The 55,118-nt window shown below is 66.1% G+C and carries 59 protein-coding genes (1 of these 59 cut by a window edge); 49 read left to right on the top strand and 10 right to left on the bottom strand.

What is annotated here, in order from left to right; all coding sequences use genetic code 11:
- Positions 1 to 11: 11 nt before the first annotated feature.
- The 5 genes from ftsB to WDO72_01785 are packed head-to-tail and all read left to right on the top strand — an operon-like array spanning position 12 to position 3,422.
- Positions 12 to 347 carry a cell division protein FtsB gene (gene ftsB, locus WDO72_01805; GenBank protein ID MEJ0084391.1) on the top strand — a complete coding sequence of 112 codons (336 nt, stop codon included), beginning with the start codon at positions 12 to 14 and terminating at the stop codon, positions 345 to 347.
- A gap of 30 nt (positions 348 to 377) precedes the next feature.
- Complete coding sequence (gene ispD / locus WDO72_01800) at positions 378 to 1,082, top strand: 2-C-methyl-D-erythritol 4-phosphate cytidylyltransferase (protein ID MEJ0084390.1); 705 nt, start codon at positions 378 to 380, stop codon at positions 1,080 to 1,082.
- Positions 1,082 to 1,567, top strand: a complete 486-nt coding sequence (gene ispF, locus WDO72_01795) for a 2-C-methyl-D-erythritol 2,4-cyclodiphosphate synthase (GenBank protein MEJ0084389.1) — start codon at positions 1,082 to 1,084, stop codon at positions 1,565 to 1,567. The genes ispD and ispF overlap by 1 nt, the downstream gene beginning before the upstream one ends.
- Complete coding sequence (locus WDO72_01790) at positions 1,567 to 2,634, top strand: tRNA pseudouridine(13) synthase TruD (GenBank protein MEJ0084388.1); 1,068 nt, start codon at positions 1,567 to 1,569, stop codon at positions 2,632 to 2,634. The genes ispF and WDO72_01790 overlap by 1 nt, the downstream gene beginning before the upstream one ends.
- Positions 2,635 to 2,636: 2 nt before the next feature.
- Positions 2,637 to 3,422: an enoyl-CoA hydratase/isomerase family protein gene (locus tag WDO72_01785; protein MEJ0084387.1), complete on the top strand. Its 786-nt coding sequence runs from the start codon at positions 2,637 to 2,639 to the stop codon at positions 3,420 to 3,422.
- Positions 3,423 to 3,427: 5 nt separating this feature from the next.
- Here WDO72_01785 and WDO72_01780 read toward each other — a convergent pair whose 3' ends face one another.
- Entirely contained in the window at positions 3,428 to 3,982 is a 555-nt protein-coding gene (locus WDO72_01780) for a Smr/MutS family protein (protein ID MEJ0084386.1), read from the bottom strand.
- Positions 3,983 to 4,021: 39 nt separating this feature from the next.
- Between WDO72_01780 and surE the strand changes: the two genes are divergently transcribed.
- Positions 4,022 to 4,795: a 5'/3'-nucleotidase SurE gene (gene surE / locus WDO72_01775; GenBank protein ID MEJ0084385.1), complete on the top strand. Its 774-nt coding sequence runs from the start codon at positions 4,022 to 4,024 to the stop codon at positions 4,793 to 4,795.
- A 26-nt stretch (positions 4,796 to 4,821) separates the two neighbouring features.
- The gene (locus WDO72_01770) at positions 4,822 to 5,457 is read left to right on the top strand and encodes a protein-L-isoaspartate(D-aspartate) O-methyltransferase (GenBank protein ID MEJ0084384.1); all 636 of its coding nucleotides are present in this window, start codon (positions 4,822 to 4,824) and stop codon (positions 5,455 to 5,457) included.
- A 335-nt stretch (positions 5,458 to 5,792) separates the two neighbouring features.
- On the opposite strand, the gene WDO72_01765 is transcribed toward WDO72_01770, so the two are convergent.
- Complete coding sequence (locus tag WDO72_01765; protein MEJ0084383.1) at positions 5,793 to 6,194, bottom strand: MTH938/NDUFAF3 family protein; 402 nt, start codon at positions 6,192 to 6,194, stop codon at positions 5,793 to 5,795.
- A gap of 20 nt (positions 6,195 to 6,214) precedes the next feature.
- Between WDO72_01765 and WDO72_01760 the strand changes: the two genes are divergently transcribed.
- The 7 genes from WDO72_01760 to WDO72_01730 all read left to right on the top strand — a co-directional run bounded on the left by WDO72_01760 (position 6,215) and on the right by WDO72_01730 (position 13,814).
- Positions 6,215 to 7,231 carry a hypothetical protein gene (locus WDO72_01760; GenBank protein ID MEJ0084382.1) on the top strand — a complete coding sequence of 339 codons (1,017 nt, stop codon included), beginning with the start codon at positions 6,215 to 6,217 and terminating at the stop codon, positions 7,229 to 7,231.
- A gap of 9 nt (positions 7,232 to 7,240) precedes the next feature.
- Complete coding sequence (gene recJ, locus WDO72_01755; GenBank protein MEJ0084381.1) at positions 7,241 to 8,950, top strand: single-stranded-DNA-specific exonuclease RecJ; 1,710 nt, start codon at positions 7,241 to 7,243, stop codon at positions 8,948 to 8,950.
- Positions 8,947 to 9,417: a GNAT family N-acetyltransferase gene (locus WDO72_01750; protein MEJ0084380.1), complete on the top strand. Its 471-nt coding sequence runs from the start codon at positions 8,947 to 8,949 to the stop codon at positions 9,415 to 9,417. The genes recJ and WDO72_01750 overlap by 4 nt, the downstream gene beginning before the upstream one ends.
- An 11-nt stretch (positions 9,418 to 9,428) precedes the next feature.
- Positions 9,429 to 10,524, top strand: a protein-coding gene (gene prfB / locus WDO72_01745; protein ID MEJ0084379.1) for a peptide chain release factor 2 whose coding sequence is annotated in 2 segments (ribosomal slippage) — positions 9,429 to 9,500 and positions 9,502 to 10,524 — 1,095 coding nt in all. Because the reading frame shifts where the segments join, the coding sequence is not laid out codon by codon here.
- Positions 10,521 to 12,056 carry a lysine--tRNA ligase gene (gene lysS / locus WDO72_01740; protein MEJ0084378.1) on the top strand — a complete coding sequence of 512 codons (1,536 nt, stop codon included), beginning with the start codon at positions 10,521 to 10,523 and terminating at the stop codon, positions 12,054 to 12,056. The genes prfB and lysS overlap by 4 nt, the downstream gene beginning before the upstream one ends.
- Positions 12,056 to 12,868 (top strand): glutamate racemase, encoded by an 813-nt coding sequence (murI, locus tag WDO72_01735; GenBank protein MEJ0084377.1) that lies wholly within the window; start codon positions 12,056 to 12,058, stop codon positions 12,866 to 12,868. The genes lysS and murI overlap by 1 nt, the downstream gene beginning before the upstream one ends.
- Before the next feature lie 73 nt (positions 12,869 to 12,941).
- Positions 12,942 to 13,814 carry an alpha/beta hydrolase gene (locus tag WDO72_01730; protein ID MEJ0084376.1) on the top strand — a complete coding sequence of 291 codons (873 nt, stop codon included), beginning with the start codon at positions 12,942 to 12,944 and terminating at the stop codon, positions 13,812 to 13,814.
- Positions 13,815 to 13,818: 4 nt separating this feature from the next.
- Here WDO72_01730 and WDO72_01725 read toward each other — a convergent pair whose 3' ends face one another.
- Positions 13,819 to 14,682, bottom strand: a complete 864-nt coding sequence (locus tag WDO72_01725; protein ID MEJ0084375.1) for a hypothetical protein — start codon at positions 14,680 to 14,682, stop codon at positions 13,819 to 13,821.
- A gap of 61 nt (positions 14,683 to 14,743) precedes the next feature.
- Between WDO72_01725 and WDO72_01720 the strand changes: the two genes are divergently transcribed.
- The 23 genes from WDO72_01720 (at position 14,744) to WDO72_01610 (ending at position 32,945) form a co-directional block, all read left to right on the top strand.
- Entirely contained in the window at positions 14,744 to 14,929 is a 186-nt protein-coding gene (locus tag WDO72_01720) for a succinate dehydrogenase assembly factor 4 (protein ID MEJ0084374.1), read from the top strand.
- Positions 14,930 to 14,938: 9 nt separating this feature from the next.
- On the top strand, positions 14,939 to 15,337 hold the full coding sequence (gene sdhC, locus WDO72_01715) for a succinate dehydrogenase, cytochrome b556 subunit (protein MEJ0084373.1): 399 nt from the start codon (positions 14,939 to 14,941) through the stop codon (positions 15,335 to 15,337).
- Positions 15,334 to 15,711, top strand: coding sequence for a succinate dehydrogenase, hydrophobic membrane anchor protein (sdhD, locus tag WDO72_01710; protein ID MEJ0084372.1), 378 nt, complete (start codon positions 15,334 to 15,336; stop codon positions 15,709 to 15,711). Before sdhC ends, sdhD begins: the two co-directional genes overlap by 4 nt.
- Before the next feature lie 9 nt (positions 15,712 to 15,720).
- Positions 15,721 to 17,508 carry a succinate dehydrogenase flavoprotein subunit gene (gene sdhA, locus WDO72_01705; protein ID MEJ0084371.1) on the top strand — a complete coding sequence of 596 codons (1,788 nt, stop codon included), beginning with the start codon at positions 15,721 to 15,723 and terminating at the stop codon, positions 17,506 to 17,508.
- Entirely contained in the window at positions 17,508 to 18,296 is a 789-nt protein-coding gene (locus WDO72_01700; protein MEJ0084370.1) for a succinate dehydrogenase iron-sulfur subunit, read from the top strand. The genes sdhA and WDO72_01700 overlap by 1 nt, the downstream gene beginning before the upstream one ends.
- 7 nt (positions 18,297 to 18,303) lie before the next feature.
- Positions 18,304 to 18,528, top strand: a complete 225-nt coding sequence (locus WDO72_01695) for a succinate dehydrogenase assembly factor 2 (protein MEJ0084369.1) — start codon at positions 18,304 to 18,306, stop codon at positions 18,526 to 18,528.
- On the top strand, positions 18,473 to 18,985 hold the full coding sequence (locus WDO72_01690) for a hypothetical protein (protein ID MEJ0084368.1): 513 nt from the start codon (positions 18,473 to 18,475) through the stop codon (positions 18,983 to 18,985). The genes WDO72_01695 and WDO72_01690 overlap by 56 nt, the downstream gene beginning before the upstream one ends.
- A 105-nt stretch (positions 18,986 to 19,090) precedes the next feature.
- Positions 19,091 to 19,705, top strand: coding sequence for an RNA polymerase sigma factor RpoE (rpoE, locus tag WDO72_01685; GenBank protein MEJ0084367.1), 615 nt, complete (start codon positions 19,091 to 19,093; stop codon positions 19,703 to 19,705).
- Positions 19,702 to 20,499, top strand: a complete 798-nt coding sequence (locus WDO72_01680; GenBank protein MEJ0084366.1) for a sigma-E factor negative regulatory protein — start codon at positions 19,702 to 19,704, stop codon at positions 20,497 to 20,499. The genes rpoE and WDO72_01680 overlap by 4 nt, the downstream gene beginning before the upstream one ends.
- The gene (locus WDO72_01675; GenBank protein ID MEJ0084365.1) at positions 20,489 to 21,514 is read left to right on the top strand and encodes a MucB/RseB C-terminal domain-containing protein; all 1,026 of its coding nucleotides are present in this window, start codon (positions 20,489 to 20,491) and stop codon (positions 21,512 to 21,514) included. Before WDO72_01680 ends, WDO72_01675 begins: the two co-directional genes overlap by 11 nt.
- A 27-nt stretch (positions 21,515 to 21,541) precedes the next feature.
- The gene (locus WDO72_01670; GenBank protein ID MEJ0084364.1) at positions 21,542 to 21,811 is read left to right on the top strand and encodes a glutaredoxin family protein; all 270 of its coding nucleotides are present in this window, start codon (positions 21,542 to 21,544) and stop codon (positions 21,809 to 21,811) included.
- A 65-nt stretch (positions 21,812 to 21,876) separates the two neighbouring features.
- The gene (gene lepA, locus WDO72_01665) at positions 21,877 to 23,670 is read left to right on the top strand and encodes a translation elongation factor 4 (protein MEJ0084363.1); all 1,794 of its coding nucleotides are present in this window, start codon (positions 21,877 to 21,879) and stop codon (positions 23,668 to 23,670) included.
- A gap of 411 nt (positions 23,671 to 24,081) precedes the next feature.
- A complete protein-coding gene (gene lepB / locus WDO72_01660; GenBank protein MEJ0084362.1) occupies positions 24,082 to 24,990 on the top strand; it encodes a signal peptidase I in 909 nt (302 codons plus the stop codon).
- Positions 24,991 to 25,012: 22 nt separating this feature from the next.
- Entirely contained in the window at positions 25,013 to 25,375 is a 363-nt protein-coding gene (locus WDO72_01655) for a DUF4845 domain-containing protein (protein MEJ0084361.1), read from the top strand.
- Positions 25,376 to 25,389: 14 nt separating this feature from the next.
- Positions 25,390 to 26,082, top strand: coding sequence for a ribonuclease III (gene rnc, locus WDO72_01650; GenBank protein ID MEJ0084360.1), 693 nt, complete (start codon positions 25,390 to 25,392; stop codon positions 26,080 to 26,082).
- Entirely contained in the window at positions 26,075 to 26,971 is an 897-nt protein-coding gene (gene era / locus WDO72_01645) for a GTPase Era (protein MEJ0084359.1), read from the top strand. Before rnc ends, era begins: the two co-directional genes overlap by 8 nt.
- A 2-nt stretch (positions 26,972 to 26,973) precedes the next feature.
- Entirely contained in the window at positions 26,974 to 27,672 is a 699-nt protein-coding gene (recO, locus tag WDO72_01640; protein MEJ0084358.1) for a DNA repair protein RecO, read from the top strand.
- Positions 27,669 to 28,400 carry a pyridoxine 5'-phosphate synthase gene (gene pdxJ, locus WDO72_01635; protein MEJ0084357.1) on the top strand — a complete coding sequence of 244 codons (732 nt, stop codon included), beginning with the start codon at positions 27,669 to 27,671 and terminating at the stop codon, positions 28,398 to 28,400. Before recO ends, pdxJ begins: the two co-directional genes overlap by 4 nt.
- Positions 28,397 to 28,831, top strand: coding sequence for a holo-ACP synthase (gene acpS / locus WDO72_01630; GenBank protein MEJ0084356.1), 435 nt, complete (start codon positions 28,397 to 28,399; stop codon positions 28,829 to 28,831). Before pdxJ ends, acpS begins: the two co-directional genes overlap by 4 nt.
- Complete coding sequence (locus WDO72_01625) at positions 28,828 to 29,601, top strand: 3'-5' exonuclease (protein ID MEJ0084355.1); 774 nt, start codon at positions 28,828 to 28,830, stop codon at positions 29,599 to 29,601. The genes acpS and WDO72_01625 overlap by 4 nt, the downstream gene beginning before the upstream one ends.
- Positions 29,598 to 30,941, top strand: a complete 1,344-nt coding sequence (rlmD, locus tag WDO72_01620; protein MEJ0084354.1) for a 23S rRNA (uracil(1939)-C(5))-methyltransferase RlmD — start codon at positions 29,598 to 29,600, stop codon at positions 30,939 to 30,941. The genes WDO72_01625 and rlmD overlap by 4 nt, the downstream gene beginning before the upstream one ends.
- A 28-nt stretch (positions 30,942 to 30,969) precedes the next feature.
- Complete coding sequence (nagZ, locus tag WDO72_01615) at positions 30,970 to 32,022, top strand: beta-N-acetylhexosaminidase (protein MEJ0084353.1); 1,053 nt, start codon at positions 30,970 to 30,972, stop codon at positions 32,020 to 32,022.
- Positions 32,019 to 32,945: a diguanylate cyclase gene (locus WDO72_01610; GenBank protein MEJ0084352.1), complete on the top strand. Its 927-nt coding sequence runs from the start codon at positions 32,019 to 32,021 to the stop codon at positions 32,943 to 32,945. The genes nagZ and WDO72_01610 overlap by 4 nt, the downstream gene beginning before the upstream one ends.
- Before the next feature lie 38 nt (positions 32,946 to 32,983).
- Here the strand turns inward: WDO72_01610 and WDO72_01605 are convergent, their stop codons facing one another.
- The 3 genes from WDO72_01605 to WDO72_01595 all read right to left on the bottom strand — a co-directional run bounded on the left by WDO72_01605 (position 32,984) and on the right by WDO72_01595 (position 37,540).
- Positions 32,984 to 33,616: a CsiV family protein gene (locus WDO72_01605; protein MEJ0084351.1), complete on the bottom strand. Its 633-nt coding sequence runs from the start codon at positions 33,614 to 33,616 to the stop codon at positions 32,984 to 32,986.
- A 29-nt stretch (positions 33,617 to 33,645) separates the two neighbouring features.
- On the bottom strand, positions 33,646 to 37,155 hold the full coding sequence (gene mfd, locus WDO72_01600; GenBank protein MEJ0084350.1) for a transcription-repair coupling factor: 3,510 nt from the start codon (positions 37,153 to 37,155) through the stop codon (positions 33,646 to 33,648).
- A gap of 73 nt (positions 37,156 to 37,228) precedes the next feature.
- Positions 37,229 to 37,540, bottom strand: a complete 312-nt coding sequence (locus WDO72_01595) for a hypothetical protein (GenBank protein ID MEJ0084349.1) — start codon at positions 37,538 to 37,540, stop codon at positions 37,229 to 37,231.
- Positions 37,541 to 37,685: 145 nt separating this feature from the next.
- Here WDO72_01595 and WDO72_01590 point away from each other — a divergent pair, with 145 nt between their 5' ends.
- Genes WDO72_01590 through lolD form a run of 3 tightly spaced genes read left to right on the top strand, consistent with a single transcriptional unit; the run spans position 37,686 to position 40,868 of the window.
- The gene (locus WDO72_01590; GenBank protein ID MEJ0084348.1) at positions 37,686 to 38,936 is read left to right on the top strand and encodes a lipoprotein-releasing ABC transporter permease subunit; all 1,251 of its coding nucleotides are present in this window, start codon (positions 37,686 to 37,688) and stop codon (positions 38,934 to 38,936) included.
- Positions 38,933 to 40,192, top strand: a complete 1,260-nt coding sequence (locus tag WDO72_01585; GenBank protein MEJ0084347.1) for a lipoprotein-releasing ABC transporter permease subunit — start codon at positions 38,933 to 38,935, stop codon at positions 40,190 to 40,192. Before WDO72_01590 ends, WDO72_01585 begins: the two co-directional genes overlap by 4 nt.
- Positions 40,185 to 40,868: a lipoprotein-releasing ABC transporter ATP-binding protein LolD gene (lolD, locus tag WDO72_01580; GenBank protein ID MEJ0084346.1), complete on the top strand. Its 684-nt coding sequence runs from the start codon at positions 40,185 to 40,187 to the stop codon at positions 40,866 to 40,868. Before WDO72_01585 ends, lolD begins: the two co-directional genes overlap by 8 nt.
- Here the strand turns inward: lolD and WDO72_01575 are convergent, their stop codons facing one another.
- On the bottom strand, positions 40,869 to 41,387 hold the full coding sequence (locus tag WDO72_01575) for a DUF2062 domain-containing protein (protein MEJ0084345.1): 519 nt from the start codon (positions 41,385 to 41,387) through the stop codon (positions 40,869 to 40,871). It abuts the gene before it with no gap.
- A gap of 33 nt (positions 41,388 to 41,420) precedes the next feature.
- Here WDO72_01575 and WDO72_01570 point away from each other — a divergent pair, with 33 nt between their 5' ends.
- Genes WDO72_01570 through WDO72_01535 form a run of 8 tightly spaced genes read left to right on the top strand, consistent with a single transcriptional unit; the run spans position 41,421 to position 49,394 of the window.
- Positions 41,421 to 43,733 (top strand): DNA internalization-related competence protein ComEC/Rec2, encoded by a 2,313-nt coding sequence (locus WDO72_01570; protein ID MEJ0084344.1) that lies wholly within the window; start codon positions 41,421 to 41,423, stop codon positions 43,731 to 43,733.
- A 9-nt stretch (positions 43,734 to 43,742) separates the two neighbouring features.
- Positions 43,743 to 44,381, top strand: coding sequence for a MotA/TolQ/ExbB proton channel family protein (locus tag WDO72_01565; protein ID MEJ0084343.1), 639 nt, complete (start codon positions 43,743 to 43,745; stop codon positions 44,379 to 44,381).
- The gene (locus tag WDO72_01560; GenBank protein MEJ0084342.1) at positions 44,378 to 44,809 is read left to right on the top strand and encodes a biopolymer transporter ExbD; all 432 of its coding nucleotides are present in this window, start codon (positions 44,378 to 44,380) and stop codon (positions 44,807 to 44,809) included. The genes WDO72_01565 and WDO72_01560 overlap by 4 nt, the downstream gene beginning before the upstream one ends.
- Positions 44,806 to 46,593 (top strand): lipid A export permease/ATP-binding protein MsbA, encoded by a 1,788-nt coding sequence (gene msbA / locus WDO72_01555; GenBank protein ID MEJ0084341.1) that lies wholly within the window; start codon positions 44,806 to 44,808, stop codon positions 46,591 to 46,593. The genes WDO72_01560 and msbA overlap by 4 nt, the downstream gene beginning before the upstream one ends.
- Positions 46,550 to 47,635, top strand: a complete 1,086-nt coding sequence (gene lpxK / locus WDO72_01550) for a tetraacyldisaccharide 4'-kinase (protein MEJ0084340.1) — start codon at positions 46,550 to 46,552, stop codon at positions 47,633 to 47,635. Before msbA ends, lpxK begins: the two co-directional genes overlap by 44 nt.
- A gap of 3 nt (positions 47,636 to 47,638) precedes the next feature.
- Complete coding sequence (locus WDO72_01545) at positions 47,639 to 47,830, top strand: Trm112 family protein (GenBank protein ID MEJ0084339.1); 192 nt, start codon at positions 47,639 to 47,641, stop codon at positions 47,828 to 47,830.
- Positions 47,827 to 48,573, top strand: a complete 747-nt coding sequence (kdsB, locus tag WDO72_01540) for a 3-deoxy-manno-octulosonate cytidylyltransferase (protein ID MEJ0084338.1) — start codon at positions 47,827 to 47,829, stop codon at positions 48,571 to 48,573. Before WDO72_01545 ends, kdsB begins: the two co-directional genes overlap by 4 nt.
- Positions 48,570 to 49,394, top strand: a complete 825-nt coding sequence (locus WDO72_01535) for an MOSC N-terminal beta barrel domain-containing protein (GenBank protein ID MEJ0084337.1) — start codon at positions 48,570 to 48,572, stop codon at positions 49,392 to 49,394. Before kdsB ends, WDO72_01535 begins: the two co-directional genes overlap by 4 nt.
- Positions 49,395 to 49,512: 118 nt before the next feature.
- On the opposite strand, the gene WDO72_01530 is transcribed toward WDO72_01535, so the two are convergent.
- The 3 genes from WDO72_01530 to WDO72_01520 all read right to left on the bottom strand — a co-directional run bounded on the left by WDO72_01530 (position 49,513) and on the right by WDO72_01520 (position 54,413).
- Complete coding sequence (locus tag WDO72_01530) at positions 49,513 to 51,429, bottom strand: GGDEF domain-containing protein (protein ID MEJ0084336.1); 1,917 nt, start codon at positions 51,427 to 51,429, stop codon at positions 49,513 to 49,515.
- 64 nt (positions 51,430 to 51,493) lie between these two features.
- Positions 51,494 to 52,138 carry a hypothetical protein gene (locus WDO72_01525; protein MEJ0084335.1) on the bottom strand — a complete coding sequence of 215 codons (645 nt, stop codon included), beginning with the start codon at positions 52,136 to 52,138 and terminating at the stop codon, positions 51,494 to 51,496.
- 19 nt (positions 52,139 to 52,157) lie between these two features.
- Positions 52,158 to 54,413 (bottom strand): hypothetical protein, encoded by a 2,256-nt coding sequence (locus tag WDO72_01520; protein ID MEJ0084334.1) that lies wholly within the window; start codon positions 54,411 to 54,413, stop codon positions 52,158 to 52,160.
- 237 nt (positions 54,414 to 54,650) lie between these two features.
- On the opposite strand from WDO72_01520, the gene WDO72_01515 reads away from it, so the two are divergent.
- Positions 54,651 to 55,118 carry the 5' portion of a low molecular weight protein-tyrosine-phosphatase gene (locus WDO72_01515; protein MEJ0084333.1) on the top strand. 9 nt of this gene lie beyond the right edge of the window, so the window shows 468 of its 477 coding nt (coding positions 1-468); the start codon lies at positions 54,651 to 54,653; the stop codon falls past the right edge of the window.

Here is a 55,118-nt window from a genome sequence, read left to right as displayed (position 1 = left end):
CCCTTTAAAACATGCCGATAAAGTGGCTGGGCGCGGCGTTGATTGCGCTCGTGCTGATGCTTCAGTACCGGCTCTGGCTGTCCGCCGACGGCGTGCGCGAAGTTTCCCGGCTGTCGGATGCGGTCGAGACGCAGAAGTCCGAGAACAGCGAACTCACGGCGCGTAACCAGCAGTTGATCGCGGAAGTCGCCGATCTGAAGGCGGGTATGTCCGCCATCGAGGAGCGCGCGCGCAGCGAGCTCGGCATGATCGGGCGCAACGAAACCTTCTATCAGGTGGTTCCGGTCCGGCCCTTGCGCACCGCGCCCGCTCAAACCGGGCAACGCAGGCAAACCGCCGCGCGCTGAGCCGACGTCACGCGGTAATCTCCGCCCCCGATGCGTTACTTCTCGATCATCCCGGCCGCGGGCAGCGGCCGGCGGTTCTCATCGCAGGTGCCAAAGCAATACGCCGCGCTCGAAGGTGCGACGGTGGTCGAGCACGCGCTCGCGGCTTTCGAGGCGGATGCGGATTGCGCGGGTATCGTGGTTGCGATCGCGGCGGACGATGCGCTGTGGCCGGCCGTGGCGGCGCGGCACACGCGCCTGGTCGAAACGGCGGCAGGAGGGGAGCAGCGCGCGCACTCGGTCCGCAATGCCCTGCGTGCCCTCACCGCGCGACTGCGCGACGACGACTGGATCATGGTGCATGACGCCGCGCGCCCGTGTTTCACCAGTGCCGATCTCGGCATGCTCAAGACCGAGCTCGAGTCGCACGCCGTGGGTGGGTTGTTAGCCGTGCCGCTCGCCGATACGTTGAAGCGCGCCGGCGATACGATGCCTGGCGAGGTTGCGGTGACCCTCGACCGATCCGGCCTGTGGCGCGCCGCGACGCCGCAGGTGTTCCGCGCCGGGCCGTTATTGCGCGCGCTCGAGGCGGCGATTTCGGCCGGCCGCATCCCCACCGACGAGGCGCAGGCCATGGAGTGGGCGGGTTTGCGCCCGCGACTCATCGCCGGGCGGGCGGATAACATCAAGGTCACCACGGCGGACGATCTCGCGCTCGCCGCCGCCATTCTGAAGCTGCGCCTGGAGCACCACTGATGCGTATAGGTTCGGGTTTTGACGTGCATGCCTTCGGTCCCGGCGATTCCATCGTGCTCGGCGGGGTACGTATCCCGCACACGCGCGGGGTGGTCGCGCACAGCGACGGCGATGTCGTGTTACACGCCCTGTGCGACGCCTTGTTAGGGGCGGCGGGCCTCGGCGACATCGGCATGCATTTTCCGGACACCGACCCGTTGTGGAAGGGCGCCGACAGCCGCCGCTTCGTCGCGTCGTGTCTCGAGATGCTGAGCGTGCGCAAGTTCAGGATCGGCAACGTGGACATCACGCTGCTGGCGCAGGCGCCGAAGGTTTCACCCTACCGTCTCGAAATCCGCCGCTCGCTGGCGCAGATGCTGGGGGTCACGGAGAACCAGGTGAACATCAAGGCGACCACGACCGAACACCTGGGCTTCGTCGGCCGCAACGAGGGGCTGGCCGCGCAGGCCATCGTGTTGTTAGAGCCGGCTACCGACAAGCCCTGATGGTTCCCGATGCCTGGCGCCGCGCGGCGCTGACGCCGCCGACCGCCTGGGGTGAACCGCTCGGCGTGGGCGTCTTGCGGGCCGCGCCCGAAGATTTTCAGGTCGATGAAATCCTAGGGTTCGGCGCGGGCGGCGAGGGCCCGCACGCGCTGCTGCAGGTGCGCAAACGGGGCGCCAACACCGAATGGGTCGCGCGCGAGCTGGCGCGGGCCGCGGGCTGCAAACCCTTCGACGTGGGCTTTGCCGGCCTCAAGGATCGCAACGCGGTGACCACCCAGTACTTCACCGTGCCGCGCGGCAAGCGCGACGCGGCGGACTTCGCGGGTGTGAGCGGCGACGGATTCGAAGTTCTCAGCGCCGCCCCGCACCAGCGCAAATTGCCGCGCGGCGCGCTCGAAGGGAACCGCTTCGTCATCACGGTGCGCGGACTGGCCTGCGATCCTGGCGTATTGGAGGAGCGCATGGCACACCTCGATGCCGGCGGCGCGCCTAACTATTTCGGCGCGCAGCGTTTCGGCCGCGACGCGGGCAACCTGGCTCAGGTGCTGGCGCTCGCAGATCAGCTCGCGCGCGGCGAACGTCCGCGGCCGCGCGATCGCTCCGCGCAAGGCTTCATGTTGTCGGCGGCGCGCAGCGTCATCTTCAACGCCATCCTGGCCGAACGTGTCGCCGGCAACTCCTGGAACAAGCTGCTGCCCGGTGATGTCGCCAACCTCGACGGCCGCGGCAGTGTGTTCGCCGTAGAAACCGCGGACGCCGAGCTCCAGCAGCGCTGCACCTCGCTCGACCTGCATCCCACCGCGCCGCTGTGGGGCGAGGGCGTATCGCTGGCCGGTGGCGAGGTGCTCGCGTTCGAGGAGCGGGTGGCCGCCGGGTTTCCCGAGGCGCTGGCGGTGATCGCGCAGGAGCGCATGAAATCCGAACGGCGCGCGCTGCGTATCCGCGTGCGGGAGCTGGAACATGAATACGCCGACGGCGTGTTGCGCGTCCGGTTCGCGTTGTCCGCGGGAAGTTTTGCGACGACCGTGCTTCGCGAGATCATCGCGGCGGCCGAAGCGGGGGAATGACCATGCTCGAAACGACCGATCACGCCGTGAGCGCCGACGCCGCGCCGGGCGAGGCGTTCATCCGCGAGATCCGGCTCGCCCGTCCGCCGGTGAACGCGCTGAATGCCGAACTGCTGCGCGGTATCCAGGCGGCGCTGCTGGCGGCGAAGAACGCGGCCGCCGTGATCATCACCGGCCAGACCGGACTCTTTTCGGCCGGGCTCGACGTGCGCGGCATGCTTACGCTCGATCGCGACGGTGTCACCGCGACCTTTGTCGAGCTGTGGCGCACCGGACGCGCGCTGGCGATGTCGCCCATGCCGGTGATCATGGGTATCACCGGTCACTCGCCCGCGGGCGGCACGGTGCTCGCCGTGCACGGCGATTACCGCGTGATGGCGCAGGGCAACTTCCGGCTGGGATTGAACGAGGTGCAGGTCGGCCTGTTTCCCGGTGCGTTGATCCTGGGCGCGTTCAGACGCCTGGCGGGCGGTCACGCGGCGCAATTCCTGACCCGCGGCGCGTTGATGGACCCGGACACCGCGCTGCGGATCGGGTTGGTCGACGAGTTGTGCGATCCGGGCGAAGTCGTCGCGCGATCGTTGACCATGGCGCGCGAATTCTGCGCGCTGCCGCGTGAAATCATGCTGCGCACGCGCGAACTGACGCGCCGCGACCTCATCGATCTCTATGGCAAGCCCGGTCAGTATCTGTTGCAGGAACGCGAGTTCGGCGCCATGGCAGCCGAGAAATGGTTCGTGCCGGCGACGCAGGAGCGCCTCCAGCAGGCCTTCACGAAGAAGAGTTAGCGCGTTCAGGACTTCGCGCGCGACTGGTTAGACAGCAATACGTTGATGGCGCCGGTGCCGCCATCGACGCGGCGCGCGGAGATGAACGCGAGCACCGGCGCGGTCTTGCGCAGGATCATGTTCACCGCCACCTTCAGCACCGGGCCTTTCGGCCCCGAGCCCATCCCCTTGCCGTGAATGATGCGGACGCAACGCAGGTTGTGGGCCAATGCGTCTGCGAGGAATTGGCGCAACGCCGCCTTGGCTTCATCGGCGCGCAGGCCGTGCAGATCGCAGATTTCCTCGACGCGATATTCGCCGCGCTTCAGTTTCCGCAGCACTCCGTCCTGCACGCCGGGGCGGCGAAACGAAATCTCGTCGCCTGAATCGCCGATCTCGCCTTCGCCAAAGCCCTGCAGGCTTTCCACCAGTACCAGCGCGCGGTCCGCGGCGGTGAAACGCGCGCGCGCGGGCGGCTTGCGGCGTGCGGCGGGCACACGCGCGCGCGCCTTGATCGGCTTCACGTCGCTCATGGCCTCACGAAACAGATCCGTGTCCGGATCGGTGCGTTTGCCGTTCAAGCTACCTCCGCGTTGACGCATTGAGTATATTGCGCGCCGGTGCGAATCCTCATATCCAACGACGACGGTTACCGCGCCCGCGGCATCCTCGCGCTGCGCGACGCGCTGCAGGGGCTCGGCGATCTGACGGTGGTCGCACCGGACCGCAATCGCAGCGGTGCCAGCAATTCCCTCACACTCGACATGCCGCTGCGCGTGGAAAAAGCCCAGGACGATGTGTATTTCCTGCAGGGCGGCACGCCGACCGATTGCGTGCACCTGGCGATCTCCGGCCTGTTTCCGTTCGAGCCCGACATGGTGGTCTCCGGCATCAACGACGGCGCCAATCTCGGCGACGACGTGTTGTATTCCGGCACGGTTGCCGCGGCCACCGAAGGCCGTCATCTGGGCAAACCCGCGGTGGCGATCTCGCTCAACACCGACGGATTGCGTGGTGAGGACACACGCCATTTCGAAACCGCTGGGCACTTCGCGCGCCTGATCGTCGAAAAGCTGATCGCCGCGCCGATCGTCCAGGCGCTGGGGCGCGCCACCATTCTCAACGTCAACGTCCCCAACATTCCAATCGCCGCGGTGAAGGGCGTCCAGGTCACACGTCTCGGCAATCGGCATCGCTCGGAGAAAGTCCTGCGGGCCGAAGATCCGCGCGGCCGTCCGGTCTACTGGGTCGGGCCGGCGGGCAAGAGCCAGGACGCGGGACCGGGCACCGATTTTCACGCCGTCGCCGCGGGCTTCGTTTCGGTCACGCCGCTCACGGTGGATCTGACGAATCACGCCGAGCTCGATCGCCTGCGCAGCTGGGTCGGCGCGTGACCGAGAATCGCAACGCGGGCATCGGCATGACGTCCGCGCGCACGCGGGATCGCCTGATCCAGCGTCTGCAGGAGCAGGGCATCGCGAACCTTTCGGTGCTCGATCGCATCCGCAACGTGCCGCGCCACATCTTCGTCGACGAAGCGCTGGCGAGCCGTGCGTATGAAGACACGGCGCTGCCGATCGGTTTCCGCCAGACGATCTCGCAGCCCTACATCGTGGCGCGCATGACCGAGGCGCTGCTCGAAGGCGGCCGCAAGGTCGGCAAGGTGCTCGAAGTCGGCACTGGTTGCGGCTACCAGACTGCGGTGCTCGCGCCGCTGGTGCGGAAGATCTATTCCATCGAACGCATCGGGCCGCTCTCCAAGCGCGCGAAGGCCACGCTCAAGGAGCTCGGCGTCAAGAACGTGATGCTCAAACACGGCGATGGATTTGTCGGCTGGAAATCGCAGAAACCTTTCGACGGCATCCTCGTCGCGGCGGCGCCGCTGGCGGTGCCCGAGGCGTTGTTCGCGCAGCTGGCTAACAAGGGACGGCTGATCGTGCCGGTGGGCCCGGAGGGCGCGCAGCAACTCATCCGCTTCACGCGGCGCGACGAACACATCGAGCGCGAAGTGCTGGGCAAGGTCGCCTTCGTGCCGATGCTCGGAGGGCTGGGCTGATGACGCTGCGCCACAGTATTCGAGTAAATTCTCGAATACGGAATGTCCTGTAAGTATTTGTTTTTGTTAGGTCGACGTGCCGGCATTCGGCGACAGGTTGTGAGCCCATTAGGCGTAAGCCTTGTCAGTCAGCATTTAACATGTTTTCATGTCGCCGCTCGCCGACAGAGGATCCCCGAAAATTCGAGGGGCTCCGGATGAAGGCACAGGGGAGAACGGGGAAGTCGCGGCAATAAGAAGAAGTCGCCGAAAAGAAGAAAAAAAATTCGCCAGTAATTCGAGTCTGTCAGCTTCGAACCATTGGCCTCGCTAAACAACTTTCTCCCCCTGTGCTTTCACTCGGATCCCTTCACGGGGCCCGACGCAGACGGAAGCAGAATCGCCGCCAGCACCTTGCGCTCCTCGCCCACCAGCACGTTGTAGGTGCGGCAGGCCGCACCGATTTCCATCACCTCGAGACCGATCCGGCGTGTCGCGAATTCCGCGCGCAGCGCGGCGCGTGGAAACTTCTGTTGAGCGCCGGTCGCGAGCACCACGACCTCGGGCGCAAGCTCGAACACCGGCAACAGGTGCTCCACCTTGAGCTCTTCGATCGTGCGCGGTGGCCACTCGCGCGTGAGCGTTGCCGCGGTGACCAGGCAACTCACGCGAATATCTTCCTCGCCGAGCGTGATGAAGTCCGCACCGTAGCGGCGGATGAGGTTGATCCCGTGCGGGCTTTGCTGAGTGAATTTCATCGGTCCGTTACGATAGCGCCATGCGAAGGCTGACGCTGATTCTCTCCGACCTCTACCTGCCGGAGGAAGCCGCGGCCGACGCGACCGTTCCGCTCGAACTGCCCCATCTCGAGGGACTGCTGCGATTTGCGCAGGTCACCCGTATCGCCGATTGGCGTCGCAGCCTCGCGGCGGACCTCGGGCGCCCGGATCTCGCGGCGCTCAGCGCCGCGGCGCTGGCGGCGTACGAACTGCCACCGCCGATCTCGAGCGACGCCGTCTGGCTGGCGACTCCAGTGCGGCTGGAAGCGCGGCTCGATCACGTCCGGCTGCTCGAGCGTGGCCTGCCGCGGCTCGCGGCCGACGAACGCGCCAAATGGCGCGCGGAGTTTGCGCGAGCGTTCGCGCCCCATGCGCTGCACGACGCGGGTGCGCGCGGCTTTCTGCTGACGGGCCTGGCGCCCGCGGCCGTCACGACCACCGACCCCGCGCGCCTGCTCGACGTCGACATCGGCCGGGCGTTGCCGTCCGGGCAGCCCGCGCGCGAACTGCGCCGGCTCGCCTCGGAAATCGAAATGTGGATGCATGGTTCGGCAAGCAATGTCGCGCGGGAACGCGCCGGGTTGCCGCGGTTGTCGGCGTTGTGGCTGTGGGGTGGTGGGGGCGCTGCATCCGTGCCGCCTTCGTCGCCGCAAGCTGCCGCGTCGTCACTGCACTTCTGCGGTGACGATCCGGCTTTTCTGGGGCTGGCACGCGCAACGACGGGCGCGCCGGCTGCGGACATGCCCGAAAGTTTCCACGCGCTGAACTCTGCGTCCGACCGCGCGCTCGTCGAAGTCACACCCATCAATGGCACGGCGCGCGAGTCATTGCAGGCGCTTGATGCGGCGTGGTTCGCGGCCGCGCGTGCCGCATTGAACAGGGGCGCGTTGGACACGCTCGATATCGTCGCCAACGACCGCTGGTTTCGCATCGCGGCCCGGCCCGGCTGGCGCATCTGGCGCAGACGCAGGTCGTGGCTCTCGCAGCTCAAGCAGACCGCCCGCGCGAAGGCATAATCGCCCGTCATGCAATTGGTCATCGAACGGCGCACGGCCACACACAACGAGATCGGCGATGCCCGCCTGCATCCGGTGCTGCGGCGTGCCTACGCGGCGCGCGGCGTGCGCGATTCCGCCGACCTCGCGCTCACGCTGGACAGACTGGTGCCCGTGGGTTCTCTCGAGAGCGTCGAAGCCGCGGTGGCGTTGACGCTCGCACACCGCGAGCGCCGCATTCTCGTGATCGGCGACTTCGACGCCGACGGCGCGACCAGCACGGCGTTGATCGTGCGATGCCTGCGCGCCTGGGGTTTTTCCCACGTCGACTTCCTGGTGCCGAATCGCTTCGAATTCGGCTATGGCCTGACGCCGGAGATCGTCGGCATCGCTGCCGAGCGCGCGCCGTCACTCATTATTACGGTGGACAACGGCATCTCGAGCAATGCCGGTGTCGCCGCCGCGCGCGCGCGCGGCATCCAGGTGTTGATCACCGACCATCATCTGCCGGGCGCCGAATTGCCCGCGGCGGATGTGATCGTGAATCCCAACGTGCCCGGCAGCCGCTTCGGCTCGCGCGCGCTCGCGGGCGTGGGCGTGGCCTTCTACGTGATGGCCGCTGTGCGGCGCGCGCTCGACCAACGCGGCACCGTCGTCCAGCCGCCGGTCACCGATTTCCTGGATCTCGTGGCGCTCGGCACGGTGGCGGACCTGGTGCCGCTCGATGTGAACAACCGCGTGCTCGTCTCGCAGGGTATCCGCCGGATTCGCGCCGGCCGCGCCATCGCCGGCATCCGGGCGCTGCTCGCGATCGGTCAACGCAACGCGTCCGCGCTGACGGCCGCCGACCTGGGGTTCGCCATCGGGCCGCGGCTCAACGCGGCGGGCCGGCTCGACGACATGTCGATCGGCATCCGCTGCCTCTTGGCCGACGACGATGCCGAAGCAGTGGCGCTGGCCACGCGTCTCGACCAGTTGAATACGGAACGGCGCCAGATCGAAGCCGCGATGCAAGGCGCGGCGCTGGCCGCGGTCAGCGGTCTGCGCGATCCGGGCGAAGGCGCCTCGCGCCAGGGTGTCTGCCTGTTCGACGCCGCCTGGCACCAGGGCGTGGTCGGCCTCGTCGCGAGCCGCATCAAGGACCGCGTGCGACGTCCCGTGATCGCGTTCGCGCGCAACGCCGACGGTAGTTTGAGGGGCTCGGCGCGTTCGGTGCAGGGCATCCACATCCGCGACGTGCTCGACGGCATCGCGACGCGCCATCCCGAGCTCATCAATCGTTTCGGCGGGCATGCCATGGCGGCCGGCCTCACGATCGAAGAGCGGCACCTCGACGCGTTCGCGCGGGCGTTCGACGAAGAGATCACGCGCTGGCGCGACCCATCGATTCCTTCCAACCGCGTCGAAACCGATGGCGAGTTGTCGAGCGACGAGATCGCGCTGGAAACGGCGCAGGCGCTGCGCGAAGGCGGGCCCTGGGGGCAGGCGTTTCCCGAGCCGTGCTTCGACGGCGTGTTCGCGATCAGGAACGCGCGCGTCGTGGGCGACAAACACCTGAAGCTGTGGCTCACCACCGCCGACCAGGCGCGCAGCTTCGATGCCATCGCGTTCAATTTCAAAGGCACCGACGAGAGCCGGGCATTGCCCGAGGGCGACGTGCGGCTGGTCTACCGCCTCGACATCAACGAATACAAGGGTGAGCGCCGGCTGCAGCTGCTGGTGGATCACCTGCTGCAATGACCATCCCGGCCACTAACTACTTCATCCGCGCCGGCGACCCGCGGGATCCTGGCGTGCGCGCGTTGATCGCGGAGCTCGATGCGTTCCACACGGCGCTGTACCCGGCGGAGAGCAATCATTTCGACCCGCCGGAGGCCCTGGCTGGAGCAAAGAGCGTGTTCCTGGTCGTCATCCAGGAAGGTGAGCTGGTCGGCTGCGGCGCGGCCAAGAACTGCGGCGGATGGGCGGAGCTCAAACGCATGTATCTCAAGCCCAGGGCGCGCGGCGGCGGCATTGCACTGACGTTGCTCGTCAAACTGCTCGACTGGGCGCGTGCCGAAGGATTGCCGCTGGCCCGGCTCGAAACCGGCAATGTCAGCGTCGGCGCGCTCAAGCTCTATCGCCGCGCGGGTTTCAAGGAGATCCCGGCGTTTCCGCCCTACAAACCCGACCCGTTGTCGATATTCATGGAGCGCCCGCTCAAGTAGACTCCGCGCCCATGGAAATCAACATGCTGAAGCGTCAGCTCAAAGATCTCGAGGAACGTATGTCTTCCTTGAGGGGGTTTCTTTGAGTACGACAACAAGAAAGAGCGGCTGGAAGAAGTAAGCCGCGAGCTCGAAGACCCCAACATCTGGAACAAGCCCGAGCGCGCCCAGGAGATGGGCAAGGAACGCGCGCGTCTCACCACCGAGATCGCGGACATGGACAAGACGACCGGCGCGATTGTCAGCGCCAGTGAACTGCTCGAACTCGCCGAAGGCGAGAACGACGAAGCCATGGCGGGTGAGATCGAACGCGACGCCGGCAAGCTCGAAACCGAGGTGCGCAAGCTCGAATTCAAGCGCATGTTCCGGGGCGAGATGGATTCGCACAACGCCTTCCTCGACATTCAGGCCGGTGCCGGCGGCACCGAAGCGCAGGACTGGGCGCAGATGCTGCTGCGCATGTACCTCAAATGGGCGGCGGCGCGCGGTTTCGACGCCGAGGTCATCGATTCGCAGCCGGGCGAAGTGGCGGGCATGAAGAGCGCCACCATCGAGATCAAGGGTGACTATGCCTATGGTTGGTTGCGCACCGAGATCGGCGTGCATCGGCTGGTGCGCAAGTCGCCGTTCGATTCAGGCAATCGCCGCCACACCTCGTTCGCGTCCGTGTTCGTCTCGCCCGAAGTCGACGACGACATCAAGGTCGATCTGAATCCGGCCGACATCAAGATGGATGTGTACCGGTCGAGCGGCGCGGGCGGCCAGCATGTGAACAAGACCGAATCGGCGGTGCGCCTGACGCACGAGCCCTCGGGCATCGTGGTCGCGTGCCAGAACGAACGCAGCCAGCACAAGAACCGCGCGACGGCGATGAAGATGTTGAAGGCGAAGCTCTACGAGCTGGAAGTCAACAAGCGCAACGCGGCGTCCAAGGTGCTCGAAGACTCCAAGAGCGACGTGAGCTGGGGCAACCAGATCCGCTCGTATGTTCTCGACCAGTCGCGCATCAAGGATCTGCGCACCGACGTCGAGATCGGCGACACCAACAAGGTGCTCGACGGGCACCTCGACCCATTCCTCGAAGCATCCTTGAAGGCGGGACTGTGAGCGAAGAGACCAGGAAGCCCGACGCGCCAGCGGCGCCCGTCGACGAGAACAAGCTGATCGCGGAACGCCGCGCGAAACTTGCCGCCTGGCGCGAGACGGCCAAGGCGGCGGGCGTGCCCGCATTCCCGAACGACTATCGAAGGGACGTCCTGGCGACTTTGTTAGCCGCGGAGTACGGCGCAAAACCGCCCGAATGGTTCGAGACGAACAGCGTCCGGGTGCACGTCGCGGGCCGCATGATGTTCCAGCGCATCATGGGCAAGGCCAGCTTCGCCAAGCTGCAGGACCGCACCGGGCAGATCCAGATCTTCCTGCAACGCGATGCGTTGGGTGAATCCTACGAAGCGTTCAAGAAATACGACGTCGGCGACATCCTCGCGGCCACCGGCACCTTGTTCAAGACGAAGACCGGCGAACTTTCGGTGCGCGTCGCGGAACTGCGCCTGCTGACGAAATCGCTGCGGCCGCTGCCGGACAAGTGGCACGGCATGGCGGACGTGGATACGCGTTACCGCCAGCGTTACGTGGACCTGATCGTCAACGAGCAGAGCCGCAACGTCTTCATCACGCGCAACCGCATCCTGAGATACCTGCGCGATTTCCTCGACTCGATGGATTTCCTCGAAGTCGAAACGCCGATGCTGCAGACCATTCCGGGCGGCGCGGCCGCGCGGCCGTTCAAGACGCACCACAACGCCCTCGACATGGACATGTTCCTGCGCATCGCGCCGGAGCTGTTCCTCAAGCGACTGACGGTCGGCGGCCTCGAACGCGTGTACGAGATCAATCGCAATTTCCGCAACGAGGGTGTGTCGACGCGGCACAACCCCGAATTCACCATGCTCGAGTTGTACGTCGCGTACGCGGACTACCAGGACCTCATCGTCATGGTGGAGCGCGCGATGCAGGGTCTCGCCGACGTCGTATACGGCAGCCGCAAGATCCAGTACCAGGGCAGGGAATACGATCTCGACAAGCCGTTCAAGCGCATCACCGTGATCGACGCCATCGCGGAGAATCTGCCCGGCTTCGACACCGGCCGCGCGCGTGATGTCGCCTATCTACGCGAGATGTGCGCGAAGAGCGGCATCACCTTCAAGCCCGGCGACGGCGCCGGCAAGTTGCAGATCGAGCTGTTCGAGAAACACGCCGAAGACACTTTCATCGAGCCGACTTTCGCGTGCGCGTACCCGGCGGAAGTGAGCCCGTTGTCGCGCGCCAATGATGCGGATCCCTTCCTGACCGATCGCTTCGAATTTTTCATTGCGGGACGCGAGATCGCCAACGGTTTCTCGGAGCTCAACGACGCCGAAGACCAGGCGGCGCGTTTCCGCGCGCAGGTGGAGCGCAAGGATGCCGGTGACGACGAAGCCATGTACTACGACGCCGACTACGTGCGCGCGCTCGAGTACGGCATGCCGCCGACGGCGGGGCTCGGCGTCGGCATCGACCGGCTGGTGATGTTCTTCACGGATGCGCCGTCGATCCGCGACGTGCTGCTGTTCCCGCACATGCGCCCCGAGTCCGACTAGTGGATACACCGCGGACCGAGGCGCCCATTGGCGTATTCGATTCCGGCGTGGGTGGGCTGACCGTCCTGCGCGCATTGATCGCCGAACTGCCGCACGAAGATTTTCTGTACCTCGGGGATACCGCGCGCCTGCCGTACGGCACCAAGAGCCCGACGACGGTGGCGCGTTATTCGGTGCGCGCCGCCGAAGCGCTGGTCGAGCGCGACATCAAGGCGCTGGTCGTCGCCTGCAACACCGCCTCGGCCACCGCGCTGCCCGCGTTGCGCGAGCGGTTTCCGACGCTGCCGGTGCTCGGTGTCATCGAGCCCGGTGCGCGTGCGGCCTGCGAAGTCAGTGCGAGCGGGCGCATCGCCGTGCTGGCGACGGAAGGCACGGTGCAGGGCGGCGCCTACAAACGCGCCATCGAAGCGGTGCGGCCCGACGCGCAGGTCACCCAGATCGCCTGCCAGATCTTCGTCGCGCTGGCGGAAGAGGGCTGGAGCGAGGGCGCCGCGGTCGACGCGATCGCGCAGCGATATCTCGCGCACCTCGATGCGCGCGTCGACACGGTGGTGCTGGGCTGCACGCATTTTCCGCTGCTCGCGGAGGCGATCGCGCGGCAACTCGGCCCGGCGCGCCGCATCGTGGATTCGGCCGCAACGACGGCGCGCGCCGCGCAACGCACGCTCGCGACGCGCCAGCTGACACGCGGCACGCGCGGCGGGATGTTGCGCTTGCTGGCCACCGACAGCCCGGAGCGATTCGCGCGGGTCGGCGCGCGATTCCTCGGTTCGTCGATCGCTGCGAAGAGCGTCGAAGCAATCGATCTTTAGACACTTTCCATAAGACGGTTACACTTGGCGCCGCGGCGCGCACGGCGTCCGGTCAGATAAAGGGAATGCCTGGATGAGAGAACGATCAGGAGTTGCACACGACCGTGCCGTCATGCCGCTGCGCGTGGGTTTCGCGGACACACTTTCGGGGCAGATGCATTTCCGGGCCTGCGGTGCGGGACCCGACATCGTGTTGCTGCCGTGGCTGCCGTCGAGCGGCCGCATGTACGAACAGGTCATGCCGCACCTGGCGCGCGCGGGGTTCCGCGCCATCGCCTTCGATCTCGCCGGCAGCGGGCGCTCGCACAAGAATTGCCGCGGCTGGACCGTGCAGCAATACGCCGCCGATGTGCTCGAGGCCTGCGGCTCGCTGCACACCGTGCCCTATACCGTGATCGGCGGTCGTTTCGGCGCGGCGGTCGCGGTGGAAATGTTGTTAGCCTCGCCGACACAGGTGACGGGTGCCGTGCTCGATGGCGTTCCGGGGCTTGCGCCCGAGGAGCTGCGCAAGATCAGCGGCCCCACCGCTGGCCTCTCGCCGAAGCTCGCGGACGAGGCCGGATATCGCAGCTTCGCGTTCGACGTGAGTGTGCGTACGCTCAAGGAGTGGGATCCGGGTTTCGAGCTCACGCAGGAATCGTTGCCGCTGGTTTATGAACTGATGCGCGACTACCTGGAACTCGGATACGAAGCGATCGCCGCGGGCGCCGAGGCCGACGCGCGCGGTGGCAGACCCAACTACGACGTGCTGGCGCGGCTCGGTGAGGTTTCGCAGCGGGTGCTCGTGATGACCTCGGAGTCCGACACGCTGGCGCCTGCGTATCAGCGCGCGCTGGAACGGGCGCGCAATTCGCGCGGCCACAAGTTCGAAGGCAACCACCCGATGCTGAATCCCGCGCGCGCGGCGGAATACGCGCAGGTGCTGGTGTCGTTCGCGCGCCGCTGACGGATTACGCCGGCAGGGAATAGGGCAGCGGCAGCGGTCCCTCGACGAGCGCACCCGCGTCGGCGGATGTCACGCGTTCCGCCGCGCCTTCCGCTGTTTCGCCGGTTGCAAACGGTCCCACCGCCAGCAGTTCCTGTCCGTTCGCCACGGGCGCTGCGCGCACGATCGAAAGCGTGCGTCCATCGAGGCTGCGGGCGCTGTCGCCGGCGCGCAGTGGCGCGGCCGAATCGGTGAACCAGCGTTGCAGGCGGCGTTTCACGCGGCCGCGGTAGTGGGCGCGCGCGATGACCTCCTGTCCGGTGTAGCAACCTTTGTCAAAGGCGATCGCGCCGAGCACATCGAGGTTCAGCATCTGCGCGACGAACGATTCGCTGGTGGCGGCGTACACCTGCGGCAGTCCTTCGGCGATGTCGGCGGCTTGCCAGCGCGGTGCCGACTCCGCCGTGAAATCGAAATCCTCGAGCTGCTCCGCGGGCACTAACAACAGCCGGCGCGAGCCCCACGCGAATGCGGTAAACCCGGCGACGGCCGCCTCGACACCCACGACACGCCACGCGTCGCCGGGCTCTTCGATCTTGAGTTTCGATCGCAGCACGTACTTGCGCAGGCGCTGGGCGACCGTCGCCGCCAGTTCTGCCGGCAGTACGGCAAACAACTCATCGCTCGCAGCGCGCGCGATCGCCAGCAGCGCGACGACGCGTCCCTGTGGATTGTGCAAACCGGCGAGCGTGGAGCCACCCACGTCGAGTTTTTCGATGTCCGCGGACAACTGCCCCTGCAGAAACCGCGCGGCGTCGGGTCCGCGGAACGCGAGCACGCCCAGGGAAGCGGGCGCACCCGAAAGGTTCACGGCGTGCGGCTTGCTCATCTTTGTTTTTGCAGGGGTTTCATGTGGTCGTCGGAGACCGATTCTGGCAGAATTCGCGCCCGTGCCGAATGCCCCTTCCGACGTAGATGTGCCCGCCGTTGTCGCTGCCGTTCCGGCCGGCGCACCGGGCTCGCAGGCGCGTCCGGCCACGCTCAGCAAGGAAACCGCCGAATCGGGCGGCCCGCAGGGGCCCGAGCCCACGCGTTTTGGCGATTGGGAAAGAAATGGCCGCTGCATCGACTTCTAGAGGCCGGTTATGAACTCGCGTCCGCTTTCACCGCATCTCGGCGTGTACAAACTGCTGTACACGATGACGCTGTCGATCCTGCATCGCATTACCGGCGTCGCCGCGACCTTCGGTTTCCTCGCCTTCGTGTGGTGGCTGATGGCGCTGGCCGATGGGCCCGACGCTTACGCGCGCGTCATGCACCTGCTGTCGACGCCGGTCGCCAAACTACTGCTGGTGGGCTTCACGTTTTCGTTCGTCTATCACTTCTGCAACGGCATCCGGCACCTGGTGTGGGACACGGGCCGGGGCCTCGAACGTGTGCAGGCGCGGCGCAGCGGCCGGGTCGTGATCGTCGCGGCGGTGCTGCTGACGGCGCTCGCCGTGTGGCTCGGATGCGCGGCGCTGGCGACCGGGGCCGCGCCATGAGCCTGCGCACACCGCTCGGCAAGGTGCGCGGGTTGGGGTCGGCCGGGGAAGGTGTCGGCCACTGGTGGCTGCAACGCGTGACCGCGGTGGCGCTGCTGCCGCTCACGGCGTGGTTCGCCATCTCGCTGCTCACGCATCCCTTGCAGTCGTACGACGCCATGCGCGGGTGGTTAGGCCAACCGTGGGTGGCGGTGCCGGCCCTGCTGCTGGTGCTGACCCTGGCGCTGCATTCGAAGCTCGGCGTGCAGGTGGTTATCGAGGATTGGGTGCACGGCAAGGCGGCCAAGATCGTGCTGCTGCTGCTGTCGACCTTCGTGCACGTCGCGGCCGCGGTCGCCGCGGTGTTTGCCCTCCTGGTGCTGGCGCTCCAATAGATTCCGCACATGAACAAAGAGTACGAATTCATCGATCACACCTACGACGTCGTCGTGGTGGGCGCCGGCGGCGCGGGATTACGCGCGACGCTGGGTCTCGCCGAGGCCGGTCTATCTACCGCCTGCATCACCAAGGTGTTTCCCACCCGCAGCCACACGGTGGCGGCGCAGGGCGGCATCTCGGCGGCGCTCGGCAATATGGGTGAAGACGACTGGCGTTTTCATTTCTACGACACCATCAAGGGCTCGGACTGGCTCGGCGACCAGGACGCCATCGAGTTCATGTGCAAGGAAGCGCCCGCGGCGGTGATCGAGCTCGAGCACTACGGCGTGCCGTTCTCGCGCACCAACGACGGCCGCATCTATCAACGCCCGTTCGGCGGCATGACCACGAACTACGGCAAGGGGACGGCGCATCGCACCTGCGCGGCGGCGGACCGTACCGGCCACGCGATGCTGCATACGTTGTATCAGCAGTCGATCAAACACGACGCCGAGTTTTTCATCGAATATTTCGCGCTCGATCTCATCATGCAGGACGGCGCCTGCCGTGGCGTGGTGGCGCTCGACATGGCCACCGGCAAGCTGCATCGCTACCGCGCGCATACCGTCATCCTCGCCACTGGCGGTTACGGCCGTGCGTATTTCTCCTGCACCTCGGCCCACACCTGCACGGGTGACGGGGGCGGGATGGCACTGCGCGCGGGGCTGCCGATGCAGGACATGGAATTCGTGCAGTTCCATCCCACGGGTATCTACGGCTCGGGATGCCTGATCACCGAAGGGTCGCGCGGCGAGGGCGGTTATCTCACCAATTCCGACGGCGAGCGCTTCATGGAGCGTTACGCGCCGAACGCGAAGGACCTCGCATCGCGCGATGTGGTCTCGCGTTCGATGACCATCGAGATTCGCGAAGGCCGCGGCGTCGGCAAACACAAGGATCACATCCACCTGCATCTCGAACACCTCGGGCCCGAGGTGATTCACGCGCGCTTGCCCGGCATCGCCGAGACCGCGCGCATCTTTGCCGGCGTCGACGTCAACAAGGATCCGATCCCCGTGTTGCCGACCGTGCACTACAACATGGGCGGAATTCCCTGCAACGTGCACGGCGAAGTGGTCACGTTCAAGAATGGCAATCCGGACACCGTGGTGCCGGGGCTCATGGCCGTGGGTGAAGCCGCGTGTGTGTCGGTGCACGGTGCGAACCGGCTCGGCAGCAATTCGCTGCTCGACCTGGTCGTGTTCGGACGCGAGGCGGGCCGTCACGCCGCCACCGTCGTCAAGCCGGGCCAGTCGCATCAGCCGCTGGCGAAAGATGCGGGCGATTTCGCGGTTGCGCGCCTCGACAGGACCCGCAATGCGAATGGTGCGCGCGGCACCGCCGAGATCCGCCTCGAGATGCAGAAGATCATGCAGCGCGACGCGGCGGTATTCCGCACCGGCACGACGCTCGCCGAGGGCGTGCGCGATCTTGCGAAGACCCATGCGTCGTTCGCCGACGTGAAGGTCGCCGATCGCGGCCTCATCTGGAACACGGATCTGGTCGAAACCATCGAGCTCGACAACCTGTTGGGTCAGGCCATGGCCACGGTGGTCAGCGCCGAGAACCGCAAGGAAAGCCGCGGCGCGCATGCACGCGAAGACTTCAAGGATCGCGACGACGTGAACTGGCAGAAACACACCTTGTGCTGGGTCGACGATGCCGGCAAGACACGCATCGAATATCGCCCCGTCCACATGAACACGCTGACCAAGGACGTCGAGCCGATTCCGCCCAAGGCGAGGACTTACTAATGGTCGAGCTCACGCTGCCCGCCAATTCGAAGATCGACAAGTCCGCCGGCATCACGCACAAGGCGTCCGCGGGCGCCAGGCGCGTGCGCAAATTCGTCATCTACCGATTCGATCCGGACTCCGGCAAGAACCCGCGCATGGACACCTATGAAGTGGACATGGATGCCTGCGGGCCGATGGTTCTCGACGCGTTGCTCAAGATCAAGAACGAGGTCGATTCCACGCTGACCTTCCGCCGCTCCTGCCGCGAGGGAATCTGTGGCAGCTGCGCGATGAACATCGGCGGTCTGAACACACTGGCCTGCACCAAGGCCTGCGATGAAGTGAAAGGCGATGTGAAGATCTATCCACTGCCGCACATGCCGGTGGTGAAGGATCTCGTTCCCGACCTGACCAATTTCTACGCGCAGTACGCCGCGGTGAAGCCCTGGCTGCAGTCACGCACGCCCGCGCCACCGGATCGCGAACGCCCGCAGTCGAAGGAAGACCAGGAAAAGATCGACCGGCCCTCGGCCTGCATCCTGTGCGCGTGTTGTTCCACTTCCTGCCCGAGCTACTGGTGGAACAGCGATCGATATCTCGGGCCGGCAGCCTTGCTGGCGGCATATCGCTGGATCATCGACTCGCGCGATGAAGCCACCGGCGAGCGTCTCGACGAACTCGAAGATCCGTTCCGCCTGTACCGCTGCCACACCATCATGAACTGCACGGAAGCCTGTCCGAAGGATCTCAATCCGGCCAAGGCCATTGCCGAGATCAAGAAGATGATGATCGAACGCCAGCATTGAGCGTTCGATGAGCAAACTCCAGTGGCGCTGCCGGCGCGGCATGAAGGAACTGGACTTCATCCTGCTGCGCTACCTGCAGGGAAAATACTCACAGGCCGCAAGCGACGAACGCGCCGCCTTCGTCGAGTTTCTCGAATTGCCCGATCCCGATATCGCGCGTTATCTCATCGCCGGCGATGTCCCCGAAGACCCACGACACGCGGCCCTGTGCCGCGCCATGCAAACGAATTGATCTCGTTTCCTCGCCACGCGGGGCCACGCTCTGGATCGCCTGGCTCGTGGCCGTTTGCGCCGTCGTGGTGTGCGGAGTCGACGTGCCGTTGCCCGTTCGCCTCGTCATCTGCGTCGTGCTGGCCACGTGGAATGCCTGCGCCGTCCGCCGCTGCGTCCTGCTGCTGGAAGCCCGCTCGGTGCGTGCGCTGGAATGGCGGGAACGGGGCGAGTTCACCGTGCTGCTCGGCGCGAATCGCAGCGCGCATTCCGCGAAGCTTGCGGCGGGGTCTTTCCGGCTCGGCGCGCTCCTGGTGTTGCGGCTCCGCACGCCGGCCGGTATGCGATCCGTTCTCATCGATGGCGGACGGCAGCCGATACCGGCCTTTCGGCACCTGTGCCGCGCCCTCGAATGGCGCGGGTCCCGCGCTTCCGGGCGTTCCCGGGAGCCGGCTGATACCATCCGGCCCAAGGTTTGAAGTGCGTCACGTAGCCATAAAAATCATTCGTCTAGATACGCCGGCAAAGGAAACTTTCCGCGGCGTTCAGGGTCTATTCAGCTCGCACGGAGCCGGAGCGCTCCCGTGACGGCGGAAGACAGCGAAAGTGACCTGGTTCTCGTCAGACGCGTGCAGCGCGGCGACAAGAGCGCGTTCGATCTGCTGGTGCGCAAGTACCAGCACAAGGTGGTGAAGCTGGTGTTGCGCTACGTGCGCAATCCGGCGGAAGCCGAAGACATTGCACAGGAAGCCTTCATCAAAGCTTATCGGGCATTACCGCAGTTTCGCGGCGACAGCGCCTTCTACACCTGGATGTATCGCATCGCTATCAACACCGCCAAGAACAGTCTCGCTTCGCGCGATCGCAGCCCGATCCGCTACGACCTGGACCTGACCGACCCCGAGGAATCGCACAGCGTGCAGACCCGGCTTCAGGACCCCGATACGCCCGAGGGCATGGCCCTCACCGAAGAAATTCGTCTCATCGTGAACTCTGCCATCGATGCATTGCCTGAAGAACTCAAGACGGCCATCGTGCTGCGCGAACTGGACGGCCTGAGCTACGAAGAGATCGCCGCCGCGATGGAATGCCCGGTTGGCACGGTTCGTTCGCGAATTTTTCGAGCACGCGAGGCCATCGACAAGCGCCTGCGTGAAGTTTTTGAAGGCGGCCTGGGCCGCACCGAGGAAATGGTATGAGCGACGAGAGCCAGAGCCAGGGCCACAGCGACAGCGAGAGCCTTCACGAAAGAGTGAGCCAGCTCTCTGCGATGTTCGACAACGAGCTGCCGGGCTCCGAATGCGAATTGCTCGCCCGCCGCCTCACTCGCGACGACGCATTGCGCTCTCAATGGTCGCGCTTCGCCATGATCGGCGCCGCGCTGCGGGCCGAACGCGGCGTTGCGCTGCACGACCGCGTGGCCTGGCGCGTGCAGGCTTCGATCACCCAGGAAGTTACTTACGGCGATGGCGTTGCCATCGATGCCGCGGCCACCGGCACGCGTGCCTCGATCGTCTCCGTCGCGCGCACCAAAGTCGCGGTCGGCGAACGCTGGATGCGGTTCGCGCGTCCCGTGCTCGGTGCCAGCATCGCTGCCGGCGTCGCGGCCACTTCGATTTTCTGGCTGCGTAACAACGAGCCCAGCGATGCCATGCTCGCCGCCAACGCCGTTCCGCAGACCGTCGTGCTCGCACCCGACACGGTCGGGTCCACCGTGGCGCTCAATGGCTCGCCATCCATCAGCTCGACCGTGCAGGAACCTGTCTCGAACGGCGAACCCGATCGCTACGTGACCCCCGCGCCGAGCTCGCAGGCCAATTTCGCGCCGTCCGCGCGGCTCGCGAATTACGTGGTCGCGCACAGTGAATATTCCGGTCCGTTGTCGCGTCGCATGGCGTTGCTCGGGCTCGTGTCGTCCGAGAATCCCGGCGACGCGCCCGGTGTCGTCGAGATCAATCCGCCGGCGCCTGCGAGGGCCAACGATGCGCCTTGATCGCGCCGCGAATGCCCGTCTTGCCGCGCTGACCTTCCTCATCGGCGTCGGTGTCGCGTTCGGCGCGGAACCGAAGGAATGGCTGGAGCGCATGAATCACGCGCTGACCACGCGCAACTACATCGGCGTGTTCACGCACAATCACGGCGGCCGCGTCGAAACCCTGCGCATCATCCACCGCGTGCGCGGCCGCGATGTATCCGAACGTCTGCTGTCGCTCGACGGCCCGGGGCGCGAATTCATTCGCGAGGGTAATGAGCTCACCTGTTACTTCCCGGACAAACGCACCGTGCTGGTGGAGCGTCGCGCTCCCGACGGTCCGCTGCTCGGGGCGATTCCTTCGATCGGCGAGGGCGACGCGCTCGTCTATGAAATCCGCGGTGGCGAACGCGAGCGCCTGCTCGGCCGCACGACGCGCGTGGTCGCGCTGCATCCGCGCGACGAATACCGCTACGGTTATCGCCTGTGGATAGACGAGCAGACTTCGATGCCGCTCAAGACCCAGCTCTGCGATCAATCCGGCCAGGTCATCGAGCAGATCGTTTTCTCCAACATCGATCTGCCGGAGCGTATTCCCGACTCCATGTTCAAACCGCAGGTGGACGCGTCCACCTACCGCTGGTTGCGCGCGGAGCGGCAGCTGGCGAGCGCGGCGCCGCCCGCATTGTGGGAAGCGATGCGGTTGCCGCCGGGTTTCCGGATGGCGAATCGTTCGGCGCAGGCCATGCCCGGTTCGAGCGAGCCCGTCGCCCATCTCGTCTACACGGACGGTATCGCGTCGGTCTCCGTGTTCGTCGAGCCGCGCAAGGCCAACACGGCCGGTGCCGAAGGTCCGGCGCGTGTGGGTTCTTCTTCCGCCTACTCGACCGTGGTCGATGGCCATCAGGTCACGGCCGTTGGCGAAGTGCCGCCGAGCACCGTGGAGCTCATCGCCAAACAGGTCAAGGCTTCCAAGTCTGCGGTTTCGGGCACCGAGGGCCTGGGCCTGGCTCCGGTAACGCCTCGTCGTAAATGACGAAGCCGTAAACAGGGAGCGCGAGTCATGTCGCTTCCTGGCGGCCTCGTGGTGTTGAGCCGCGCGGACTGCCACCTTTGTGAAGACATGCTGCGAGAGCTGGCCGAGCTCGAGCGCACGCATTCGATCCCCCCGGTTTCCATCGTCGATGTCGATGCCGACCCCGCGCTGGCGCGGCAGTTTGGCCTCAAGGTGCCGGTGCTGCTGCTCGATGGCAGCGTGATTTGCCATTACACGCTGAATTCCAACGAACTTTTAAGGTTGGTCGGCCGCCCTGCGGCTATACTCCCGCGCTAGTTTTTGCCGGTGCCGGGCGGAGCAATCATGCTCCCGCGGGTTCGGCGGAAGGCCGACCTCACCTGATGCACCGGACACGCAATTTTTCGATCATTGCCCACGTCGACCACGGCAAATCCACCCTGGCCGACCGACTCATCCAGCTCTGCGGCGGTCTCGAAGCCCGTGAGATGCAGGATCAGGTGCTGGACTCCCTCGAACTCGAGCGCGAGCGCGGCATCACGATCAAGGCACAGGCCGTCACTCTTTATTACAACGCCAAGGACGGCGAGCGTTACCAGCTGAACCTCATCGACACGCCCGGGCACGTCGACTTCTCCTATGAAGTCTCGCGCTCGCTGGCCGCATGCGATGGCGCCCTGCTGGTGGTCGACGCCTCGCAGGGTGTGGAGGCGCAGAGCGTCGCCAACTGCAACACGGCGATCGACCAGGGCCTCGAAGTCGTGCCCGTGATCAACAAGATCGATCTGCCGTCGGCCGATCCGCAACGCGTCATCAAGGAGATCGAGGAGATCATCGGCATCTCCGCGACCGACGCTTGCCTCGTGTCCGCGAAGACGGGCGAGGGTGTGCCCGAGCTCCTCGAAATGCTCGTGGCGCGTATTCCACAGCCGAAGGGTGATCCCGACGCCCCGCTGCAGGCATTGATCGTCGATTCGTGGTTCGACAACTACGTCGGCGTGGTGACGCTGGTGCGCATCTTCAACGGCAGCATCAGGGTCAATGACAAGATTCGCGTGATGTCGACGGGACGTACGCACCAGGTCGACAAGCTCGGCCGCTTCACGCCGAAGTCCGTGCCTGCGTTGACGCTCGGCCCGGGCGACGTCGGCTTCGTCATCGCCGGCATCAAGGAAATCGACGGCGCGCCCGTCGGTGACACCATCACGCTCGAACACAAGCAGGCCACCGAGCCGGTGCCGGGTTTCAAGCAGGTCCAGCCGCGCGTGTTCGCGGGCATGTTCCCGATCGTGTCCGATGACTACGAAAAATTCCGCGACGCGCTGGCGAAGCTGCGTCTCAACGACTCCGCGCTGCACTACGAGCCGGAAGTTTCCGGCGCCCTCGGGTTCGGTTTCCGGGTCGGGTTCCTCGGTCTCTTGCACATGGACATCGTGCAGGAGCGGCTCGAGCGCGAATACCAGATCGAGCTGATCACCTCCGCGCCCACCGTCATCTACGAAGTGAAGACCACCGACGGTGAAGTCTCCTTCGTCGACAACCCGACCAAACTACCGCCGGTCGACAAGATCGACGAGCTGCGCGAACCCATCATCATCGCGAACATCCTCGTGCCGCCGGATCACGTCGGCGGCGTGCTCAAGCTGTGCAACGATAAGCGCGGCCGCCAGAAGAAGATGCTGTACGTCGGCAACCAGGTATCGCTGCAATACGAGATGCCGCTGGCCGAAGTGGTGCTCGATTTCTTCGACCGCCTGAAATCCACCAGCCGCGGCTACGCCTCGTTCGACTACGACTTCAGCCACTTCGAGGCCGCGCCGCTGGTCAAACTCGACATCCTCATCAACGACGACAAGATCGACGCGCTGGCGATGATCGTGCACAAGGACAGCGCCTATCAGCGCGGCCGCGAGCTGGTCGACAAGATGCAGGAGCTGATTCCGCGCCAGATGTTCGAGGTGGCGGTGCAGGCGGCCATCGGCAGCCACATCATCGCCCGTTCTACGGTAAAAGCGCTGCGCAAGAACGTGCTGGCCAAGTGTTACGGTGGCGACATCTCGCGCAAGAAGAAGCTGCTCGAGAAGCAGAAAGAGGGCAAGAAGCGCATGAAGCAGGTCGGCTCGGTGGAGATTCCCCAGGAAGCGTTCCTCGCCGTTCTCAAGGTCGGGAAGAAGTAGGCGCCCATGTCGAACAACATCCTCTTCATGGTCGGCGCCTGGTTGTTCATCCCCGTCGCGCTGGTGTGCCTGTACGACAAGCTGATCGCGGAGCCGAAGCGGCCGCGCGATGAGGCAGGCGAGCCGGCTGCGCCGCCCACGATGGTGCGGGTCTGCTACTACCTGCTCGTGCTGACGAGCATTGCGGTGCTGAAATACATCGGCACGAACGTGGTGTTCGGCTGGCTCAAGGAAGTCGCGAAGCCGCTCAGCTGGTTCGCGGCGCCGGTGGGCCTGTGGTGCGCGATCGACAGCTGGTTTCTGGCGCCGCGGCGCCGCGCGGCTGCCGGCACGGCGAACGTGAAAGATCCGCCGCTGGTGCGCGCCGCGTATGCCGTATTGCCGGTGCTGGTCGTCGCCGTTGTCGTCCGCATGATCAGCGCCGAGACGCTCGACTTCAGCCTGGTGTTGTTCCTGCTGTCCGTCGCCACCGGCCTCGTGTGGGCGCTCGATCACTTCGTGTTCCGCAAGCGCCGCGACCCCAAGTTGCCCGAACCCGGCACCGTCGATTACGCGCGCAGTTTTTTCCCGGTGGCGTTCATCGTGCTCATCGTGCGCGCCTTCATCTTCGAGCCGTTCCGCATTCCTTCCGATTCGATGATGCCGACGTTGCTCGACGGCGACTTCATCGTGGTGAACAAATTCGCGTACGGCCTGCGCCTGCCGGTGCTCAACGAGAAGTTCATCGATACCGGTTCGCCGCAGCGCGGTGACGTGGTGGTGTTCCGTTATCCGCCCGATCCGAAGGTCAACTACATCAAGCGGCTGGTCGGCCTGCCCGGCGATCGCATCGAAGTCCGCGACGATCACCTGGTCGTGAACGGCCAGGCGGTCGAACTTGCGAGCAATGGCATCTTCGCCGACGGTTGTTATGCCGGCGTGCGTCTATCCACCGAGACGCTCGGAGAACACACGCACCAGGTCATGTCCTGTCCATCGCCGATCGGCCTGCAGAGCGCGCGCAACTATGCGGCGTCGGGCAACGCAGACCCGCTCCTGCATTGCGACCGCAAGCACATCGCCCAGGAGATCGGCGGCTGGGTTTGCCAGGAAATGGCCGTGCCGGGAGCTCCCGACAGCAACGATCATGTTTTCGACGTGGTGCCGCCGGGGCACTATCTGATGATCGGTGACAATCGCGACAACAGCGCGGACAGCCGCGTGTGGGGCCTGGTGCCCGATCAGAATCTGGTCGGCAAGGCGACGCGAATCTGGTTCAATTTCGACACGCAGCGTTCCAGCCTGTTCAATTGGGGCCGGATCGGCAAGAGCATTCAATGATCGACACTTGGGAGGGCACATGATGCGCAAACAACGTGGAGTGACGATGATCGGCTGGATTTTCCTGCTGATCCCGGTCGCGATAGTGCTGTACGCGGGAATCCGTGTCGGCCCCGAATACCTCAACTTCTACAAGGTGAGCCAGGCGCTCGCCGAAACCGCCACCAAGCTCAAGAGCGACGAGACGCTCAATGTGCAGACGATCCGCGGGGCGGTCGAAAAGCGCTTCGACACCGGCTACGTCGATAATCCCAAAGCGACCGACATCGTGATCAACAAGGGCGACAAAGGCTGGCAGATGGCGGCGGACTACGAGGTCACCACCCCGTTGTTCGGCAACCTCTACCTCCTGATGTCGTTCAAGAAAACGGTCGTCATCAACTGAATGCTGCCGCGCTCATGGGGCTGACGCCAAACAGCCAGGCGGACACGCTCACCGCGCGGCTGGGTTATGCGCCCCGCGATCGCGCGCTGTTCGTTCTCGCGCTCACGCACCGCAGTGCCGATGGGCCTAACAACGAGCGGCTCGAGTTCCTGGGCGACTCGGTGCTCAACCTGCTGCTGTCCGAGCGGCTGTACCGCGAGTTCCCGACGGCGACCGAAGGCGACCTGTCGCGCCTACGCGCGCGGCTGGTCAGCGAAGAGCCGCTCGCCGAAATCGCGCAGGCGATGCAGCTCGGCGAATTGCTGCTGCTCGGCTCGGGCGAGCTCAAGACCGGTGGTTTCCGGCGCCAGTCGATTCTGGCGGATGCCTTCGAAGCCCTGTGTGGCGCGTTGTACCTCGACGGCGGCCTCGAGACCGCCCGCACGTTGTTAGGGCCGATGTTCGAGGGGCGCATCGCGACGTTGCCCGAGCCGTCGACGCTCAAGGACGCCAAGACGCGTCTGCAGGAGCACCTGCAGGCCCATGGACGTCCGCTGCCGCTGTACACGGTGAAGAGCACCAGCGGCGAGCCGCACGCCCAGATTTTCGTGGTCTCCGTTTCCATCCCGCACGCTGCGCTCGAAACCCTGGGCGAGGGGCCGAGCCGCCGGCGTGCCGAACAAATTGCAGCGCAGGCGGCACTGGCCGCATTAGGACTCAATGTCTGATTCACCAGCATTCCGCGCGGGCTTCGCCGCCCTGGTCGGCCGTCCCAACGTCGGCAAGTCGACCTTGCTGAACGCGCTGGTCGGCGAGAAATTGTCGATCGTCACCTCGCGGCCGCAGACCACGCGGCATCGCGTGCTGGGCGTGCTCAACCGCCCCGGCGTGCAGCTCGCGTTCGTCGACACGCCCGGGCTGCATCTCGGCGAAAAGCGCGCGCTCAATCGCGCGATGAATCGCACCGCCGCCGCGGCGCTGGCCGATGCGGACCTCGTGGTGTTCGTCGTCGAGGGCATGCGTTTCTACGAGGAAGACGAAGCCGTCCTGCAGCGCATCCGCGAAGCGGGGCGCCAGTCGATCGCCGTCATCAACAAGGTCGACCTCATCTATCCCAAGGACCAGCTGCTGCCGTTCACGGCGGAGCTTGCGGGCAAACACGGCTTCCTCGACGTCGTGCCGGTGTCGGCGGAAAAGAATGTCAACCTCGACCGCCTGATCGAAGTCATCAGTTCACACCTGCCGGAATCGCCCGAGTTGTTTCCGCCCGAACAGCGCACGGATCGCAGCGAGGACTTCCGCATCGCCGAAACCATCCGCGAAAAACTCACCATGGAACTGGTGGAAGAAGTGCCGTACGGCATCGCAGTGGAAATCGAAAAGAAGAGCGAGCAGGACGGCCAGCTCGTCATCGATGCGATCATCTGGGTCGACCGCGCCGGGCAGAAACCCATCGTCATCGGCGCCAAGGGCGAGCGGCTGAAACGCGTCGGCCAGAAGGCGCGCCAGGAACTGAACGCGCGGCTCGGACGCCGCCTGCATCTCAACCTGTGGGTGAAGGTGCGCGAAGACTGGGCGGACGATGCCCGTGCGCTCGCGCAGCTCGGCATGGAGTGACCGTGCAGGCGCGCGAACGCATCACCCTCGAGCCGGCCTACGTCCTGCACGGCCGTGCCTATCGCGACACCAGCCGCATCCTCGACGTGTTCAGCGAGCGTCACGGCCGCATCACCTTGTTTGCGCGCGGGGCCCGCGGGCCGAAGTCGAAGCTGGCGTCGCTGCTGATGCCATTTCGCCCGTTGCTGCTGTCCTGGTCGGGTCGCGGCGATGCGGCGCAGATGACCGCGGCGGAACCCGGCGGCGAAGCGTTGCCCTTGCCGGCGCGGCTCGTCATGAGCGGGTTCTATCTGAACGAGCTCGTCATTCAACTCACTACGCGCCACGATCCGCAGCCGCAGTTGTTCGCGGACTATGCCGAGGCGTTGCGCCGGCTGTGTGTGGACGACAAGGCTGAGCCTGGCCTGCGCGTCTTCGAGAAGCGCCTGCTTGCTTCCATTGGCTACGGTCTGGAATTCACAATCGAGCCGGCCAGCTACTACAAGTTTCACGTGGGCGAGGGCCTCTCCGAGGTGCGCGACACGCCCGGAGCCTACCCGGGACGCTGCCTCAAGGCACTGCAGGAAGAAGCGCTCGATGACGGCGAGTCGCTCGACGTGGCGCGCCGCGTGCTGCGCCAGGCGCTCGATCATTGTCTGGAAGGCCGCGAGCTGCGCACGCGCACGGTGGCGCGTTCGATGGCGCGGCGAGGTGTGTCATGAGCCGCATCATCGAACTCGGAATCAACATCGACCACGTGGCGACGGTGCGCCAGGCGCGCCGCGTCGCATATCCGGATCCGGTGCACGCTGCATTGCTGGCCGAACGGGCCGGCGCCGACAACATCACGCTGCACCTGCGCGAGGACCGGCGCCACATCCAGGACCGCGACGTGTTCGCGCTGCGGCCGCTCATGCAGACGCGCATGAATCTCGAGATGGGGCTCACCGACGAGATGGTCGATATCGCCCTCAAGGTTCATCCGCAGGATTGCTGCCTCGTGCCCGAGAAGCGCGAGGAGATCACCACCGAAGGCGGACTCGATGTTGCCGCCGATATCGAGCGCGTGGCCGCGGGCGTGCGCAAACTCGCGGCCGCCGGCATTCGCGTGGCATTGTTCATCGCACCGGACCTGGCGCAGATCGAGGCCGCCAAACGCAGCGGCGCTGCCGTGATCGAACTGCACACCGGCACCTATGCCGAAGCGTCCGGAGCGGCGCAGGCGCGCGAGCTCGAACGCCTGTCGACGGCCGCGAAGCGTGCCGCGAATCTCGGGCTCGAAGTGCATGCGGGCCATGGCCTCACGTATAACAACGTGACGCCGGTGGCGGCCATCGGCGAGATCGTCGAACTCAACATCGGTCACTGCATCATCGCGCGCGCCATCTTCTCGGGCCTCGAGGCCGCGGTGCGCGACATGAAAACCCTCATGGCCGAGGCGCGGCGATGATCTTCGGCATCGGCGTCGACGTGCTCGAGGCGGCGCGCGTCAAGCGGCTGTACGACAAATATGGTGACCACTTCGTGCGGCGGCTGCTGATGCCGGGCGAACTGGCACAGCTCGGCAAAACCAAGCGAAAGGAACGTTTCCTCGCGATGCGATTCGCGGCCAAGGAGGCCATCGTCAAGGCCATGGGGACGGGTTTCGCGCACGGCATCTGGATTCGCGATGTGGGCGTCGTGCAGAACGCCTGGGGCCGGCCCGAGGTCGTGTATTCGCCGCGCGGCGAGAAGGTACGGCGCAAGCTCAAGATCGGCAATGGGTTCGTCACGCTGACGGATGAAGCCGGGCTCATTGTCGCGGTGGCCGTGCTCGAAACCGCCGACAAGGCCAAACCCACACGCAAGCGCAAGGCGAAGCGCGCGCGGAGCAAGAAATGAACACGCTGGTGTTCGACATCGAAACCGTTCCGGACGTCGAGTTCGGCCGCAAGCTGTTCGGTCTCGAAGGACTGTCGGACGACGAAGTCGGCAAGGCCATGCAGGCCAAGGCGCGGCAGGATTCCGGCAGCGATTTCCTGCCGCACGATCAGCATCGCATCGTCGCGATCTCGTGCGCGTTCCGCTCGCGCGACGGATTCCGTGTCTGGAGCCTGGGGGACGAGAGCGCGACCGAGCGCGAGCTCGTGGTGCGCTTCTTCGACGGCATCGAAAAATTCACGCCCGAGCTCGTCAGCTGGAACGGCGGCGGCTTCGACCTGCCGGTGCTGCATTACCGCGCGCTGCGATTCAAGGTGCAGGCGCCGCGGTACTGGGAAACCGGCGACGAAGACAATACGTTTCGCTACAACAACTACCTGGGGCGTTTTCACTGGCGCCACATCGACGTGATGGATGTGTTGTCGGGTTACCAGGCGCGGGCGCGTGCCTCGTTGTCGGATGCGGCCATGTTGCTGGGTTATCCGGGCAAGCTCGGCTTCGACGGTTCGCAGGTATGGGACGCATACCAGCGCGGAGAGCTGCCGCGCATCCGGCATTACTGCGAAACGGACGTCATCAACACCTGGCTGGTCTTCGTGCGCTTCCAGCACATGCGCGGGCGCCTGAGCGATGCGGGCCTCGAAGAGGAGCTCGCGCGGACGCGCGCCTGGCTCACGGAGGCCAAACAACCTCATTTCGACGAGTTCCTGGCGGCGTGGGCGCCCGAGTGAATTCGCGTCCGGCCCGCGTGGTGAATGCCGCGCTCGAAACCGGCCTGGTCACCGATCTCACGCACGAAGGCGAAGGCGTGGTGCGCGGCGGCGAGGCGAGCGGCAAAACGGTTTTCATCGCGGGCGCATTGCCCGGCGAGCGTGTGAGCTTCCGGCGCCGCGGCTTCCACAAGAGCCACGACGAGGCCGAGCTCATCGAAGTGCTGGAAGCTTCGAAGGATCGTGTCACGCCGCGCTGCGCGCACTTCGGTGTCTGCGGGGGCTGCGCGCTGCAACACCTCGCGCCGGAGGCGCAGCTGGTCGCCAAGCAGAAGGAACTCGCCGAAAATCTCGCGCGCATCGGCAATGTGACGCCCGCCGAATGGCTGCCGCCGTTGTTAGGCCCGCATTGGAACTACCGGCGCCGCGCGCGCCTGTCGTCGCGTTACGTGACGAAGAAAGACAGGAGCCTGGTCGGGTTCCGCGAGAAGCAGGGCAAGTACGTCGCCGACGTGCAACGCTGCGAGGTGCTGGCCGAACCGGTCGGCCCGCTGGTCGGGGCGCTCGGCGAGCTGCTGACCGGCCTGCAGCGCCGCGCCAGCATCCCGCAGATCGAAGTCGCATTGTCCGACGGTGAGCGCGTGCTGGTCGTGCGCGTGCTCGAGCCGCTGCCCGAGCCCGACCTGGCGAAACTGCGCGAGTTCGAGGCCGCGCAAGGCCTGCGCATCCTGCTGCAACCCGGTGGCCTGAGCACGATCCACCCGCTCACCGAAGGGCCGCTCGATCTGCACTACCGGCTCGACGCCTTCGACCTGCGCCTGGAATTCGGGCCCAGCGATTTCATCCAGGTCAACGCGGCCATCAACAATTCCATGGTAGCCCGCGCCATCGAACTACTGGCGGTCGGCCCCGCCGACCGGGTGCTCGACCTGTACTGCGGCCTGGGCAATTTCACGCTGCCCCTGGCGCGCCGCGCAGCCTCGGTAGTTGGTGTGGAAGGTGACGCAGGTCTCATCGAAAGGGCCCGCGCCAATGCCCGGCTCAACGGCATTTCCAACGCCACCTTCCATGTCGGGGATCTGTCGGTGGCTCCTGAAAGGACCATCCCCTGGATGCGCGGAGGGTACGACCTCGTGCTGTTAGACCCGCCGCGGGTCGGCGCCCGTGAGGTTTTGAGCGCCGTGGCACATCTCGCCCCGCGCTCCGTGGTGTATATCTCCTGTCACACGGGGTCTTTGGCGCGTGACCTGGGTGTACTGACCCAGGAACACGGCTTCCGGCTGCGCGCCGCCGGTGTACTTGATATGTTTCCGCACACGACACACGTGGAGTCCGTGGCGTTGCTCGACCGGGCATCGTAGAGGGGGCTCCTGAGACAGGAATGATCCTTTGACCCTGGGCCCACTGATGGTCGACGTGGCAGGTCTCGAGCTGACGCCCGAGGACCGCGAGGTGCTGCGCCATCCACTCGTCGGCTCCGTCATCCTCTTTACCCGCAACTACGCGAGCTCCGAACAACTTGCGCGGCTCGTGGCCGACATCCACGCCGTCCGGACGCCCGCGCTCATCGTCGGCGTCGACCAGGAAGGTGGGCGGGTGCAACGCTTCCGTCCCGGCTTCTCGGCGCTGCCGCCATTGCGGCGCATCGGCCACGAATTCGATCTCGATCCCAAACATGGTCTGACCCTCGCGCGCTCCATGGGCTGGCTCATGGCCGCGGAAGTCCGGGCGCATGGCGTGGATCTTTCGTTTGCCCCGTGCGTCGATCTCGACTACGGCGTCAGCGAAGTGATCGGCGATCGCGCCTTTCATTCCAGACCCGAGGCGGTGGCGCAGCTGGCGCTCGCCTACATGTCCGGCATGAAGGATGCCGGCATGGCGGCGACCGCCAAACATTTTCCCGGTCATGGCGCGGTGGTCGCGGATTCGCACCAGTCGCTGCCGGTAGACAGGCGCGGCTGGCTGGCCCTGGCCGACGACGTCCTGCCATACCGCCGCCTGATCGCCAACGGCCTGCCGGGCGTCATGGTTGCGCATATCATGTTTCCCGCCGAGGACGCCGCGCCCGCGAGCCTGTCGCGCCGCTGGATCCAGAACGCGCTGCGTGAAGAGCTGCGCTTCGAGGGCGCGGTGTTCACCGACGATCTTTCGATGGGCGGAGCCGCGGAGTTCGGCGACATCGTGGTTCGCGCGCGCGCCGCGCTCGATGCCGGCTGCGACGTGTTGCCGGTGTGCAACGACCGGGCCTCGGTCGCCAAACTACTGGACGAGCTCGATTTCGAGATCCAGCCGAGCTCGCACCTGCGCCTGGTGCGCATGCGCGGCAAGGCCGCCCCGGGTCCCCGCGAGTTGTATGCCGGCGAATCCTGGCGCGCGAGCCGCGAATTGCTGGCGCGCTCTGCCGCGCCCCCGGCTCTCAAGCTGACGGCGGGCAGCGCATGAACGCGTTCCAGAACGATTTCCTGCGTGGCGCGCTCGATGTCTCGCCGGAAGGCGTGGTCGTGTGTGATGCCACCGGCGATCGCAACGTCGTGTACGTGAACAGCGCCTTCTGCCGCTTGACCGGTTACGAGCCCGCCGACCTGCTCGGCAAGAACCTGCGCATGTTGCAGGGCGCGGATCGCGATCAGCCCGAGCTCGAGGCGCTGCGCGAGTCATTGCGCCACACCGAGCCGGCGCGCGCCTTGCTGCGTAACCTGCGCAAGGACGGCACGGTGTTCGTCAACGACATGCAGATCTTCCCGCTCAAGAATGCCGAAGGGCAGGTCACGCATTTTGTCGGTTATCACCGCGAGGGCGGCGCCCGCTCGCGTACCAGCGAATCGGGCATCCGCGGGCTGCCGAACTGGGTGCGTGAGGACCGGCTGACCGGTCTCGCGTCGCGTTACTACTTCGAAGACGTGCTCAAGCGCGATTTCGCGCTCGCGCAGCGGGACAAGACCGAGATCGCGCTGCTGCTGTTCGACATCGATCAGTTAGGGCCTTACAACGAGATCTTCGACCGCACCGGCGGCGACGCCATGGTCAAACGCGTCGCGCGCGCGATTGCCGGCGCCTTCCGGCGCGGCACCGACATCGTCGGCCGCTGGGAAGGCGCGAGCGTCATCGTGCTGATGCACGGCACGCAGGCCGATCACGTGATCCAGCACGCCACCACGGTGGCGCACCGCATCCGCGAGCAGCAGATTCACCACCCGCGATCGATTCAGAAATACGTCACGGTGAGCGGCGGCGTCGCGATCCACACCGCGCGCCCGAACGACACGGCGGACGGTTTCCTGAAGGCGGTCGAAGCCGCGGTGGCCCGGGCGAAGGAGCAGGGCCGCAATCGCATCATCGTCGCGGAAGAGGCGGATTTCGTCTGAGTGAGCAGGGCGCGCGCCGCGCGCTCCCGTTTCCTTCCCTATCTTCCACCGGTCGACGCATTCCCTGGCGTCACCAGCGCGATCACGCCGTAGGCCGGGTGGTCGTAATAACTCAACGTCCGGAATCGAACCCGGTGCGACTCGGTCAGGTTGAATACCGTGCCGGGCGCAGCCGCGAGCGCGGCGGGCGGATTCGAGGTCTGGTAGTTGAGAGACATGCCGAGGTGCAGGTATGTGCCGCGTTCCAGATAGATGATTCCGGACAGCCCGGGAACCTGGCCCGCCAGCTTGGCGACCGTGAAGCCGGCGCGCGAGCCCCAGGTGCTCGCGGTCTGCTGCCAGGCGAAATGCGCGATGGGCTGATAGTTAGACGTGTTCTGCAGCTTCGCGGCGAGGTCGTTGAGCTGGAACTGCGAGGCGGGAATCGACTGCACGAACCGTCCGGTGACCACCGGCTGTTCGGGGGATTCCGGGCCGCGCGCAATACTTTTCGCGCTCCAGTCCTCGGGACCTCCGGAGCCGCTCATGTTGCGGAACACGACCAGCTCAATGGTATAGACGGTGGGCGCCGCGGCGCCCTGTGCCTGCGCGTGAGGAGCGGGTACACCCGCACCGAGCGCGGCGAGCACGATGACGGCGAAGGCGATGCGCAGGCGGCCGGTAGTTGGCATGGGCCGAAAGTATAACGGGTCGTTCATCGTTACCTGGACTTGGGCGGTTTGGGTTTCGACGCAGACGGACTGGCGCCCGCGGGAGGCGCCCTGAGGTCCGCCAGGAACTTCTCGGCAAACTCGAAGCGTTCGCCACCTTCGTCGGTTTCACGCGATATGCGCAGCTTGAGCGCGCCGTCGAGGCGGTAATCACGGTCGGGGTGTTGCACCAGCCGTATGACCGCCCGCGGGTCGACCTGGTTCTGTTCTTCGAACAATGCGTAGCCACCCTCCGGCCCCAGATCGAGTCGGCGGATTCCGAGGGCGCGAGCCGTCAATTTGAGTCTTGCGACGCGCAGCAGCGCCGTGGCAGGCGGCGGCAGCGGACCAAAACGATCGACGATCTCCTCGGTCAGGCCGTCGATGGCGGCGTTGTCGGGGGCCGCCGCGAGCCGCTTGTACAGCGCCAGGCGCACCGGCACCTCGGCCACGTAGCTTTCGGGCAGCAGGGCGGGCAGGCGCAGCTCGACCTCGGCAGTCGCGGCCAGCGGGCGGTCGAGCACCGGCTCGCGCCCTTCCTTCAATGCCTTGACCGCCTGCTCGAGCATGTCGAGATACATCGTGAGGCCGATCTCGGTGAGCTCGCCACTCTGCGATTCGCCCAGCAATTCGCCCGCGCCGCGGATCTCGAGGTCGTGGGTCGCCAGCGTGAAGCCGGCGCCCAGGTCCTCGAGGGATTCGATCGCCTCGAGCCGTTTCACCGCGTCGAGCGACAGGGCCTTGCGGTTCGGTGTCAATAGATAGGCGTAGGCGCGGTGATGCGAACGGCCGACCCGGCCGCGCAGCTGGTGCAGCTGCGCGAGGCCGAGTTTGTCGGCCCGGTCGATCATGATGGTGTTGGCGGTGGGTACGTCGATGCCGCTTTCGATGATCGTGGTGCACACCAGCATGTTGAAACGCCGGTGGTAGAAATCGACCATCAGCTGCTCGAGGTCGCGCTCGCGCATCTGCCCGTGGCCGACCCGCACCTGCGCCTCGGGGATGAGCGTCGCGAGTTCCTGCGCGGTCTTGTCGATGGTCTCGACCACGTTGTGGACGAAGTACACCTGGCCGCCGCGGCGGAATTCGCGCAACGCGGCCTCGCGCAGCGTCGGCGCATGCCACTCGGTGACGAAGGTCTTGATCGCCAGGCGCTCGGCCGGCGGCGTGGTGATCAGCGACAGGTCCCGCAGGCCGCCGAGCGCCATGTTCAAGGTGCGCGGGATCGGGGTCGCGGTCAGCGTCAGGACGTGCACCTCGGCGCGCAGCGTCTTGAGCTTCTCCTTGTCGCGCACGCCGAAACGGTGCTCCTCGTCGACGATGATCAATCCGAGATCCTTGAAGCGTACGTTCGCGTGCAGCAGCTTTTGCGTGGCGATCACGATATCGACGGTGCCTTTCTCGATTCCCTCGAGCACCGTGTTCGACTCCTTGGAACTGCGGAAGCGCGACAGCGACTCGATGCGTACCGGCCAGTCCGCGAAGCGGTCGCGGAAGTTGTTGGTGTGCTGTTCGGCGAGCAGGGTGGTGGGCACCAGCACCGCGACCTGTTTGCCAGCCTGCGCGGCGACGAAGGCCGCGCGCATCGCGACCTCGGTCTTGCCGAAGCCCACGTCGCCGCAGACCACGCGGTCCATGGGTTTCTCGCTGGCGAGATCCTGCAGCACCTGACGGATCGCCTCGGCCTGGTCGTCGGTCTCCTCGAACGGAAAACTGTTCGCGAACGCCTGGTATTCGAGTTCCTTCGACGGCAATGCCGGGCCGCGCTTCGCCTGGCGCTGCGCGTAGAGATCGAGCAGCTCCGCGGCCACGTCACGGATCTTGTCGGCGGCGCGTTTGCGCGCCCGCGCCCATTGATCGGTGCCGAGCTTGTGCAGCGGCGCGCTTTCGGGCGCGGCGCCCGAGTAGCGCGACACGAGATGCAGCTGCTGGACGGGCACGTACAGCTTGTCGCCGCCGGCGTATTCGAGCACGACGAACTCTCCGTCCTGCCCGGCGACCTGCATGATCTGCAGACCGAGGTAGCGGCCCACTCCATACTCTTCGTGCACCACCGGCGACCCGGGTCCGAGCGCGGTGAGGTCGCGCAGGATGGCCTGCGGATCGGAGGCTACGCGCCGCCGCCGCCGTTCCTGCCGCGTGCGCTGGCCGAACAGCTGCGCCTCGCCCAATACCGCGATCGGCGGCGTGATGACATTGAGCCCGGCCATCTCGGGCGCAATGCCGATGGCGAAACGCGCGTCGCTGTCGACGAACTCGTGCCAGCCCGCGACGGTCTTCGGCTTGAGCGAATGGACGCGCAGCATCTCGAGCAGCACCTCGCGGCGGCCGGCGGAATCGGCGGCCAGCAATACGCGGCCCGGGTAGGTGGCGAGGAAGTTTTCGAGCGGCGCCAGCGGCCGCTCCGCGCGCAGGTCCACGCGCCATTCCTGCGGCGCGGCGGTCGGGAAATTGTGGCCGCTGCCGCCTCGAGGCGCGAGCTCGTTTTCAACCTTGAAGCTCTCGTAGTCGAGGCGCGTGAAGGTGTCGAGCCGGGCCTGCAGCTCGGCCGGCGATAGATAGAGTTCTTCGGGCGCGAGTACCGGCCGTTCGATGTCGTGGCGGCGTTCTTCGTATCGTTCGGTTATCTCCCGGGCCGCCTGTTCGACCGCGCCCGGCAGATCCGCCCCGGCGCATACCACGGTGTCCGACGGTAGATAGTCGATCAACGTGTCGGTGGAATCGAAGAACAGCGGCAGGTAGAACTCGATGCCGGGTGGCGCGATGCCGTCGCTGACGCCGCGGTAGATCACGCTTTTGGTCGGGTCACCCTCGAAGCGCGTGCGGTAGCGGCGGCGGAAGGCGCGTACCGAATCCGTGTCGAGCGGCATCTCGCGGCCCGGCAGCAGCCGCACCTGCTTGAGCGTCGCGCCCGAGCGTTGCGTCTCCGGATCGAATTCGCGGATCGCATCGATCTCGTTGTCGAACAGGTCCACGCGCAGCGGAGTGTCCGCGCCCATCGGGAACACATCGAACAGCGAACCGCGCAGCGCGAACTCGCCCGGTGCGGTGACCTGTGCCACCGACGCGTAACCGCTTTCGACCAGGCGCGCGCGCAGCGGCTCGATGGGCAGCCGGTCCCCGACGGCCACGTTGAACGTGCGGCCATCGACGTAGCCGCGCGGCGCGAGCCGCTGGCCGATGGTGTCGGCGGCGGCCAGCAGCACCGCGGATTTGACGCGCGGCAGTTCCGCGAGCGCGGCCAGCCGTTCCGAGACGATGTCGGGGTGCGGCGAGAAGACGTCGTAGGGCAGCACTTCCCAATCGGGCAACACGTGGATGGGCCGCGAGCCGCCGAGGAAGAACGCGAGTTCCGCGCGCAGCTGGTCGAGTTCACGCGCGTCACGCGCGATGACGAGGTAGGGCCGGGTATCGGATTCCACCGCTTCGGCCAGCGCGAGGCTGCGCGCCGAGCCGTACAGCTGGTGCCAGCGTTGGCGCGTGTGGGGCGCGGGAAGCGGTGGGTGAAGAAGGGTCGGCATCGCGGGAGCGCGGCAGCTTACCCGATGCGCGAAACAGAATCCGGGCGGCAAAACCGCCTCGGAGTTCGAGCCTCTAGCCGCCGACGGCAACCGTGTGGATGACCTTGTCGTTCTCGAACACGACCACGAAGTTCGGATAGAACCACTTGGTGATCGGCGGCGTCTTGCCCGAGCTGCCCACGGGGCTGCTCTTGTTGGACGGAGCGCCGAACTTCTGTTCGACCACCGCCATGGTGAGGCCACGCTGCGGGGTTTCGACACCCGGCGGCTTGATGGCCAGCTGGCCGTCGACTTCCAGAGTTTCAGCGAACGCAGGCGCGGCCAGGCCCATTCCCATGGACAAGGCCAGCGCAGCCACAGACATCTTCATCGTGCGAGCAAGCATGTCGTTCTCTCCTACGGCCGGCGACTCGACCGTCGCGGCAATATACGCCCCGCTGTGGCAAAGTCAGCCGCTGTCGCCACGCACCGACTCCGTCTAACAGCACTTTTGTGAACCCAGTCAGGTTTTTGCGCCAGAATTCGCACCCGTGCTGAATTCCCTGCCCTTATTCGTCGGCCTGCGTTACGTGCGGGCCCGCTCTCACAAGTTCTTCGTCTCCTTCATCACCTGGGTCTCGCTGCTGTGCGTGTGCCTGGGCGTCATGGCCCTGATCGTGGTCCTGTCGGTCATGAACGGGCTCGAGGGCGAGCTGCGCACACGGCTGTTGTCGTTGTCTTCGCACGCGCGGATTTACCTGCCCGCGGATTCGCAGGCCACCGTGGACTGGAGCTCGCTGGCCAGACAAGTCCGCGCCACGCCCCACGTCGCAGGCGCCGCGCCGTTCATCGAGATCGAGGCACTGGCGGTGCGCAAGCCCGAGATGCTGCCGGTGCGGCTGCGCGGCATCGACCCGGCGCACGAAGGGGAGGTCGAACGCGTCACCCGCACCATCGTCGAAGGCCGGCTCCAGGACCTCACGCCGGGTAGCGACCGGATCATCGTCGGCCACGCGATCGCGCAGCTGATGGGCCTTGGCCTCGGCGACGCGCTCACGCTGTTGGTACCCAGCACCGATGCGGATGGCGCCCCGCAACCGCGCCTGCGCGAATTCATCGTCGCCGGCGTGTTCGACGCGGAGGTGCAGGACTACGACGGCTCCTTGCTGATCGCCGCGCTCGAGGACGTGCGGGCCTTGCTGCCCGACCCCGATGCGCGCATGTCGCTGCACGTCAATTTCACCGACGCGCTCGCGGCACCGCAGTTCGCCGCCGCGCTTGCGAAACAGCTTCCGGCCGGCGTGTCGATCCAGGACTGGACGGTGGAGCACGCCAGCTACTTCCGCGCGATCCGCATCGAGAAGACCATGGTCGCGATCATCCTCATGCTGATCGTGGCGGTGGCGGCGTTTTATCTGGTCGCGATGCTCGCGATGGTCGTGACCGACAAACGCACGGACATCGCGATCCTGCGTACGCTCGGCACTTCGCCGCGGCGCGTGATGGCGGTGTTCCTCATCCAGGGTAGCGTCATCGCCTGGCTGGGCGTCGCGTCGGGCGTCTTCTTCGGTGTCTGGATCGGCCAGTACGCGGGCTCGGTCGCCGCCTTTCTCGAACGGCTGTTCCGTTTCGAGATCTTCAATTCCGACGTGTACGTCATCACGCGGTTGCCCTCGGAGGTGCGCATCGAGCAGGTGTTGTGGATCGCCGGCATCGCGATGCTGATCACGCTGCTGGCCACTATCTACCCGGCGTTCCGTGCATCGCGCATCCCGCCGGCCGACGCCCTGAGATACGAATGACGGGCCTGCGTTACGAATGGCTGATCGGCGTGCGGTACCTGCGCTCCACGCATCGCAGCGGCTTCGTGTCGTTCGTGGCGGCGATGTCGGTGACGGGGCTCGCGCTCGGCGTCGCCGTGCTGATCGTGACCCTGTCGGTGCTGAACGGCTTCGAGACCGAACTGCGCAGCCGCATGTTGTCGGTGACCTCGCACGCCACCATCACCGGCATCGACGGCGTCATCCCGCAGTGGCACGCGGCGCAAACTACCGCGGCTTCCGAGCCGGGCGTGAAGGCCGTGGTGCCGTTCATCGAATCGCGCGGCCTGCTGGCCAATGGCCAGCGCGTCACCGGCACGCTGGTGCGCGGCATCCTGCCCGAAGAGGAAAGCCGCGCGGTCGGGCTCGGGTCGCGGCTCAAGTCCGGGTCGTTGAACGATCTGCAGCCGGGAAAATACCGGATCATTCTCGGTTCGGCGCTGGCCGCCGAGCTTGGTGTCGGTGTCGGCCAGAGCGTGGTGTTGATGACGCCCGAAGGTACCGCGACTCCCGCCGGGTTCGCGCCGCGCATGCGTCGTTTCACGGTCGCGGGCGTGTTCGAATCCGGCATGTACGAGTTCGATCGGGGCCTTGCGCTCACGCACATGAGCGATGCCGCGAAGCTGTATCGCATGGGAGACAACGTCACCGGCCTGCGGCTGGCGCTGGACGATCCATTCCTCGCGCCGAACATCGTGGTTACGGTGGCGCATGCCATCGACGTGGGGGGTGCCGGTTTCTACGTCAGCGACTGGACGCGCGATCACGCGATGTTCTTCCGCAGCGTCGAGCTCACCAAATCGATGATGTTCTTCATCCTGCTGCTGCTGGTGTTCGTCGCGGCCATCAACCTGGTGGCGACGCTGGTGATGATCGTGAAGGAGAAGCAGACCGACATCGCGATCCTGCGCACCATCGGCGCGGCCCCCGGCAACGTGCTCGAGATGTTCCTCGTGCAGGGCGCCCTGATCGGCCTGTGCGGCACGGCCGCCGGTGTCGCGCTCGGCTGGGTGCTGTCAATCTACTTTCCCGGCATCGTGCACGGCATCGAAACCGCCGTCGGCACGAAATTCCTCGACGCGAGCGTGTATTTCATGAGCGACCTGCCGAGCGAGGTGCGTTTCGGCGACGTGTTGCAGGTCGCCGGCGTGACGCTGCTGCTGTCCGCGCTCGCGACTATCTACCCGGCATGGCGTGCGTCGCGCACCTTGCCGGCGGAGGCCTTACGACATGACTGAGCTGGTGCTCGAAGCGATCGGGGTGAAACGCGCGTTCCGCCAGGGACCGATCGACCTCGAGGTATTGCAGGGCGTGAACTTCGCGGTTAAACCCGCCGAACGCATCGCCATTATCGGCGCCTCCGGTTCGGGCAAGACCACCTTGTTGCAGATCCTCGGCGGGCTCGACAAACCCACCGCGGGCATCGTGCGGATCGCCGGCAACGACATCCATTCGCTGGCCGAAAAACCGCGCGGCGAACTGCGCAATCGCACGCTCGGGTTCATCTACCAGTTCCATCACCTGTTACCGGAGTTCTCCGCGCTCGAGAACGTCGCCATGCCGCTGCTGGTGCGGCGCGAGCCGAAGGCGGAAGCCGAAAAACGCGCGCGCGCGATTCTCGAACGCGTGGGCCTTGGGCAGCGCCTGGTGCACCGCCCGCAGGAATTGTCGGGTGGCGAACGCCAACGCGCGGCGGTGGCGCGCGCGCTGGTGACCGGCCCACGCATCGTGCTGGCCGACGAACCCACGGGCAACCTCGACGGCAACAACGCCGAGAGCGTGTTCGAGCTCATGCTCGAGCTCAATCGCGAGCTCGGCACCAGCCTCATCGTGGTGACGCACGACCGGCGCCTCGCGGCACGCATGGACCGCGTGCTCGAGCTCGAGCACGGAAATCTGCTCGAAAAGACCTGATTACCGGCTGGCTGCACCGGCGCGCTCGCGGTATCTCTTGCGTACGTTGTAACGCCACAGGACGTCGAGCAGTGCGTAGCTGATCAACCCCACCAGCGCTCCGGTGATTCCGCAGCCCACGAGAAACGGTTTCCACATGGGGCCGAGCCCGTGCTGCACCCAGTCCCAGCTCATGTGGAACTTGAAGCTTCGCTCGTGCGCGCCGGTGACGAGCACCCCGATCTTGTACGCGAGCAGATAGGCCGGAACGATGGTCAGAGGATTCACCGCCACCAGCGCCAGCATGATGGTCGGAATATTGATGCGGCAGAAGATTGCCACCATCGCCGCGACCGGAATGTGAATGGGCAGCGGGATGAAGCAGATCGCAAGCCCCGCGCCGAAGGCCGGTGTCACGGTACGCCGCTGCAGCGACCACAGCCGCGGGTCGCCGAAGAAACGGCCGAATGGTTTCAACGCCCAGTGCGTGCGCAGCGTTTCGCTGCGCGGCGTGATCTTGCGGAAGAACCCCCGTGGCATCGGCGCGCACTCTAGCACCCATGCCCGCGGCCCGTGACCGGCGCGTTTGCCTTGCTGCTCGGCGTGCTGGCGGGCCTCGGCGCGGCCGATTTGCCCGGCACCGCGTGGATGGCATGTGCGGCGTTGGCGATCGTCATCACCGTCACGACTTCACTGCGTCACTGCGAGTGCGGACGTTTGCTGACCTGCGTGCTCGCGGGCCTGTGGCTGGCATCTTCTTCGGCATCCCGCTGGCTCGATCTGCGCGTGCTGCCAGCGGGCGCCGATACGCGCGTCCTGCTCGAAGGCGTGGTGGTCAGCGTGCCGGAACGCGAAGGCACGGAGCTGCGGTTCGATGCGCAGGTCACCATCCGTGCGGGCGCCGCGGCGGACACGCGGGTCCGGCATGCGCGGCTCAGTTGGCGCGACGCGCCTCATATTCCTCGCGTCGGAGAGCGCTGGCGCTGGGTGGTGCGGCTGTCCGCGCCCGAGCCGACACGGAATTTCGTGGGCGCGGACCTGGCGCGGATCGCGTTTCGCGATCGCGTGCATCTGACCGGCCGCGTATTGCCTGCCGCGCTCAATGAACGGCTCCTGCTCGCCCACACGTCGATCGACGGTGCGCGCGCCCGCATCGCGGCCCGCATCTCGGACAGCGTCGGCGATCCGGATGCCGCCGCGCTGCTGACCGCTCTGGCCGTCGGCCTGACCGCGGGCATGAGCCTGGATCAGTGGCGCGTCTTCAACGCCACTGGCACGACGCACCTGGTTGCGATATCGGGCTTGCACGTCACGTTGTTTGCGCTGCTGGCCTTCTGCGGCGCGCGCTGGACGTGGCGCTGGCTGCCGTTCGCCACGCGCATCGAACGCGAGCCGTTCGCGCTGCTCTCGGGCTTGGCCGCCGCCGGACTGTATTCCCTGCTGGCCGGGTTCTCGGTGCCTACCCAGCGCACCTGGTTGATGCTGGCGGTGTTTTCGCTCGCGCGGCTCGGCGCGCGGCATTTGAGCGCGGCGCGCGGCTGGTCGCTGGCGCTGATCGCGGTGCTGCTGTTCGATCCGTTTGCACCACTCGCGGCGGGCTTCTGGCTGTCGTTCGTGGCGGTCGGGGTCATCCTGTTGGTCGAGACTTCGAGTCTGGTGCCGGCGCGGCGTGGCTTCGGACTTCTGCGTTTGCAGCTGGCCGTCATGGTGGCGCTGGCGCCGCTGACATTCGCGGTCTTCGACGGGGTTTCACTGGCGGGCCTGTGGGTGAACCTGCTGGCCATTCCGATCATGTCGTTCGTGCTCGTGCCGCTGGTGTTGCTGGGCGGGTTGGCGGCACTGCTGTGGCCGGCCCTTTGCGCGCCGATCTTCGGCATCGCGGCCGCACTGTACGAATGGCTGTGGCCGGGACTGGTCTGGGCCGCGGAGGCGGATCTGGCGCGCTGGCAGATGACGCCACCGCTGTGGTGGTTCGCGTTTGCGCTCGCGTGCGGGTGGCTGCTGCTGTGCCGCTGGCCCTGGCCGTTGCGCACGACCGGGTGCGTGATGGCGTTGCCGCTGCTGTTCGCTGCGTCCCGCATGCCGGAAGCGGGCACGGCGCAGGTGTCGGTGTTCGATACGCGCGGTACCGCGATCCTCATCGCGACGCGCGATCACGTGTTGCTGTTCGACACCGGCGATGGCTGGAATACCCACGGCTCACCCGCGCGGCAACTCGTCCTGCCGGCGCTGGCGGCACTCGGCCGCGAGCGCATCGATCTGCTGATCCTGCCGGCGCTCAACGCGGATCGCGCGCAGGGCGCGGCGTTGTTAGCCGACCAACGCGGACTGGCGCACATCGTCGTGGGCGGTGGGTGGCCGGCGACGTCATTGCCGGCTTCGCGCTGCCGCGATTCGCGCTTCACCTGGGACGGTGTGAACTTCGAGACCTGGGTGGGCGGAGGCGGCTCGCGTTACTGCGTCCTGCGTGTGTCGGTAGACGGGCACGGCGTGGTGCTGGCCGGAGATATGGACGCGGCGGCCGAGCGCGGTCTGTTGCGGCGCCTGCCCGCGGGTTCTCTGGCGAGCGAGGCGGCAGTGCTCGGCCGGCAGGCCAGTTCACTCGCATCGAGCGCCGAGTGGATAGAAGCGGTCGCGCCGGGATGGGCGATCGCGACTGGCGGAGCGGCCGAGACCGGCACGCGCATCCGGACGCTCGCGCGCTGGCGCGAGTCCGGCGCCCAGGTACTCGACACGCGCCGTGATGGCGCAGTAGAGCTCGATTTGGGGACGAAGGGCACGACGCTGCGGCGGATCGCGCGCAGTGCGCGTTACCCATTTCACTGGCGGCGTAGCGAGACGGCAGCCGACGCGCAAAGTAACGGCCAGCGCCGCGCTCCGGTATGATCCCCCGCCATGTGGGAACTCGTTCGGGCCGGCGGCCCATTCATGTGGCCGATCATCATCTGCTCGATCGCGGCCGTGGGCATCCTGCTCGAACGGCTGTGGACCCTGCAGCGCAAACGCGTGCTCCCGCAGGAGCTCATCAAGAAGGTTTCCGACCTCGCCGAGAAGAACCAGGTGACCCCGAAGGTCATCGAGGCGCTCGAGAAGAACTCGCCGCTCGGCCGGGTGCTGGCGGCGGCGCTGGCCAATAGACACCGCGGCCGCGACATCATGATGGAGCGCGTGCAGGACACGGGCCGTCACGTCGTCCACGAGCTCGAACGGTTCCTCAATTCGCTCGGCACCATCGCCAGCATCTCACCCTTGTTAGGCCTGCTGGGCACCGTCTCCGGCATCATCGCGGCGTTCAACGCGGTCATGCTGGGCGGCATGGGCGACCCGAGCAAGCTTGCCGGTGGCATCTCCCAGGCTTTGATCACGACTGCGGCGGGACTGTCGGTCGCCATTCCGTCGCTGATCGCGTACCGCTACCTGCGCGGCAAGGTCGAGCGCATCGTGGTCGACATGGAGAAGATCGCCGTCACGTTCGCCGATTCGCTGGGCGCCGAAGGGACGGCTGACGAAGCCGGGGAAGCGCGCAACGCATGAAGCTGCAGACTCGCCGGCCGAAGGAAGATCCCGAGATCAACCTGATCTCGCTGATCGACATCGCGCTGCTGCTGGTGATCTTCTTCATGTTGTCCTCGACGTTCGCGCAGGAAAGCCGCATCAAGATCGAGCTGCCGCAGGCCAGCCTTGCGCCCACCGGCAAGCAGAAGAGCGACCCGATCGTGGTCACCGTCACCCAATCCGGCAGTTATCGCGTCAACGACCGCGAGCTGATCAATTCCAGCACCGACACGCTGCGCGCCGCCATCATGGAAATCTCGGGTGCCGATCGCAGCAAGCCCGTCACGGTGCGTGCCGATGCGCGCTCGACGCACCAGTCGGTGGTGACCGCGATGGATGTGCTCGGCAAGCTCGGCTTCGTGCGCATCAACATCGCGACGGTCGAAGACTCCAAACCCGCGAAATGAACGCCACCGCGGGCGCAGCCTCACAGCCCGAAGTCATCGCAAACCCGGCGAAGGTCTATCGGCGCCTGCTGGGCTACGCCAAGCCGCATCGCGGCATGTTCATGATCGGCGTGCTCGGCATGGCGCTGTTCGCCGCCACCGACGGCGCCTTCGCGTTCTTCGTGCAGAAATTCATCCGCGGCATGGACGAGGCGCAGCTCACCTCGCTCAAGAGCACACCGGAAATCCTCTGGCTCATTCCGATCGGCGCGCCGATCCTGTTCCTGCTGCGCGGCATCGGCGACTACATGTCCAACTACTTTCCCGGCTATGTCGGGCGGCAGGTCATCAAGGGCATTCGCGGCGATCTGTTCCGCCAGTACCTGCACCTGCCAGCGAGTTACTACGACCGCGTGTCGGGTGGCATGTTGCTGTCGCGGCTCACGTTCAACATCGAGCAGGTGGCCGAGGCCACGACCAAGTCCATCACTTCGCTGATCCGCGATTCGTTGACTATTGTTGTCCTGATCGGCTCGATGTTCTATTTCAGCTGGCGGCTCGCCACTTTCGTGTTCCTGATCGCGCCGCCGCTGTCGTGGCTGGTGCGCAAGGTGTCGAGCTCGTTCCGGCGCTACAGCGCGCGCATCCAGGCGTCGATGGGCGATGTCACGCGCGTGGTGAAGGAAGCGCTCGACGGCCAGCGCGTCATCAAAGTGTTCAACGCGCAGCAGCAGGAAGCCGCGGACTTCGAGAAGGTCAACGAACACAATCGCCGCAGCAACATGAAGCTGATCGCGGCACGCGCGACCAGCAACCCGCTGGTGCAGTTCATCGCCTCGCTCGCGCTCGGTGGCATCCTGTGGGTGGCGTTGCATCAGATCGTGGCCGGCAACCTTTCGATGGCGACCTTCATGGGTTTTCTCACCGCGATGCTCATGACCACCGCGCCGCTCAAACGGCTCATGGATTCCTTCGTGCCGCTGCAGCAGGGTGTGGCTGCCGGCGCCAGCGTGTTCGAAGTGCTCGATTCACCCGCCGAGGACATGGCCAGCGGCCGGGCGCTCGGCCGCGTCGCCGGCGCCATCGAATTCCGCGACGTGAGCTTCGAATACTCGACCGAAAAAGGCGGCGTGTTGCACGGGCTTTCGTTGCAGGTTCCCGCCGGCAAGAACATCGCCATTGTTGGGCGTTCGGGAAGCGGCAAGTCGACGCTCGTGGGTCTCGTGCCGCGCATCTACGACGTCACCGCGGGGCAGGTGCTCATCGACGGCGTCGACGTGCGCGACTGCAACCTGCGCGACCTGCGCGCGAATGTCGCGCTGGTCAGCCAGGACGTGCTGCTGTTCAACGATTCCATCCGCAACAACATCGCCTTCGGTGTCGACGCGCCGGATCCGGCGGCGGTCGAAGCGGCCGCGCGCGCCGCCTACGTGGATGAGTTTGCCCGGGAGCTGCCGCAGGGTCTCGACACGCCGGTGGGCGACCGCGGTGCCTTGCTGTCGGGCGGCCAGCGGCAGCGCATCGCGATCGCACGCGCGCTGCTCAAGGACGCGCCGATCCTGATCCTCGATGAGGCGATGTCGGCGCTCGACAATGAATCCGAGCGGCGTATCCAGCAGGCGCTGGTCGAGCTGATGCGCAATCGCACCACGCTCGTGATCGCGCACCGGCTCACTACCATCGAACACGCCGACGAGATCATCGTGATGGAAGAGGGACGCATCATCGAACGTGGCACACACGCCGAACTCGTGGCGCGTAATGGCGCGTACGCCAGTCTCAAGGGTGTGGAGATCCGCAATTAGCGGCACCCCCGCATTGCGCTCGCGCGTCGAGCGCATGTGGTACGGGCCGGCCGGGCCGCTGTGGCTTGTGCCGCTTTCCTTTCTATATGGTTCGGTAATGGCGCTGCGCAGTCTGCTGTACCGGCTGGGCCTGCGGCATCGTGTGAAGGTCGGCGTGCCGGTCATCGTGGTCGGCAACCTCACCGTCGGTGGCACCGGCAAGACGCCGCTGGTGGCGTGGCTGTCCAACAAACTCTCCGCCGTGGGATTACGCGTGGCCATCGTCTCGCGCGGTTATGGCGGCCGCGCGCGCGGCGTCACGCGGGTCACGGTACACAGCAGGGCCTCCGAGGTGGGCGATGAGCCCTTGATGCTGGCGCGCCGTGCACAGGCCACGGTGTTCGTGGGTCGCGATCGGGTTGCTGCGGCGAAGCAGGCGGTGGCCGATGGCCACGACATCGTGATCTGCGACGATGGGCTGCAACACCTGGCGCTGGTGCGCCACTGCGAGATGGTCGTGATCGACGGGCAGCGCGGCTTCGGCAACGGCTGCCTGCTGCCGCGCGGGCCGCTGCGCGAGAGCCCGCGCCGGCTGCGGCGCGTGAACGCGGTCATCGTGAACGGCGCGGCCAGCGCGCCAAATTTCAATCTGCCGCGCATCGTGACGCGGACGCACTTCGCGATGCACATGCGTCCGGGCGATGCGCGCCCGGTGCGTGGCAGCGGCTCGTTGCGCTCGCTCTCGAGCTTTCGCGGAACGTCGGTGCGCGCGGTGGCGGCCATCGGCAATCCGCAGCGTTTCTTCGATACGTTGCGCGAGGCGGGGCTCACATTGTACGAACATCCGTTGCCGGACCACCATCCATTCAAGCCGGGCGATCTCGATTTCGGCGATGATCTGCCCATCCTCATGACCGAGAAAGATGCCGTAAAATGCGCCGCGTTCGCGGATGAGCGCTGCTGGTACGTGCCGGTCACCGCCGAATTCGCCGAGAGCGAGGCGGAGCAATTGGTGGAGCTGGTGCTGGCGCGCGCCGCGTCGTTCAAGACCCAGGTGCAATGACACATGGATGACCGGTTGTTAGACATCCTCGCGTGCCCGGTGTGCAAGGGGCCGCTCAAGTTCCAGCGCGCCGCGCAGGTGCTGGTGTGCCGCGCCGAACGGCTGGCGTTCCCGCTCAAGGAAGGCGTGCCCATGATGCTCGAGGAAGACGCGCGTCAACTGGCGCCCGACGATCCGCTGCTGGTGCGTGAATGAGTTTTCGCGTCGTCATCCCCGCGCGTTTCGATTCGTCGCGGCTGCCGGGCAAGGTGCTGCTGCCGCTGGCCGGCAAACCCATGCTGCAGTGGGTGCACGAGCGGGCGCGCAGCGCGCGTGCCGACGAGGTGCTGGTCGCCACCGATGACGAGCGCGTCGCGAACGCCGCGCGCGGTTTCGGCGCCGAGGTCGTGATGACGGCGCGCACACACTTGTCGGGCAGCGATCGGATCGCGGAAGTCGCGGCCGCGCGCGGCTGGATCGATACGGACATCGTCGTCAACGTGCAGGGCGACGAGCCGCTGATTCCGCCCGCGGTCATTGACCAGGTGGCGCAGTTGTTGGCCGCGAACCCGCGCGCCGACATCGCCACGCTGGCTTCGAAGATCGACACGGGCGCCGACTTCAACGACCCCAACAACGTAAAGGTGGCCTGCGATGCCACCGGCCGTGCGCTGTACTTTTCACGCGCCGCAATCCCGTGGAATCGCGATGCGGCCACCACGCTGACCCACGCGAGCCTGCGGCACATCGGCATCTACGCCTATCGTGTGTCCGCGTTGCGGCGCCTCGCGGCGCTGCCGCCGGGCCGGCTCGAGCAGATCGAGAAGCTCGAGCAACTACGCGCGCTCGAGAACGGCATGGAGATCCGCGTCGCGCTCGCGGTCGAGCGGCCGCTGGCCGATGTGAACACCGCGGCCGATCTCGAACGCGCCGAGCGTGCGCTCAACGTCCGGCCGTGAGCATCACGTATGCCGCGATCTCGGCGCTGCACGTTTATCCCGTCAAATCCTGCCGCGGCATTCCGCTCGATGCCGCGCGCCTGACACCCACCGGTTTCGCCGACGACCGGCACTGGATGCTGGTGCGGCCCAGCGGCCGGTTCGTGACGCAGCGTGAGTTGCCGCGCATGGCGTTGATCGCGACCGCGCTGTGCGAGCGGGCGCTGCTGCTCGAAGCGCGCGGCATGGAGCGGCTCGTCGTGTCGCGCGAGCAGAGCGGCGAATCGATTGCGGTGACGGTGTGGGGATTCGCAGGAAGAGGCATCGATTGCGGCGAACAGGCTGCGCACTGGTGCACGAGTTTTCTCGGTACGCCGCTGCGGCTCGTGCGGTTCGACCCCGGCGCGCCGCGCGAATGCAGCGCGGAGTGGACGGGCGAGGTACGCGCGGTCACCGAATTCGCGGATGGATTTCCGATCCTGGTGATTTCCCGGGCGTCGCTGACCGAGCTCAATTCGCGCCTGGACGTTGACCTGCCCATGGAGCGCTTCCGGCCGAATGTAGTGCTCGAAGGCGTCGAAGCTTACGACGAAGACCGCATCCACGAACTACGCGCGGACGGCATCGCGGTTCGCATGGTGAAGCCGTGCACGCGCTGCGCAATCACCACCACCGAACAATCCACCGGCGAACGCGATGGCGTCGAGCCGCTCGCGACCCTCAAGAGTTATAGGTTCGATGCGGGACTACGCGGCGTGATGTTCGGGCAGAACGCGATCATCGTGCGCGGCACGGGCGCCACGCTTGCTGTGGGGCAGAAGCTAGAGGTGGTCTGGAAGTAGTGGTGCCGGGAGAAGTGGTGCCGGGGTGCAATTCTCGTAATTGAGTCGGCGTTGGTAGAGCACCAAACGCCGACTCAATTACGAGAATTGCACCCCGGCACCACTTCTCCCGGCACCGCTACCGCTGACGCTGCGATGCATTCGCGGCCAACCCGCCATGCCGTGACGGGTTGAAGACTTCGACGCGATCGCGGCCCTGGGTCTTCGCGACATACAGCGCGATGTCCGCGCGCCGCGCCACCTGGTCGAACAACACGTCGCCGGCTTCGTACATCGCGAGCCCGAGGCTCATTGTGACCGCGACGTCCTGGTCGTCGATGCGCATGCGTTGATCGCGCAGCGCGCCGCGCAGCCGGTCGGCGGACTGCCGCGCCTGCTCGAGCGAGCAGTCGGGAAACAACACGAGGAATTCCTCGCCGCCGTATCGACCGAAGATCTCGCGCGTGTGCAGCGCCGAGCGCAGCGCCGCGGAGAATCGCTGCAGCAGCTGATCGCCCACCGCGTGACCGAAGCGGTCGTTGATCGACTTGAAGTGATCGAGATCGATAAGGCCGATGATCAGCGTGCCCTTCGATTCGCGCGCCCGTGTCAGGTATTCGACGGCCTTGCGCACGATGGCGCGGCGATTGAGCAGGCCGGTCAGTTCGTCGCGCTCCGCGAGGCGGATCAGCTCGGCGCGATGCCGGCGATGCGAGAGCAGCGCATAACCCAGGAAAAACGCCGTCACGAGGCCGGTGAGGCCCGCGATGGCCACCAGCTGCGTGGTGCGCGTCTGGCTCATCAACCTTTCTTCCGCGAGTTTCTTGTCCTTCTCGAGCAGCACGATCTTCTGCTTTTCCTGATCGTTCTCGAACTGCACGCGCAGCTGCGCGACTTCGCGGATGCGATCGAGCGTGCCCTGTTCGCGCATGCGGCGCAGGTATTCGCCCTGGTCGGTGAATGCCGCCGGATAGTTGCCGACCGCGGCATGCGCACGCGAACGCAGTTCATACAGCTCGGCGATGTCGTCGGCCGGCTGCGCGCCGCCGGGGGCGATCGCGCGATCGAACTGCTCGACGGCTTCGCGCGATTTGCCGAGCGCGAGGAACAGCCGGCCGCGCAACGCCGCCAGCGTGCGGTAGTCGTTGTCGTCCATGCCGCTGGTCTGGCTCAACGTGAGCTCGGCGCGGTCGCACCAGCTCGCGGCCTGCTTCAATGCATTGCGCTCGATTTCGACGCCGCACATGCGCATTTGCGAAAGGCCCGTGCCGACGCGGTCGCCGATGTTGTCGTGGATGCGCAGCGCTTCGGTCGCAGCCAACATGGCCTCATCGAGCCGGCCCGCCGCCTTGAGGATGGCCGCCCGGCGATCGAGCGCAGTGGCGAGGCGGATCTGCGCTTTTTGTTCGCGGAAGAAGGCGATGGTTTCATCGACCAGCGACAGGGCCTGCGGATAATCACGCACGCTGAACTGCGCCATCGACAGGCGGCCCGCGGCCACCATGGCTTCTTCCCGGCTCGCATGCCGGCGCAGCAGCGCATAGGCGCGCAGCAGGTCGTCGAGCGCCTGGTCGGGATTGCCGTCGCGGAAATTGAGCCAGCCGCGATCCTTGAGGACGCAGCCGAGCGCCAGCGGCCGGTCGCGAATGGCATCGATGACGCGCGTGAGCTCGACCGACGCGGCGTCGATTCCGCCCACATTGGTGCTCACCAGGGCGCGCACCGTGCGCATGCGGACCGCGAGATCGGACATATCGCCGGCCGGCAGCAACGCGAGGCCGGCGTCGGCCTCGGTGATGCTCTGGCGGCTGAAGCCGAGCTGGCGCGCGGCATCGGCGGAGATCGCATGCAGCGCCGCCCGGCGCGAAGCCGGCATGTCGGCCGAGGTGGAAATGATCTTCGCGAGCTCAGGCAAGGCGGTGGCCGGATCGCGGAAGGCGCGTTCTTCCAGGTCCGCAAGATCGCCGCCTTGCTGCCCGATACAGGCGGCGTTCGCGTGGGGTGTGAGGCAGGCGGCCAGCGCCAGGAGCCAGCCTGGGCGCCAAACAATACGCATGCGGACTTTGGCGCTGTTCGGGCGAATCACGGCACGTAGTTTACGCGCGCCGATGCAGCCGCGGTCAGCGCAGTTTTACGGATTTCTGTTTTTGAGCAGCCGTTCCGCCTTCGAGCGGTACGGTGAAGAAACCGAACCCCGAGCCTTCCGCCATATCCATCGTCACCAGCACGCGGATGGCTGTGGGCGCACCGGCCGCCGCGGTGACCGCAATTTGCTGGCGATAGATGCCGGCCGCGGTGACCTTCTGAATGGCGGTCGGCGTCGAGGCATCCAGGCGCAGCCCATCGATGGACGCGACACTGACCTTGAGATTCGAGCCGCCGGTGCGCGGAACCGCCGCCAGGTGCAGCATCACCGGTTGATTCGGAATCACGGGGCCGTCGAATCGATATCTCAGATCCACCGGCACGCTGATCTTGGCGCTGGCCGTGGCGGCGCGCATGGTCGATAGGTCCGGATCATTGTTGGCGGCGGGCGTGGGTGCCGGCGACGGTTCCTGGGGTGGAGGCGCGTCAGGCGCGGGCTGCGCGGGCGCGGCCGGTGCTTCAGCAGGGTTGGCCGGCGCCGTGCCGTTGCCGGGATCGCCGGCGGGCGGCGCGGGTAGCACTTCCGGCGCAGTGGGTTGGCCGCAGCCTGCAAGCAATGCGGCTAACAATGTCGCGCCGGCGAGCGTGCGAATCACATGGGCCATTTCATGAGTCGACATATTCATTCGCCTTTGGTCTTCAAGGAGACGTTACCGTCACGGTCAATGCGTAGTCGCCTTGCGTGCCGATGAGTTCGTTGTCCTCATCCACACACACGTTGCCGCAGTCGTAAGCGTCGAGGACGTACGTGCCGCCTGGCAGCGAGATCTGCTTCGTCTCACTGCCCACGACGGAACCTTCTCCGGAAGTCACGAAATTGCCATTGCGGTAGAGCAGAAAGTCGGGGTCTGCATCGCTGGCGACATTCGAGGTCGTCACCTTGATCGTGACAATTTGCGGGCCTGGATTGATGGAGAAACGCACGAACCGGTGATTGCCGAGCGTATTGATGGTGCCGGCGTCGTCCACGACCTGCACGATCGTCGCTCCGCCATTCACGGTCGCGGCGGTGAACACCGGCAATGCGGCGATGGCGGGCACATTGGCCGGGCGATGGGTCTCGCCCGTGCCGAACGCGTCGATGCCGTTGGCATCGATGCTCTGCGCGGCCACCAGCGTGTTGATCTGCGGGGCGACGGCGGTGTTCGCGGCTTTCAGCGCACTGACGAAGCTGAAGATGCTGGTGACCGCGGGCGTGGTTTTCTGCGCGCCGATGAGCACGTTCCAGATCGGCGTGAATCCCAGCGAGATCGTGTCGTTGGTATCCGCCGCGGAATCGTACACATCCCACAGGATCGACGACACGGACGTTTCGCTGCACCAGCAGCCATAGTCGTCGGCGACCGGATTGCCGGGCGGATTCGGCGGAGGATTGGTTTCGATGTTGAATCTGCTGGTGACACGAACAGCGTTTTCGTTGACGTACGTGTCCCGCACGTCCGGATCATTCAGCACGATGGCCGCGAACGCGTAGCCGAACCCTTCGCCGAACGCGGTCCGGATGTCGAGCTTGTCGCCGATACCGTGCGGGCCGCCGATGTTGTCGGCGCGCGAGAAATTGAATTCGATGTAGTGGCCGAATTCGTGCGCGATCACGTGCTGGTCGAACTCGTCGGTGTCTTCCGTGACCCTTGCCGACAGCACGATGTGTTGCAGGGGCGCGGAGGTGAAGAAAGTTTCGCCGCCCTGATTGTTGGCCTCCCAGTCGATCACCAGCGCGGGGAATTTCGTCGTCGGCGCGGCTCCCAGGATGGTCTGCACGCCCTGGTAGATAGTGTCGAGAATGGCGAAGGGCGCGGACGCGCGGGTGCCCGTGACGGTGCCGGCCGCGTTGAAACCCGAGGGAATCGCCACGTCGTGCGCGCCGCCGGCGCTCGAATTGAACGTGGTGCCGTCCGTGAACGAATACGGCTGGGTGCCCGCGTTGATTCCATCCTTGACGACAATATTCCAGTTGGGGAACACGCCGCTGCGCGCCATCTGCGCGACCACTTCGATGCGGATCGTGACGTCGTTGTCCACGCTCAGCGCATAGGCGCCGTCGCTCGCGGTATTGGCCGAGGCGACAACGACGTTTCCGGCGGCGACCGCGCGCACCAGCACGCCGCGCGCGGGTCGCAGCTGCGGGGCGCCGTAACTCAAGCCGCTTTGCGGTGTCGTGGGAATGCGCACGAAGGTGACGTTGCCGGTCACGCTGGTCATGCCGGCCAGCGGTGGATTTACGGTGACGTCGACGGTATCCGCCACGCTGGTTGCGCCGCGGTTATCCGTCACGACCAGCGAAAAGGTGAGCACGGTTGCTGTCGCGACGGTCGGCGCCGGGAAAGTGGGCAGCGAGGTGGTGCCGCCGATCAAAGTCGCGGCTGGCCCTGCGGTCTGCGTCCACGCGTAACCGGCAATGCTGCCATCGGCGTCGGTGCTGGCGGCGCCGTTCAAGGTGACGGTGACGCCGGAATTGGTGCTCTGGTCCGCGCCCGCGCTCGCGACCGGCGCGTTGTTCGGCGCCGGATTCACGACGACGCTGACCGTGGCGGCGCTGCTCGCTGCGAATTTATTGTCGGTGACGACGAGCGAGAAGGTGAACGTCGCCGCGGCCGTCACGTCCGGCGCGACGAACGTCGGCTGCGCCGTCGTGCCGCCGGTCAGTGTGACCGCGGCCCCGGCAGTCTGCGTCCACGCATAGGTTGCGATGGATCCGTCGCTGTCCGCGCTGCCGGTGCCGTTCAGCGTAACGGTGACGTTGGAGTTGACCGTCTGGTTGGCGCCAGCATTGGCGGTAGGTGAGTTGTTGGCGGTGCCACCACCGCCCCCGCTGCTGCCGCCTCCGCCTCCGCAGGCGGCGAGCGATACAGCGGCGATGAACGCCATGGCCAGTGTCGGCGCGATATGTCTCATACAGCCTTATACCCACGCCCACGGCGCAAGGGGAGTCGGAACCTGTCTCAAAGCGGCGGCAGATGCACGTCTTTCACGGGATATGTGCGCGCAGTCACGCATACGGTTCTTCGCGGTAGCGGTTTGCCCGGGCTTGCCGGACTTCTTCCGGCGCATCCCGCCAACAGGCAACATACGTCGGCGAGCCGCTGAATAGGGGTCGGGAATTCAACACGGCAGGAAGCCGTCAACCGAGTGATGAACAAGAAACGAGTTTTGTTTGTTTGCCTGGGGAATATCTGCCGATCGCCCACCGCCGAAGGAGTGTTGCGCGCGCTGGCGACGCGCGAGTATCCCGGGTTGCCGCTGACCGCGGATTCGGCCGGCACGGCTAACTACCACGTCGGTGAACCGCCGGACCGGCGCACGGTCGCCGCGGCGCGCCGGCGCGGTTACGACCTGTCGTCGCAGCGCGCGCGCCAGGTCAGTGCCGGCGACTTCGAGCGCTTCGATTACATCCTGGCGATGGACCGCGCCAATCTCGCCGAACTCGAGCGTCTGCGGCCCCGTGGCGCGACCGCCAGGACGTCGCTGTTCCTCGATTTCGCCCCCGACAGCGGCTTCGTGGAGGTCCCGGATCCCTACCACGGGGGTGTCGAGGATTTCGAGCGCGTCCTCGAACTGTGCGAAGCGGGCGCGCGTGGATTGCTGACGAAGCTGTCGAGC

This window comes from Pseudomonadota bacterium (assembly GCA_037200975.1).
Classification (GTDB): domain Bacteria; phylum Pseudomonadota; class Gammaproteobacteria; order Steroidobacterales; family Steroidobacteraceae; genus CADEED01.
This window is presented reverse-complemented; position numbering and strand designations above follow the sequence as displayed.

What these genes read in the sequence shown, in the direction of transcription:
- WDO72_01690 (MEJ0084368.1), top strand. Translation starts at nt 18,473, where the DNA reads ATGTCCCCGAAGACCCACGACACGCGGCCCTGTGCCGCGCCATGCAAA.
- WDO72_01560 (MEJ0084342.1), top strand. Translation starts at nt 44,378, where the DNA reads ATGAAGCTGCAGACTCGCCGGCCGAAGGAAGATCCCGAGATCAACCTG.
- WDO72_01545 (MEJ0084339.1), top strand. Translation starts at nt 47,639, where the DNA reads ATGGATGACCGGTTGTTAGACATCCTCGCGTGCCCGGTGTGCAAGGGG.
- sdhA (MEJ0084371.1), top strand. Translation starts at nt 15,721, where the DNA reads ATGAACAAAGAGTACGAATTCATCGATCACACCTACGACGTCGTCGTG.
- WDO72_01530 (MEJ0084336.1), bottom strand. Translation starts at nt 51,429, where the DNA reads ATGCGTATTGTTTGGCGCCCAGGCTGGCTCCTGGCGCTGGCCGCCTGC.
- acpS (MEJ0084356.1), top strand. Translation starts at nt 28,397, where the DNA reads ATGATCTTCGGCATCGGCGTCGACGTGCTCGAGGCGGCGCGCGTCAAG.
- WDO72_01565 (MEJ0084343.1), top strand. Translation starts at nt 43,743, where the DNA reads ATGTGGGAACTCGTTCGGGCCGGCGGCCCATTCATGTGGCCGATCATC.
- sdhD (MEJ0084372.1), top strand. Translation starts at nt 15,334, where the DNA reads ATGAGCCTGCGCACACCGCTCGGCAAGGTGCGCGGGTTGGGGTCGGCC.
- WDO72_01725 (MEJ0084375.1), bottom strand. Translation starts at nt 14,682, where the DNA reads ATGAGCAAGCCGCACGCCGTGAACCTTTCGGGTGCGCCCGCTTCCCTG.
- WDO72_01595 (MEJ0084349.1), bottom strand. Translation starts at nt 37,540, where the DNA reads ATGCTTGCTCGCACGATGAAGATGTCTGTGGCTGCGCTGGCCTTGTCC.
- ftsB (MEJ0084391.1), top strand. Translation starts at nt 12, where the DNA reads ATGCCGATAAAGTGGCTGGGCGCGGCGTTGATTGCGCTCGTGCTGATG.
- WDO72_01695 (MEJ0084369.1), top strand. Translation starts at nt 18,304, where the DNA reads ATGAGCAAACTCCAGTGGCGCTGCCGGCGCGGCATGAAGGAACTGGAC.
- ispF (MEJ0084389.1), top strand. Translation starts at nt 1,082, where the DNA reads ATGCGTATAGGTTCGGGTTTTGACGTGCATGCCTTCGGTCCCGGCGAT.
- WDO72_01680 (MEJ0084366.1), top strand. Translation starts at nt 19,702, where the DNA reads ATGAGCGACGAGAGCCAGAGCCAGGGCCACAGCGACAGCGAGAGCCTT.
- lepB (MEJ0084362.1), top strand. Translation starts at nt 24,082, where the DNA reads ATGATCAGCGCCGAGACGCTCGACTTCAGCCTGGTGTTGTTCCTGCTG.
- lepA (MEJ0084363.1), top strand. Translation starts at nt 21,877, where the DNA reads ATGCACCGGACACGCAATTTTTCGATCATTGCCCACGTCGACCACGGC.
- WDO72_01610 (MEJ0084352.1), top strand. Translation starts at nt 32,019, where the DNA reads ATGAACGCGTTCCAGAACGATTTCCTGCGTGGCGCGCTCGATGTCTCG.
- msbA (MEJ0084341.1), top strand. Translation starts at nt 44,806, where the DNA reads ATGAACGCCACCGCGGGCGCAGCCTCACAGCCCGAAGTCATCGCAAAC.
- lpxK (MEJ0084340.1), top strand. Translation starts at nt 46,550, where the DNA reads ATGGCGCGTACGCCAGTCTCAAGGGTGTGGAGATCCGCAATTAGCGGC.
- WDO72_01585 (MEJ0084347.1), top strand. Translation starts at nt 38,933, where the DNA reads ATGACGGGCCTGCGTTACGAATGGCTGATCGGCGTGCGGTACCTGCGC.
- WDO72_01730 (MEJ0084376.1), top strand. Translation starts at nt 12,942, where the DNA reads ATGAGAGAACGATCAGGAGTTGCACACGACCGTGCCGTCATGCCGCTG.
- era (MEJ0084359.1), top strand. Translation starts at nt 26,075, where the DNA reads ATGTCTGATTCACCAGCATTCCGCGCGGGCTTCGCCGCCCTGGTCGGC.
- mfd (MEJ0084350.1), bottom strand. Translation starts at nt 37,155, where the DNA reads ATGCCGACCCTTCTTCACCCACCGCTTCCCGCGCCCCACACGCGCCAA.
- recJ (MEJ0084381.1), top strand. Translation starts at nt 7,241, where the DNA reads ATGCAATTGGTCATCGAACGGCGCACGGCCACACACAACGAGATCGGC.
- kdsB (MEJ0084338.1), top strand. Translation starts at nt 47,827, where the DNA reads ATGAGTTTTCGCGTCGTCATCCCCGCGCGTTTCGATTCGTCGCGGCTG.
- WDO72_01785 (MEJ0084387.1), top strand. Translation starts at nt 2,637, where the DNA reads ATGCTCGAAACGACCGATCACGCCGTGAGCGCCGACGCCGCGCCGGGC.
- WDO72_01675 (MEJ0084365.1), top strand. Translation starts at nt 20,489, where the DNA reads ATGCGCCTTGATCGCGCCGCGAATGCCCGTCTTGCCGCGCTGACCTTC.
- rnc (MEJ0084360.1), top strand. Translation starts at nt 25,390, where the DNA reads ATGGGGCTGACGCCAAACAGCCAGGCGGACACGCTCACCGCGCGGCTG.
- WDO72_01575 (MEJ0084345.1), bottom strand. Translation starts at nt 41,387, where the DNA reads ATGCCACGGGGGTTCTTCCGCAAGATCACGCCGCGCAGCGAAACGCTG.
- WDO72_01700 (MEJ0084370.1), top strand. Translation starts at nt 17,508, where the DNA reads ATGGTCGAGCTCACGCTGCCCGCCAATTCGAAGATCGACAAGTCCGCC.
- sdhC (MEJ0084373.1), top strand. Translation starts at nt 14,939, where the DNA reads ATGAACTCGCGTCCGCTTTCACCGCATCTCGGCGTGTACAAACTGCTG.
- lolD (MEJ0084346.1), top strand. Translation starts at nt 40,185, where the DNA reads ATGACTGAGCTGGTGCTCGAAGCGATCGGGGTGAAACGCGCGTTCCGC.
- WDO72_01770 (MEJ0084384.1), top strand. Translation starts at nt 4,822, where the DNA reads ATGACGTCCGCGCGCACGCGGGATCGCCTGATCCAGCGTCTGCAGGAG.
- WDO72_01790 (MEJ0084388.1), top strand. Translation starts at nt 1,567, where the DNA reads ATGGTTCCCGATGCCTGGCGCCGCGCGGCGCTGACGCCGCCGACCGCC.
- WDO72_01655 (MEJ0084361.1), top strand. Translation starts at nt 25,013, where the DNA reads ATGCGCAAACAACGTGGAGTGACGATGATCGGCTGGATTTTCCTGCTG.
- WDO72_01670 (MEJ0084364.1), top strand. Translation starts at nt 21,542, where the DNA reads ATGTCGCTTCCTGGCGGCCTCGTGGTGTTGAGCCGCGCGGACTGCCAC.
- pdxJ (MEJ0084357.1), top strand. Translation starts at nt 27,669, where the DNA reads ATGAGCCGCATCATCGAACTCGGAATCAACATCGACCACGTGGCGACG.
- WDO72_01765 (MEJ0084383.1), bottom strand. Translation starts at nt 6,194, where the DNA reads ATGAAATTCACTCAGCAAAGCCCGCACGGGATCAACCTCATCCGCCGC.
- WDO72_01520 (MEJ0084334.1), bottom strand. Translation starts at nt 54,413, where the DNA reads ATGAGACATATCGCGCCGACACTGGCCATGGCGTTCATCGCCGCTGTA.
- WDO72_01625 (MEJ0084355.1), top strand. Translation starts at nt 28,828, where the DNA reads ATGAACACGCTGGTGTTCGACATCGAAACCGTTCCGGACGTCGAGTTC.
- WDO72_01750 (MEJ0084380.1), top strand. Translation starts at nt 8,947, where the DNA reads ATGACCATCCCGGCCACTAACTACTTCATCCGCGCCGGCGACCCGCGG.
- ispD (MEJ0084390.1), top strand. Translation starts at nt 378, where the DNA reads ATGCGTTACTTCTCGATCATCCCGGCCGCGGGCAGCGGCCGGCGGTTC.
- WDO72_01760 (MEJ0084382.1), top strand. Translation starts at nt 6,215, where the DNA reads ATGCGAAGGCTGACGCTGATTCTCTCCGACCTCTACCTGCCGGAGGAA.
- WDO72_01605 (MEJ0084351.1), bottom strand. Translation starts at nt 33,616, where the DNA reads ATGCCAACTACCGGCCGCCTGCGCATCGCCTTCGCCGTCATCGTGCTC.
- WDO72_01525 (MEJ0084335.1), bottom strand. Translation starts at nt 52,138, where the DNA reads ATGTCGACTCATGAAATGGCCCATGTGATTCGCACGCTCGCCGGCGCG.